The organism is Desulfopila inferna, from assembly GCF_016919005.1.
Lineage (GTDB): Bacteria > Desulfobacterota > Desulfobulbia > Desulfobulbales > Desulfocapsaceae > Desulfopila_A > Desulfopila_A inferna.
Window position 1 is genome coordinate 115343 of sequence record NZ_JAFFQE010000005.1, and the last position, 57671, is coordinate 173013.

The 57671-nt window shown below is 49.8% G+C and carries 55 protein-coding genes and 1 pseudogene (2 of these 56 running past the window's edge); 40 read left to right on the forward strand and 16 right to left on the reverse strand.

Annotated features, from left to right (window positions below; all coding sequences use genetic code 11):
• On the forward strand, nt 1-217 hold the end of the coding sequence (gene nifJ / locus JWG88_RS13520) for a pyruvate:ferredoxin (flavodoxin) oxidoreductase (RefSeq protein WP_205234322.1). Its footprint begins 3356 nt before the window's first position; only the last 217 of its 3573 coding nucleotides appear in the window; its start codon lies off the left edge, out of view; the stop codon is at nt 215-217.
• 27 nt (nt 218-244) lie between these two features.
• Nucleotides 245-1237, forward strand: coding sequence for a dihydroorotate dehydrogenase-like protein (locus JWG88_RS13525; protein WP_205234323.1), 993 nt, complete (start codon nt 245-247; stop codon nt 1235-1237).
• A 44-nt stretch (nt 1238-1281) separates the two neighbouring features.
• On the opposite strand, the gene JWG88_RS13530 is transcribed toward JWG88_RS13525, so the two are convergent.
• Complete coding sequence (locus tag JWG88_RS13530; RefSeq protein ID WP_205234324.1) at nt 1282-2127, reverse strand: rhomboid family intramembrane serine protease; 846 nt, start codon at nt 2125-2127, stop codon at nt 1282-1284.
• 381 nt (nt 2128-2508) lie between these two features.
• Between JWG88_RS13530 and JWG88_RS13535 the strand changes: the two genes are divergently transcribed.
• From JWG88_RS13535 to JWG88_RS13580, 10 genes are all read left to right on the forward strand, one after another.
• Nucleotides 2509-2937, forward strand: a complete 429-nt coding sequence (locus JWG88_RS13535) for a DarG family dialkylresorcinol biosynthesis protein (protein ID WP_205234325.1) — start codon at nt 2509-2511, stop codon at nt 2935-2937.
• Nucleotides 2937-4004, forward strand: coding sequence for a BtrH-related acyltransferase DarH (gene darH, locus JWG88_RS13540; protein ID WP_240194449.1), 1068 nt, complete (start codon nt 2937-2939; stop codon nt 4002-4004). The genes JWG88_RS13535 and darH overlap by 1 nt, the downstream gene beginning before the upstream one ends.
• Nucleotides 4005-4080: 76 nt before the next feature.
• The gene (locus tag JWG88_RS13545; RefSeq protein WP_205234326.1) at nt 4081-4848 is read left to right on the forward strand and encodes an ABC transporter ATP-binding protein; all 768 of its coding nucleotides are present in this window, start codon (nt 4081-4083) and stop codon (nt 4846-4848) included.
• A 17-nt stretch (nt 4849-4865) separates the two neighbouring features.
• Nucleotides 4866-6173 carry an ABC transporter permease gene (locus tag JWG88_RS13550; protein ID WP_205234327.1) on the forward strand — a complete coding sequence of 436 codons (1308 nt, stop codon included), beginning with the start codon at nt 4866-4868 and terminating at the stop codon, nt 6171-6173.
• A 25-nt stretch (nt 6174-6198) separates the two neighbouring features.
• A complete protein-coding gene (locus JWG88_RS13555; RefSeq protein WP_205234328.1) occupies nt 6199-7509 on the forward strand; it encodes a B12-binding domain-containing radical SAM protein in 1311 nt (436 codons plus the stop codon).
• A 2-nt stretch (nt 7510-7511) separates the two neighbouring features.
• Nucleotides 7512-8660 (forward strand): beta-ketoacyl-ACP synthase III, encoded by a 1149-nt coding sequence (locus tag JWG88_RS13560; protein ID WP_205234329.1) that lies wholly within the window; start codon nt 7512-7514, stop codon nt 8658-8660.
• A 368-nt stretch (nt 8661-9028) separates the two neighbouring features.
• Complete coding sequence (locus JWG88_RS13565) at nt 9029-10048, forward strand: tetratricopeptide repeat protein (protein ID WP_205234330.1); 1020 nt, start codon at nt 9029-9031, stop codon at nt 10046-10048.
• A gap of 76 nt (nt 10049-10124) precedes the next feature.
• Nucleotides 10125-10676 carry an RNA polymerase sigma factor gene (locus tag JWG88_RS13570; protein WP_205234331.1) on the forward strand — a complete coding sequence of 184 codons (552 nt, stop codon included), beginning with the start codon at nt 10125-10127 and terminating at the stop codon, nt 10674-10676.
• A 17-nt stretch (nt 10677-10693) separates the two neighbouring features.
• The gene (locus JWG88_RS13575) at nt 10694-11809 is read left to right on the forward strand and encodes a tetratricopeptide repeat protein (RefSeq protein WP_205234332.1); all 1116 of its coding nucleotides are present in this window, start codon (nt 10694-10696) and stop codon (nt 11807-11809) included.
• Nucleotides 11806-12660, forward strand: a complete 855-nt coding sequence (locus tag JWG88_RS13580; protein ID WP_205234333.1) for a hypothetical protein — start codon at nt 11806-11808, stop codon at nt 12658-12660. The genes JWG88_RS13575 and JWG88_RS13580 overlap by 4 nt, the downstream gene beginning before the upstream one ends.
• 444 nt (nt 12661-13104) lie before the next feature.
• Here the strand turns inward: JWG88_RS13580 and JWG88_RS13585 are convergent, their stop codons facing one another.
• On the reverse strand, nt 13105-14073 hold the full coding sequence (locus JWG88_RS13585) for a cell wall-binding protein (RefSeq protein ID WP_205234334.1): 969 nt from the start codon (nt 14071-14073) through the stop codon (nt 13105-13107).
• Between the two features lie 484 nt (nt 14074-14557).
• Here JWG88_RS13585 and acsA point away from each other — a divergent pair, with 484 nt between their 5' ends.
• From acsA to JWG88_RS13610, 5 genes are read left to right on the forward strand one after another with little or no spacing between them, the layout of a single operon-like run.
• Nucleotides 14558-16318, forward strand: a complete 1761-nt coding sequence (gene acsA, locus JWG88_RS13590; protein WP_205234335.1) for an acetate--CoA ligase — start codon at nt 14558-14560, stop codon at nt 16316-16318.
• Nucleotides 16315-17328 (forward strand): pyruvate dehydrogenase (acetyl-transferring) E1 component subunit alpha, encoded by a 1014-nt coding sequence (gene pdhA, locus JWG88_RS13595; RefSeq protein WP_205234336.1) that lies wholly within the window; start codon nt 16315-16317, stop codon nt 17326-17328. Before acsA ends, pdhA begins: the two co-directional genes overlap by 4 nt.
• Nucleotides 17325-18332 (forward strand): alpha-ketoacid dehydrogenase subunit beta, encoded by a 1008-nt coding sequence (locus JWG88_RS13600; protein ID WP_205234337.1) that lies wholly within the window; start codon nt 17325-17327, stop codon nt 18330-18332. The genes pdhA and JWG88_RS13600 overlap by 4 nt, the downstream gene beginning before the upstream one ends.
• Nucleotides 18325-19554, forward strand: coding sequence for a dihydrolipoamide acetyltransferase family protein (locus JWG88_RS13605; RefSeq protein WP_205234338.1), 1230 nt, complete (start codon nt 18325-18327; stop codon nt 19552-19554). The genes JWG88_RS13600 and JWG88_RS13605 overlap by 8 nt, the downstream gene beginning before the upstream one ends.
• Entirely contained in the window at nt 19551-19796 is a 246-nt protein-coding gene (locus JWG88_RS13610) for an acyl carrier protein (protein ID WP_205234339.1), read from the forward strand. Before JWG88_RS13605 ends, JWG88_RS13610 begins: the two co-directional genes overlap by 4 nt.
• 206 nt (nt 19797-20002) lie before the next feature.
• Here JWG88_RS13610 and JWG88_RS13615 read toward each other — a convergent pair.
• Nucleotides 20003-20375 (reverse strand): annotated as a pseudogene (locus JWG88_RS13615) (VOC family protein).
• Between the two features lie 581 nt (nt 20376-20956).
• On the opposite strand from JWG88_RS13615, the gene JWG88_RS13620 reads away from it, so the two are divergent.
• The 7 genes from JWG88_RS13620 (at nt 20957) to JWG88_RS13650 (ending at nt 27615) form a co-directional block, all read left to right on the forward strand.
• Nucleotides 20957-21388 (forward strand): universal stress protein, encoded by a 432-nt coding sequence (locus tag JWG88_RS13620; RefSeq protein ID WP_205234341.1) that lies wholly within the window; start codon nt 20957-20959, stop codon nt 21386-21388.
• 77 nt (nt 21389-21465) lie between these two features.
• The gene (locus JWG88_RS13625) at nt 21466-23067 is read left to right on the forward strand and encodes a Na/Pi cotransporter family protein (RefSeq protein WP_205234342.1); all 1602 of its coding nucleotides are present in this window, start codon (nt 21466-21468) and stop codon (nt 23065-23067) included.
• Nucleotides 23068-23195: 128 nt separating this feature from the next.
• Nucleotides 23196-23840: a class I SAM-dependent methyltransferase gene (locus JWG88_RS13630; RefSeq protein ID WP_205234343.1), complete on the forward strand. Its 645-nt coding sequence runs from the start codon at nt 23196-23198 to the stop codon at nt 23838-23840.
• Between the two features lie 293 nt (nt 23841-24133).
• Nucleotides 24134-25048 (forward strand): RluA family pseudouridine synthase, encoded by a 915-nt coding sequence (locus JWG88_RS13635; protein WP_205234344.1) that lies wholly within the window; start codon nt 24134-24136, stop codon nt 25046-25048.
• A 113-nt stretch (nt 25049-25161) separates the two neighbouring features.
• Complete coding sequence (locus tag JWG88_RS13640) at nt 25162-25674, forward strand: YehS family protein (protein WP_205234345.1); 513 nt, start codon at nt 25162-25164, stop codon at nt 25672-25674.
• Between the two features lie 698 nt (nt 25675-26372).
• The gene (locus tag JWG88_RS13645; RefSeq protein WP_205234346.1) at nt 26373-26984 is read left to right on the forward strand and encodes an alpha/beta hydrolase family protein; all 612 of its coding nucleotides are present in this window, start codon (nt 26373-26375) and stop codon (nt 26982-26984) included.
• A gap of 172 nt (nt 26985-27156) precedes the next feature.
• Nucleotides 27157-27615 (forward strand): universal stress protein, encoded by a 459-nt coding sequence (locus JWG88_RS13650; protein ID WP_205234347.1) that lies wholly within the window; start codon nt 27157-27159, stop codon nt 27613-27615.
• 130 nt (nt 27616-27745) lie between these two features.
• Here JWG88_RS13650 and JWG88_RS13655 read toward each other — a convergent pair whose 3' ends face one another.
• Nucleotides 27746-28255 (reverse strand): Hsp20/alpha crystallin family protein, encoded by a 510-nt coding sequence (locus JWG88_RS13655; protein ID WP_205234348.1) that lies wholly within the window; start codon nt 28253-28255, stop codon nt 27746-27748.
• Between the two features lie 577 nt (nt 28256-28832).
• On the opposite strand from JWG88_RS13655, the gene trkA reads away from it, so the two are divergent.
• Nucleotides 28833-30170, forward strand: a complete 1338-nt coding sequence (gene trkA, locus JWG88_RS13660) for a Trk system potassium transporter TrkA (RefSeq protein WP_205234349.1) — start codon at nt 28833-28835, stop codon at nt 30168-30170.
• Nucleotides 30167-31624 carry a TrkH family potassium uptake protein gene (locus JWG88_RS13665; protein WP_205234350.1) on the forward strand — a complete coding sequence of 486 codons (1458 nt, stop codon included), beginning with the start codon at nt 30167-30169 and terminating at the stop codon, nt 31622-31624. The genes trkA and JWG88_RS13665 overlap by 4 nt, the downstream gene beginning before the upstream one ends.
• Nucleotides 31625-31718: 94 nt before the next feature.
• On the opposite strand, the gene JWG88_RS13670 is transcribed toward JWG88_RS13665, so the two are convergent.
• Genes JWG88_RS13670 through JWG88_RS22080 form a run of 5 tightly spaced genes read right to left on the reverse strand, consistent with a single transcriptional unit; the run spans nt 31719 to nt 38423 of the window.
• Entirely contained in the window at nt 31719-32642 is a 924-nt protein-coding gene (locus JWG88_RS13670) for a diguanylate cyclase (RefSeq protein WP_205234351.1), read from the reverse strand.
• Nucleotides 32643-32649: 7 nt separating this feature from the next.
• Nucleotides 32650-35472: a response regulator gene (locus JWG88_RS13675; RefSeq protein ID WP_205234352.1), complete on the reverse strand. Its 2823-nt coding sequence runs from the start codon at nt 35470-35472 to the stop codon at nt 32650-32652.
• 11 nt (nt 35473-35483) lie between these two features.
• On the reverse strand, nt 35484-35933 hold the full coding sequence (locus JWG88_RS13680; protein ID WP_205234353.1) for a hydrogenase maturation protease: 450 nt from the start codon (nt 35931-35933) through the stop codon (nt 35484-35486).
• Between the two features lie 19 nt (nt 35934-35952).
• The gene (locus JWG88_RS13685; RefSeq protein WP_205234354.1) at nt 35953-37470 is read right to left on the reverse strand and encodes a nickel-dependent hydrogenase large subunit; all 1518 of its coding nucleotides are present in this window, start codon (nt 37468-37470) and stop codon (nt 35953-35955) included.
• 17 nt (nt 37471-37487) lie between these two features.
• Nucleotides 37488-38423, reverse strand: a complete 936-nt coding sequence (locus JWG88_RS22080; RefSeq protein ID WP_205234355.1) for an NADH-quinone oxidoreductase subunit B family protein — start codon at nt 38421-38423, stop codon at nt 37488-37490.
• Between the two features lie 489 nt (nt 38424-38912).
• Here JWG88_RS22080 and JWG88_RS13695 point away from each other — a divergent pair, with 489 nt between their 5' ends.
• Complete coding sequence (locus JWG88_RS13695) at nt 38913-40511, forward strand: acyl--CoA ligase family protein (RefSeq protein ID WP_205234356.1); 1599 nt, start codon at nt 38913-38915, stop codon at nt 40509-40511.
• Nucleotides 40512-40642: 131 nt separating this feature from the next.
• Here JWG88_RS13695 and JWG88_RS13700 read toward each other — a convergent pair whose 3' ends face one another.
• Nucleotides 40643-41338, reverse strand: a complete 696-nt coding sequence (locus tag JWG88_RS13700; RefSeq protein ID WP_205234357.1) for a hypothetical protein — start codon at nt 41336-41338, stop codon at nt 40643-40645.
• Nucleotides 41339-41413: 75 nt separating this feature from the next.
• Entirely contained in the window at nt 41414-43876 is a 2463-nt protein-coding gene (locus JWG88_RS13705) for a PAS domain S-box protein (RefSeq protein WP_205234358.1), read from the reverse strand.
• 355 nt (nt 43877-44231) lie between these two features.
• On the opposite strand from JWG88_RS13705, the gene JWG88_RS13710 reads away from it, so the two are divergent.
• The gene (locus tag JWG88_RS13710; protein WP_205234359.1) at nt 44232-45269 is read left to right on the forward strand and encodes an FAD:protein FMN transferase; all 1038 of its coding nucleotides are present in this window, start codon (nt 44232-44234) and stop codon (nt 45267-45269) included.
• 76 nt (nt 45270-45345) lie between these two features.
• On the opposite strand, the gene JWG88_RS13715 is transcribed toward JWG88_RS13710, so the two are convergent.
• From JWG88_RS13715 to JWG88_RS13725, 3 genes are read right to left on the reverse strand one after another with little or no spacing between them, the layout of a single operon-like run.
• The gene (locus JWG88_RS13715; RefSeq protein WP_205234360.1) at nt 45346-45750 is read right to left on the reverse strand and encodes a peroxiredoxin-like family protein; all 405 of its coding nucleotides are present in this window, start codon (nt 45748-45750) and stop codon (nt 45346-45348) included.
• A 12-nt stretch (nt 45751-45762) separates the two neighbouring features.
• The gene (locus JWG88_RS13720; RefSeq protein WP_205234361.1) at nt 45763-46011 is read right to left on the reverse strand and encodes a thioredoxin domain-containing protein; all 249 of its coding nucleotides are present in this window, start codon (nt 46009-46011) and stop codon (nt 45763-45765) included.
• Nucleotides 46012-46054: 43 nt separating this feature from the next.
• The gene (locus tag JWG88_RS13725; protein WP_205234362.1) at nt 46055-46537 is read right to left on the reverse strand and encodes a cytochrome P460 family protein; all 483 of its coding nucleotides are present in this window, start codon (nt 46535-46537) and stop codon (nt 46055-46057) included.
• A gap of 875 nt (nt 46538-47412) precedes the next feature.
• Here JWG88_RS13725 and JWG88_RS13730 point away from each other — a divergent pair.
• Both JWG88_RS13730 and JWG88_RS13735 read left to right on the forward strand, forming a co-directional pair.
• Nucleotides 47413-47808 (forward strand): class II SORL domain-containing protein, encoded by a 396-nt coding sequence (locus JWG88_RS13730; protein ID WP_205234363.1) that lies wholly within the window; start codon nt 47413-47415, stop codon nt 47806-47808.
• A gap of 237 nt (nt 47809-48045) precedes the next feature.
• Nucleotides 48046-48498, forward strand: coding sequence for a PaaI family thioesterase (locus JWG88_RS13735; protein WP_205234364.1), 453 nt, complete (start codon nt 48046-48048; stop codon nt 48496-48498).
• 245 nt (nt 48499-48743) lie between these two features.
• Here JWG88_RS13735 and JWG88_RS13740 read toward each other — a convergent pair whose 3' ends face one another.
• Nucleotides 48744-49634 (reverse strand): LysR family transcriptional regulator ArgP, encoded by an 891-nt coding sequence (locus JWG88_RS13740; protein ID WP_205234365.1) that lies wholly within the window; start codon nt 49632-49634, stop codon nt 48744-48746.
• Between the two features lie 104 nt (nt 49635-49738).
• Between JWG88_RS13740 and JWG88_RS13745 the strand changes: the two genes are divergently transcribed.
• Entirely contained in the window at nt 49739-50341 is a 603-nt protein-coding gene (locus JWG88_RS13745) for a LysE/ArgO family amino acid transporter (RefSeq protein ID WP_205234366.1), read from the forward strand.
• A gap of 338 nt (nt 50342-50679) precedes the next feature.
• Here JWG88_RS13745 and JWG88_RS13750 read toward each other — a convergent pair whose 3' ends face one another.
• Nucleotides 50680-50868, reverse strand: a complete 189-nt coding sequence (locus JWG88_RS13750; protein WP_240194450.1) for a type II toxin-antitoxin system RelE/ParE family toxin — start codon at nt 50866-50868, stop codon at nt 50680-50682.
• A 300-nt stretch (nt 50869-51168) separates the two neighbouring features.
• Between JWG88_RS13750 and JWG88_RS13755 the strand changes: the two genes are divergently transcribed.
• The 9 genes in view from JWG88_RS13755 to JWG88_RS13795 are tightly spaced (at most 12 nt apart) and all read left to right on the forward strand, a layout consistent with a single transcriptional unit that may run on beyond the window.
• Nucleotides 51169-51696 (forward strand): DUF3833 domain-containing protein, encoded by a 528-nt coding sequence (locus tag JWG88_RS13755; protein WP_205234367.1) that lies wholly within the window; start codon nt 51169-51171, stop codon nt 51694-51696.
• A 12-nt stretch (nt 51697-51708) separates the two neighbouring features.
• Nucleotides 51709-52227: a chalcone isomerase family protein gene (locus tag JWG88_RS13760; protein ID WP_205234368.1), complete on the forward strand. Its 519-nt coding sequence runs from the start codon at nt 51709-51711 to the stop codon at nt 52225-52227.
• Between the two features lie 11 nt (nt 52228-52238).
• Nucleotides 52239-52655, forward strand: a complete 417-nt coding sequence (locus JWG88_RS13765) for a nuclear transport factor 2 family protein (RefSeq protein WP_205234369.1) — start codon at nt 52239-52241, stop codon at nt 52653-52655.
• Nucleotides 52652-53371, forward strand: a complete 720-nt coding sequence (locus JWG88_RS13770) for an SDR family NAD(P)-dependent oxidoreductase (RefSeq protein WP_205234370.1) — start codon at nt 52652-52654, stop codon at nt 53369-53371. Before JWG88_RS13765 ends, JWG88_RS13770 begins: the two co-directional genes overlap by 4 nt.
• Entirely contained in the window at nt 53368-54606 is a 1239-nt protein-coding gene (locus JWG88_RS13775; RefSeq protein WP_205234371.1) for an NAD(P)/FAD-dependent oxidoreductase, read from the forward strand. Before JWG88_RS13770 ends, JWG88_RS13775 begins: the two co-directional genes overlap by 4 nt.
• On the forward strand, nt 54603-55340 hold the full coding sequence (locus JWG88_RS13780; protein WP_205234372.1) for a DUF1365 domain-containing protein: 738 nt from the start codon (nt 54603-54605) through the stop codon (nt 55338-55340). Before JWG88_RS13775 ends, JWG88_RS13780 begins: the two co-directional genes overlap by 4 nt.
• Nucleotides 55337-56587 carry an SAM-dependent methyltransferase gene (locus tag JWG88_RS13785; RefSeq protein ID WP_205234373.1) on the forward strand — a complete coding sequence of 417 codons (1251 nt, stop codon included), beginning with the start codon at nt 55337-55339 and terminating at the stop codon, nt 56585-56587. Before JWG88_RS13780 ends, JWG88_RS13785 begins: the two co-directional genes overlap by 4 nt.
• Nucleotides 56588-56592: 5 nt before the next feature.
• Nucleotides 56593-57114: a DUF2878 domain-containing protein gene (locus JWG88_RS13790; protein ID WP_205234374.1), complete on the forward strand. Its 522-nt coding sequence runs from the start codon at nt 56593-56595 to the stop codon at nt 57112-57114.
• A 4-nt stretch (nt 57115-57118) separates the two neighbouring features.
• Nucleotides 57119-57671: the 5' portion of a PAS and helix-turn-helix domain-containing protein gene (locus tag JWG88_RS13795; protein WP_240194451.1), read on the forward strand. Its footprint extends 335 nt past the window's final position; the window shows 553 of its 888 coding nt (coding positions 1-553); the start codon lies at nt 57119-57121; its stop codon lies off the right edge, out of view.

The following is a 57671-nucleotide window of genomic DNA, read 5'->3' on the forward strand; positions in this document are numbered from 1 at the left end:
CGGGGAAAACCCCTTTATTCTTGATTCCGGGGCTCCAAAAATCCCACTCAGGGAGTATATCTACAATGAAACCCGTTATCGGATGCTTGAAAAAATAGACCCCGAACGGGCCAAGATGCTGCTCAGCAGTGCCCAGTCCACAGTGGATCAGCGCTATGATCTCTATAATCAACTGGCAGGACTTAAGCCGCAGTATACCTATTCGCCGCATAAATAGAATTTGCTTCAGCCCAAGGAGATTGCCATGGATCTATCAACGACCTATCTCGGTTTTTCCCTGCCGCACCCCCTCATGCCGGGCGCTTCTCCCCTGGTCGATAATCTCAGTACAGTCAAACGCCTCGAAGATGCCGGGGCCGCAGCCATCGTCATGTACTCCCTTTTTGAAGAGCAGATTATCGCCGATCAGGAAAGGGCTGTGCGTGAAGTCGAGGTGCCTGAACACACCTACGCCGAGGCATTATCCTATCTGCCGCTGACCGAGGACATGCGTCTGGGCCCGGATATTTACCTGGAGAATGTCGCCGCCATCAAAAAAAGCGTCTCCGTGCCGGTGATAGCTTCCCTGAACGGGGTGAGCGAAGGCGGATGGCTGCGCTATGCCCGTCTGATCGAGCAGGCCGGCGCCGATGCTCTGGAGCTGAACATCTATTTTCTGGCCGATGATCCGGGGTTGAGCGGAAAGGCAGTTGAAGATCGTCTTCTCGGGGTGGTCAGGCAGGTCAAGCAGAACATAGCCATTCCGGTTGCTGTAAAAATATCGCCGTTTTTCTCCTCAATTTCACATTTCTGCAAACAGCTGGAGGAGGCCGGTGCGGACGGGGTGCTGCTCTTCAATAGATTCTATCAGCCTGACATCGATGTGGAAGAACTGGAAATACTCTCAAAGCTCAAACTGTCGACTCGGGATGAACTGCTGCTGCGTCTCAGATGGCTGGCCATTCTCTCAGGAGGCTCCCGCCTCTCCTTCGGCATCACCGGCGGAGTCCATACCGGCATCGATGTGGTCAAAGCGGTGATGTGTGGCGCCCATGCCGTACAGATGGTATCGGCACTGCTCAGGAATCAACCCGAATATCTCACTGTGGTCAGGAATGAACTCAGTTCCTGGCTGGAAAGCCATGAATATGAATCCCTCGAACAGATGCGCGGCAGCATGACCAAAGAACATGCACCCGACCGTGATCTTTTTGAACGGGTCAACTATATCAGGGTGCTGCAGGGTGGGCCGGGATGATTCATGGCTCAAACCAGAGATGGATGTGAAGACGGTATTCAATCCTACCTGAGTAGAAATATTACACCATTCACAAGGGACCAGAGCAGCACGATAGCGGTGCCAATCACACAGACCATATTAAGAAATTTATGGCCCATTTTCTCCTGAACCCGCTCCCGGTAACCGAGAATAAAACCGGCAAGTACACCAATGAGCATCCCCCCTGCGTGCCCGAAATTGTTGATCCCCGGCACCAGAAAGCCGAAAATGAATATTCCTATAGCCCATCCACCGATCTGAGAATAGACGGCATTGCCATATGAACCGCCTCTGCTTTTGCCGTAATACAAAGCAGCACCGATCAAGCCGCATACCGCGGCCGAAGCTCCTATGGTAAATCGTACTCCGAACATGGTAGAGATAAGATAGCCGCCGATTCCGCTCAAGGTATAGATGATAAACATCCTGCTGGGGCCATATTCGCGGATCAGCAGCGGACCGAGCTGATGCAGCGCTATCATGTTGAAGATAATGTGCAACAGACTGCCGTGCAGATAACTTGCCGCCACCAGCGACCACCAGCGATTAAGCTGAAACAAAGGTATTGTGCCTGTGGAACCGAGCACCAACAGGCTGTTATTACTCGGCGAGAGAAAATTGAAAGGGCTGCTGGAAAAAGCCGATGGTCGTGGATCAATAACCAGAGAGATGACGAACATTGCAATATTTGCCACCAGAATCACCCTGAGGATGCCGCCTTGGTCAGCGGAACCCCTGGTAAATATATTGTCTTTCCAGATCGATCCTGGATTCTTCAGGCCGCAATGAGGACATTCCGGCGCCGATCTGCTGACCAGCCTTCTGCAGTTCGGGCAGAGGAGCGAGTTTCTTTTCTGGGGTGAATTCATAGTCTCATCCAGTTGTAATGATTTTTAAAAGGCCGCTGTTCTTCTTTTGTTTAGGACCTTGTTTTTAATCTACTTATCTCAATCTTCCGGCTGCACACATGGGAAGAAGATAATGACACCCGCTAATAATTCAAGTTAATCTGCAATGTTCCAAAAACCGGGGATTAACCACTGTGTCGATATCGTAAAAACATTTTTCGAGGCAGTCCATAATCGCCTGTTTCAGGCCAATTACCCTCTCCCCCTGCAGGCCAGCAGTAATTTTTCTGACGAGATCATCAATTCCTCTGCTTATCTGTGTTGACTCTAGGTGATCCGCACGTTATTTATGAGTACCTTACAACTTTTTTTTTTTCATAAGCCAGTATGGAATAAGATGCGATGAAAGTACATGAAGTCCCTCAAGATAGAGGAATGATAGGAAATTATGGTCGGGAGGTATGCTATGCGGTGGGACAAAACGGCAGATATAGCCTTTCTCCAAGCCTGGGCTGGGAGGCAAAAAATATCGTCAACGATCAGGCTTGGAGAGTAATTATCGAAGAAAGTGCCCGCATGCATGCCCTGGTTCTGGCCGGCAAAAGAAGTCCGATAGCGTATTATCAGGCGAAGAATCAAATGGATCTTGGTTTGCTGGCAAAGTATGTTAATATGGCGCGCTGGCGGGTCAAGCGACACCTGAAGCCCTCGGTGTTCAGTAAATTGCCGACACGCATTTTACAGCGGTATGCCGATATATTTTCTCTCTCTATCGCTGAATTGCAAAATATACCCCCCACTTTTTCCGCAGAATCCGTTCGTGACCGATAATGGATATAGAGATCGATTTCCCCCACAGGCAGACTGCCCATTGCGAAAGTGGTGTCACTTCAAACCTTCTGCGTTTTCATGGTATAGAATGCTCCGAATCTCTGGCTTTCGGCATTGGCGAAGGTTTGTTTTTCGGCTACCTTCCCTTTATCAGGCTCAACAAACTTCCATTGACAACCTATCGCTGCGCCGTCGGGAGGATCTTTAAAAAGGTGAACTCCCGCCTTGGCGTATCGGTAAGCCACAGCAAATTTCGCTCACCGGAAAAAGCCATGAAGGCCCTCGACCGAAAACTGGATGAAGGAATACCGGTGGGCTGTCAGACCGGAGCATATTGGCTGCCCTATTTTCCACCCGCCTTTCGCTTTCATTTCAATATGCACAACCTTGTGGTTATCGGGCGTCGGGGAGATGAATATCTGATCAGTGACCCGGTTTTTGAAGAAGTGGTACGCTGCAGCCGCGGAGATCTTCTGCGGGCTCGTTTTGCCAAAGGTGCCCTGGCCCCACACGGGGCAATGTACTACCTGGATAAAATACCCGGCAACCCTGATCTACATACGGCGGCACGACAGGGAATTATCTCGGTCTGCAGGACAATGCTCAAGATACCGGTGTTTTTTCTGGGAACACGCGGTATAGATTTTTTGGCCGGACGCCTCGCCGACTGGCCCCGAAAAATGGGCCAGGACAGAGCAATCCTCAGTCTTGGGCAGCTTATCAGAATGCAGGAGGAAATTGGCACCGGCGGTGGCGGATTTCGCTTCATGTACGCCGCATTTCTCCAGGAAGCAGCCGCTCTGCTGGAAAAACCGCAACTCCATGATTGTTCTGAAAGATTGACCCTGATAGGAGACAACTGGAGGAAATTTGCCGTCACCGGCGCACGGATCTGCAAAGGCCGGAGCAGGGAAAACGATACCTTCGCACATCTGGCTGAAATTCTAAGAGAATGTGCGGCTTCGGAAAGATTGATTTACGCAGATCTGCTTGAGCTCCTCTCGCAACCCGCCAGGCTGGATTCGAATCCGGCATTTGCTGAGGCGCAAAAAGCATTCCGGACGTGAAGAAGTGTCTGCTTACCCCCAAACTGCGCAATTACGGCAGAAACTTTTTTAATCATGTCGATATAGCGATGGCTGAATGAAGTCGAAAACATCCCAAAACTTACCTCTCGTCCATGGTGACTCCTTAACTCTTACGTACAGGACAGGGGAATCTCCGGCGATCGATTCCATCTCTATTTCATTGGAGGCTGGTGAATTATGCGGTTTGATCGGCCCCAACGGAGCAGGTAAGACCACACTCATTTCAATACTTACCACTTTACTTAATCCGGACAGCGGCAGCCTCACCATCTGCGGCAGAGATGCACTCACCCAGGCTGGCCTTATCCGCCGGCAGCTCGGTGTCGTGCCCCAGGAGCTTGCCCTCTATGATCGGCTCAGCGGCCTGGAAAATCTCCTTTATTTTGGACGACTCTACGGTCTCAGCGACCGGCTGGTGAAGGAGAAGAGTGGATATTTTCTTAATATGTTCGGTTTGGAGGATAAGGCAGGGAGCCAGGTCTCCACTTACTCCGGAGGGATGAAGCGCAGAATCAATCTGATCATTGGACTGCTGCACGATCCCCTCGTTCTTTTTCTGGATGAGCCGACAGCCGGTGTGGATGCACAGTCGAGGCATCTGATCATCGAAAAGCTTCGTCTGCTCAACAGCGGCGGTATGGCCATGATCTACACCTCTCATTACCTTGAGGAAATCCAGGAGCTTTGTTCAAGAGTGGTAATTATCAACAAGGGCAGGAAGGTGGCAGAAGGCAGTCCTGACGATCTGGTCGGTGAGGCTGAAAGTTTTTCCAACCTGGCGGATTTCTATCTCTATACAACGGGAGAGAAGCTGCCTAATTGATGGCCGGCAACAACCTTATGAAACTGTATGCTTCCATCAGCAAAGAATTTCTTCTTCTCCTGCGGGACAGGGCCGGTATGGTCCTGCTCTTTATCATGCCTGCATTTCTGGTCATTGTCATCACCCTCATTCAGGATAAGGTGACGACAACCACCGTAGAAGTGGTATTTGTCGACAATGACAGAGGGAGAATCGGCAATGAAGTACATAGATTTCTCGCAGAGACCGATGTTATCCAACTGGTTTCACAGCTCAAGGGAGAGGAACTCTCTGCGGAAAAGGCCCGTCGGCTGGTAGCTGCGGGCAGGTATCAGTTTGCCCTGGTGCTGCCCGCAGGACTGAGTGAAATGGCGACGGATACGGCACACCAGAGCGTTGTCAACCAGCTCTTTCCGCAAAAAAAAAGTCCGGTTTCAGAAGTAATACCTGAGATCCAGGTGTGGTTTGACCCAGCCGTTCATGGCAGCTTCCGCTCCGCGGTAAGCTCTGTCCTTGGCCAAGCCATCCAGAGAGTTCAGGCCCAACTACTGGTGGAACACATCTTTTCGATGCTGCCGGAGAAACTGACGGAGACGATGCCGCCGATGATGAAATCGTATGTTCCGCAGGAAAGCCTGCAGGCCAGGGAGCTTCTGCCGCAACTTTTCCAGGACATGCACCTGATACCGGTTGTGGAACAGTTCACCACCGAAATGAACTTTATCAGGCAGCCGACGGCCGTTCAGCAAAATGTACCGGCCTGGGCAATTTTCGGTATTTTCTTTATCTCGGTTCCGCTGGCCGGATCGTTTATTCATGAGCGTCAAACAGGAACCCTGAGCCGCCTGAAGATCCTTCCGGTCAGCTATTGGACTATCATGGCCGGAAAACTGCTGGCCTACGCCTCTATCTGTGTGGTGCAGGTCGCAGTTATCCTCATAGCCGGAATGTACGTGCTTCCCCTGCTAGGAGTTCCTGCTTTTTCACCGGGAGATACGCCCTTCCTGGCCATAGTACTGCTGGTCAGTGTCATCGCTGCCGCCTGCGGCTATGGCATACTGCTGGGCACATTGGGCAGAACCTATGAACAGATCGCTGTTTTTGCACCGGTTTCGATAGTCATAGGGGCTGCCATCGGCGGCATCATGGTTCCGGTCTATGCCCTGCCGGAACTGCTGCGTCCCCTGTGTTACCTGTCCCCGCTTTTCTGGGGGCAAAGCGGCTTTTATGATATCCTGCTGCGCCAGTCCGGATGGTCGGCAATCCTGCCCGAGGTGACTGCCCTGCTGGGCTTTTGCGCGGTAACCAGTCTGGGCTCGTTTATCTCCTCCAGGTACAGGGCCTGAGATGAGTGCAGATGGAATTAAAGCTATGAAAATTCTACTTATTAATCCACCCAACTGCGGTAGATCAATCCCCGAAGAGGAATATGGAATATCCTCTCTTAAGATGATTTTCCGTGGTGAACCTCTGGCACTTGAGGTTCTGGCCGGAAATCTAGATGCCCATGACGTTAAACTCCTCGACCTGAAGGCGGAACCGGATGGCCTGGAGAATCTCCTCGGTGGCGGCTATTCTCCAGAACTTGTCGGTTTCACAGCTGTAACCTGTGAAGCCAACACGGTGCTAAAGCTGGCACATTCAATTAAAAAACAGAGTTTAACCAGCTCTCCGATTATTGTCGTCGGCGGCCATCACGCCTCCTCCGACCCGGAATTTTTTAACAGAGCGGAATTTGATTATGTAGTTGCCGGCCTTGGCAAACTCTCCTTTCACCTCCTTGCCGATGAGCTTGCTTCCGGCAAGAAGAATAGCTCTATCCCCGGTGTGGCCGCTACCAGGCCCGGGAAAAAACTGGACTTCGGCGGAAAGGGTTACTCCCTGTTAGATCTGGTCGATCACAAAGCCCCTCGCTATGAATTGGTAGAAAAGTATCGCCAAAAGTATGTGATGAGTGGTGTCGGCGGCCAGGTGGGTTTTGTCGCCACCGCTTTCGGATGCACCCACAGCTGTTTTTTCTGTTCCATTCCGGCCATGACCGGAGGCAGGTATCTGAGCCATTCGGTCTCCGCCATCGTCAGGGATATCCAGCTTTTACCTGACATTCCCCTGATACGCTTCGTCGATGCCAACACCTTCGGAGATCTTCAATTCTCCAGAATATTAGCCGAAAAGATCCTCCAGCTTGATCTGCAGAAAAAGATAGTTGCCGATATCCGGGCTGATACCGTGGTGCGCAATCCGGAATTGCTGAGGATCTGGCACCGGGCCGGGTTGACTGCGGTCGTCATTGGTTTTGAAGAGATCGATGACGGCCGCCTGCGTGGAATGAACAAAAAATCGAGCCTGGCGGTAAATATCGAGGCCCTGAAGATTCTCGCTGAAATCGGCATTAAGGTAATCGGGGATTTTATCATTTCACCGGACTATACCGCTGAAGATTTCGCGCGGTTGAGCAGGTTCATCGAGGACTCAACCATCAGCCTGCCCATCCCTTCAATTCTGACGCCGATCCCAGGCACGCCTCTTTACCGGAAATGTCGGGAAATCCTTGAAATCAAAGATCTCGACTATTATACATTTTCCAACGCGGTACTGCCGACAGTGCTGCCGAAAAAAGAGTTCTATACCTTGTATTCGCATCTCATGAAAGACCTGCATCAACATATTACCAAGAGCTGAGTATGACTATCTACATCAATGATCTGGCCTCGTTCCTGCCGGGAAAGCCCGTTGACAACGACAATATTGAAGACATCCTGGGAAGAATCAACAATATTCCATCCCGGACCAAGCGGCGCATCCTGGCCAATAATAAAATCATCACCAGGCATTATGCCATTGATCCGCAGAGCGGCAAGCCTACCCATACCAATGCTCAACTTACCGCCGAAGCCGTGAAAAAGCTTAAGCCCTTTATCCCTGAGCACCTCCAATGTCTGTGCAGCGGCACCTCCAGTCCCGACCTGTTGATGCCCGGGCATGCCTTGATGGTGGCCGGTGAACTGCGGCTGCCACCCTGTGATGTCGTCACCACTTCAGGCATCTGCATATCCGGCGTTACCGCCTTGAAGTACGCCTGTATGAATGTAGCCTCAGGTGCCGTTGATAATGCAGTGGCCACGGGTTCGGAGTTGGCCTCATCCTATATGAAAGCCGGTTTTTTCACCACCGAGGCCAATCCCGAGGCGGATCTCAAAAAAAAGCCCATTCTTGGTTTTGATGCCGATTTTCTGCGCTGGATGCTTTCCGACGGTGCCGGTGCAGCCTATGTTTCAGGACAACCCAACCAGACCGGAATGTGTTTCCGGGTTGAATGGATAGAAAACCGCTCTTATGCCGGCGAACTGGATACCTGTATGTATGCCGGTGGCCAGAAGCAGGAAGACGGTGTGGTGACCGGCTGGCGGGAGCAGGGCAACAGCAGCGCTGCCGCTCAGCAAAACTTCTTTGCCGTGCGTCAGGACGTCAAACTTCTCGACCAGCACATTGTCTCGACCGCCATGGCCCGGGCCCTGCCGGAGATCGCCCGGAAAAGAGCTCTCTCTCCAGCCGACGTCGACTGGTATCTGCCCCACTACTCTTCCCATTATTTTCGTGACAGATTTTATCAGGGGATGAAGGCATCCGGTTTTGAAATTCCTTATGAAAAATGGTTTACCAATCTGCCTGAAGTCGGCAATATCGGCAGCGCTTCCATCTATCTTCTTATGGAAGGATTACTGCACTCCGGGAAATTGCAGGAAGGCAATAAGGTGCTCTGCTTCATTCCGGAAAGCGGACGTTTTTCCCACTGCTTCATGCTGTTGACGGCGGTAGCGGGCCAGGGATAGGCAAACAAGACCGGCAACTCAGAAAAACAGACTCCTCCTTGAGAATATTTCTACTTGATCCCTGCCATGAATGAAGCTGACAGGTAAAAAGCTAATTTCATAGGATCACCACATTAAAGAATGACACCCCGGCTATTACCCGCCAATAAATAGCGAGTCTTTAAGCTTCGCTGCTTCCTCTCCATTTCTGAAAGAAATATTTATTCATATCAATAATTTAGTAGGTACACAGAAAAAAAATTCAATGTGAAGTATTGATTTCGCTCATTTTTGTTCTACTATCGAATAGACAGATCTCTCTGTTATCACATTAAAACCGAAGTCTTGATATCACAATTACACCAAATAATGATCAGGAGAAGATTTCTATGAAAAGATCGGTATCTCTATTGCTCTGCATGGCATTTTTCCTTGGCGGCTGCGCTAAGGTTCAGGATTTTGGCAGCAGCGTAAAATACAACATTCAAGGTGAATATTACCTGCAGGAAAAAAAATTTCAGCAGGGAAGTAAAATCTTCAGCGCAGCGATATCGAAAGAACCGCAAAACCCGGAGGCCCATTACTACTATGGCCGTTTTCTTCTGGCTGAAGATAAAACCGACAAGGCCCTGCCCCATTTACAGCAGGCAGTTTCTCTAGATCCAGGCAAAAGTAAATATCACTTCTGGCTGGGAGTGGCACAGGGGGAAATGGGGAAGGTCGAGCTGGAACGCCGGAGCTACAACGAAGCTCTGCTGATTGATCCTAAAAATACTCAGGCTTTGACATACCTGGGCAATAATCTTCTTAAAGCAGGCAAATATGAAGAAGCCCTTGAATATTATGCCAGAACTCTGGAGCTCAACCATTTTAATCCCCAGGCATTATACAATCGTGCAGTTATCCTGAGAAAACAGGGACGGCTCCCAGAGGAAAAGGACGCCTGGCTCAAATATCTGCATGCCTACCCAGCAGGCAGTTTTGCCCGTCGGGCCGCCGATCGACTCAACAGCCTCGGTGACCATAGCTATCGCAATCATAGATTGGGTGTACGCACTGTAACGCTATCAAAGATCGACTTCGTTCCCTTCTCTGACATGCCGTCGTCCCGCACATATCCCTCGCTTAATCTTGTTGGGGCAACGGTTGCCAATATGCCCGAAGGTGTTCTCAATATCATCGTATATCAGCTGAACAACCGCGAACTCGCTCGGAAACGTGCGCTGAACATCGGCAACTATCTGGCAAAACAATTTCCTGATCTTAAAAAGAACAACCGTATCCGGCTAAGCTGGTTTGACGTTCCCGAAAAACGGACGGTACTGAACACCCCTTTGCGCCTTAATGAATCCGTCCGTTTTTTTCTCACCGATTTCAAAAATTCCGATAAAAAAACCGGCAGAAAGTGACCTTTCCTTTCCCCAAACGTATGTACAGGTATAAGCATAAATTAAAACGGCAGAATATGCTCACATTCAGGACCGGATGAATTATTCAGATAAAGAAATTGTTAAAAAGGTTCTGGCTGGGGAGAAACAGCTTTATGAAGTGCTGGTAGAGCGCTATCAACGTCAGATATACAACCTTATGTTCAGATACGCCCATAATAACGAAGAAGCAGCCGACCTGAGCCAGGACGTATTTGTGCGTGCATTCGACAAATTACATTTGTTTCGAAGCGATATGGCATTTTTTTCCTGGCTCTATCGCCTGGCCGTTAATCTGGCGAGTGACTGGAGCCGTAAGAATTGGAAACAGCACGCAAAATTGCACATCCTTCAGCATGAAGCACTCCAGGAACACACAGGCGAGGATACCTGCACCCGCATGGAAAACAAGGAGGAGCATCGTCAGGTTGAGGATGCCCTGCAGGAACTTGCCGACCATACCAGAGAGACTCTCATATTGCGTTATCGGCATGGGTGTTCGATACGTGATATTGCCGATGCCCTCAATCTTTCAGAAAGCGCGGTAAAAATGCGAATCAAACGAGGGCTTGCGCAGCTTCGTGCAATTCTTTCAAGCAATCAGAATTGATGATTATGAGCGATAAGATGAAAGACGAAAAAATGATAGAGGATCTGCTTCGGTGCTCGGTGGAACAGGATGCACCGCTCGGGCTGAAAAGGGAAATCATGAAGCGGATTGACAAGCGAAAGCCCCGACTGCGCCGAAGGCTGGCAGAGTGGTTCATGACCCCGCTTAATCTGCGGTTTTCACCGGCCGGAGCACTCCTTGCCGCGGTAATTGTGTCGGCAGCTTTTCTGGGTGGCATTATGGTGGAGCGCAATACTGCAAATACTGCCCACCAGGCCGACGGCATAGCCCGATATGCCGATGATGCCCACGCCAACTACCGTGTGGGCAGAAGTCTGCTTGCCGAAAATCAGCAGGAAGAAGCCCTTCGTTTTTTTCGCAAAGCTGTTGAACTTAATCCGCAGAACCCGGAATATGTCCACTGGCAGGGTGTCGCCTATTGGGCCCTGGACAACCGGGAACTGGAGAGACAAAGCTATTTTCAGACAGTACGGGACCATCCTGATTTCCTGCCCTCACTACTGAACCTTGGCCACAGTTACCTTGAGAGCGGCAACTTCCAGGCCGCTCTGCAGCAGTACCAGCAGGTATTGAGAATAGATCCGGATGTTCCGGAAGCACTTTATAACTCTGCACTTGCTTATCGCAAACTTAATAACGAAGCTCTGCAAATACAGGCATTCAAACGCTATCTGGCAACATTCCGCACCGGTAAGTGGGCCCACCGGGCAGTGGAACATTTGCATCAGCTTGGAGATTACAGCTACCGCAGCTATAGAATTGGCATTCACCGGATTATTCTCGCTATTCCAGGTCTTCTTCAGACAGATTCATCCCCTATGAACCAGGAGGTGGAATATCTGGCCGGTGTTGTGCGCAGAATGACCGGAGAGGAACTGCATATTATTGCCTATAACAAAGACGACAAAAACCAAGCAAGAGAGTCAGCGCTCAACCTGCAACGCTTGCTGTTGGATCGGCTTGATTCCGAACATGCCGATCTCATCAGGCTGAGCTGGTTCGATGCCCCAGAAACAATTACCACAGAAAACGGAGAAAACCTGCAGTTATCACCCAGTATATTAATCTTTTCAAACCCCATAATTTCTGAAAACAGGAGAAACACCACATGAAAAAGCCACAAGGATCCCGCAAGAGAACAATTGAAATGCTGCTCTTGGGACTGACAGCAGTTGCATTTTCAGCTGCAACGGTTATTGCCGACGAAATGACGGACAACCAGGAAAGCTACTATGAGAATCCTGCTCAGGCGGCTCATGCATCGCAGCTTGCCGATGAAGCTGCACTGAGTGATGAAAATGTGCAGCAGGCATTTGATGACTACCAGGACGCGCTCGATGCGCTGGGAGAAGCGCCAACCGATGAAGATCTCGCTGAAGTGCAGGCGCTTGAAGAAGCCTATCAGGAGACACTCTCCGCGGCAACCGGTGTTATAGGAGATGATATCGAGGCCATGCGGGACTCCGGAATGGGCTGGGGCGATATCGCCAATGAACTGGGAGTTCATCCGTCTACCCTTGGCCTCGGCCATAGAAAAGGCCGAAAAGATTTTTCCGAACAGGAATTCGCTGAAGCCACAGCCCGCGACACCAGGAACGGATTGGCCAAAGGGCATGGCCTCGGCGTACATACCGGCGTCAGCAGTTCTCATAAAGGATCAGGCATAGGTCGGGGAAGAGGCCTGGGCAAATCGGCAGGTGGTATTTCCGGCGCTGCTGGTCTCGGCAGTAGTAAAGACGGAGCTTCAGCAAGAGGCAAAGGAGGACCGGGAAACAGCGGCGGGTCTGGAAATGCAAGCAGCAACAGTAATGCGGGCGGAAACAAAGGCGGCAACAGCGGTAATGCCGGCGGCAACAGCGGTAGCAATGCAGGCGGTAATGGCGGCGGCAATGCCGGTGGAAACAGCGGTGGTAACAGCGGCGGCAACGGCGGCGGCAATGGCGGCGGTAACGGAAGAAATTAACAAAAAATTTTATAAGCTACCAACCTGAGAGCCTCCCCTCTCTCCTCCAGCTCTGCACCAATATCCTCAAGGGTGTGGAGCTGGTTTCCCTTCATGAATGACATTTCTCCTATTTTTTCGAAACGTTATGATTTCTTATTCCTGGTGCCCCGGAATGTAATCCTCGGACAAGCTGGTTCCTGATATATTAGTTAATAACCGGCTTTATTATGTCGCGGCGTAATGGAGCGGGAATGTCGCTGTCGTTTTTTAGGGTCTAAGAGGGAGGCCAAAGGTAAAATAAGCTGCTCAGCCGGTGAGTCGCACGAACCGGCTGAGCTCAATTTGCGCAGGACCGGCAGAACCGGCTGCTAAATCTTGACAAGGTAAAAAGTCACCGGAGTTGCCGAGATGGACTTTGCGATAGGCACAGACTCCGGAAACTAGATTTTTTTTACGAATCCATCAATCTTCTTCTGGTGAGGTAATGGGGGGCATCATCAGGGGAAGCGACATCCCTTCTTCATTGGATTGATAGATGACTCTCTGCTCACCCACGGCAACAAAGGTATAGCCTCCCCCGGTTATTCCGGTTAAATTGTCGGTTATGTCCGCATCAGCCTCGGTCCATTCGGTGCCGTCGGTGGAATACAGAATAACGCCGCTATCACCGACTATGACAAAATACCCTTGAAAATAATGAATATCGGTAAGATTCTCGGGGACCCCCGTAGTGCCCTCACTCCATGTTTCGCCATCGCTGCTGGTCAGAATCATACCGCCAGGGCCTGTTGCGATGAACATGCCATTGCCATAGGATACTGCTGTCAGATCGTCAGCAGTTCCGGAAGTTCTGCTTGTCCAGTCGGTGCCGTCAGGAGAGGTGTATATTTCTCCTGCAACTCCGACAGCGACAAATAGATCCGCACCATATACAATTCCTCTGATCCAGACAGAAGGATCGAGTGGTGGGTCAGCTTCTATCCAATTAGTTGCATCGGTTGAGTGGACTATTATCCCAGATTCTCCCCCCGCCACAAAAGTTCCATTCCCATAGGCGGCAGCCGATAAGGTTGAGGTGGTCACTCCGGATTCCTGAGGTTCCCAGGTTGAGCCATCTGAAGATGTCAGAATTTCTCCTGCACTCCCGGTCACAACAAACAGTCCCGCTCCATAGGTTGCCCCGAGTAATGAAGCCGCAGATATCGAGTCTGGGGTTATTTCAGTCCAGTTTGCACCGTCGGCAGATCTCCAGATTGTTCCACCATCTCCGATTGCTACAAAAACACCATCGCCGTAAACCACATCTTCAAAATTTCCACTCCCCGCCTCATTACGCAAATGCCAGGTTTCCAGATCAATACTTTTACAGCGTCCCTCAGTCGCAAGGCCAAAAATTAAAACCATGAAAAAAATTGAAGTAATTCTGCTCATAGCATGTCTCCTTTTTTCTATTGTATTTTCATTGAATAGTTGGAGTGCACTTCAGCTTTTCCCGCGCCGTTTTACTTACATTTGATCTTGTTGATGGGTGAAGAATGGGTTCGCTTTGTTGAGAACCTATTAATAGCGTATCTTGTCCCTGCCGCTTTTTCCAGATATTTCCAAGGACGCCTTAAAGTACGCCTGGTTCGTCGCTGAGGATTTCTGAAGATGTATGAGTGAATGATCAGGAAATATTCCGATTTTTCAAAATTACCTTTTTGGCTCCGGGTTGAGTCCATGGCAGCACAAAATCCCGCTGCTTGACTATCCACCTGCTTTTGGCTTACCATTAACTATCATACTTATTACTTTCTTTTTAATACATCTTCTGTCTTCATTCAGGCTAAACGCGCAGAAGTTGGATTCTTTTTGCAGGCTTGTCACCATTTTTGTACTACTCATGTTGAACTAAAAGACAAAGAGAGGTGCGAACGTGCTTTGGCCTTCAATCGAAAAAAAGCCGCATTCGTTCACCAAGCCCCCGAATCTCTCCGATTATGCCTCCACAGTAGCCTCGTTTTCGTGGGACACCATCCGCGCCGAGTTTCAGGGTCTTCCTGAGAGCAGAGGATTTAACATCGCCCATGAAGCAGTCGACCGTCATGCCGGTGGAGACCTTGGCGATCATGTGGCCCTGCTATGGCTCGGCAGCAGCGGAACCTCCCGCACCTTTACCTATAGCGAGCTTAAAGCACAGAGCAACCGCTTTGCCAATATTCTCCTGGACCTGGGCATCGGCAAAGGGGACACCGCCTTTGTACTGGCCGGCCGAATTCCTGAATTATATATTGCAGCGTTGGGGATTCTTAAAAACACCAGTGTATTCTGCCCCCTCTTCTCAGCATTCGGGCCGGAACCTGTTTTTCAGAGGCTCAGCAGAGGGGATGCCAAAATTCTGCTGACCACTGAGCACTACTACCGAAGAAAGGTTAGTCAGCTGATCGACAAGCTCCCGCTTCTCCAATATGTGCTCCTGACAGATATCGAGGATCACCAGGATGACCGCCTCAGGTCGCTGCCCAGGCTCATGGCAGAGGCGTCCGAGACCTACGACATTCCCTCTACAGACCCCGAGGATATAGCCCTTCTTCACTTCACCAGCGGTACCACCGGGATGCCCAAAGGCGCGCTCCACGCACACAGCGCCGCTCTCACTCACTACATGACCGGCAAATATGTCATGGATTTTCATAAGGACGATGTCTTCTGGTGCACGGCCGATCCGGGTTGGGTGACCGGAACGTCTTACGGCATAATCTCGCCGCTGCTGCATGGAATTACTAACATCGTCGATGAAGCCGAATTCGACCCCATGCGCTGGTGTGACATCCTGGCCTCCCGGAAGGTGAGTGTCTGGTATACTGCGCCCACGGCCATTCGCAGGTTCATGCGCCTTGGCATAGAACCGGTAAAAACCTACGACCTGAGTAACCTGCGCCTCATTCACAGCGTCGGCGAGCCGCTCAACCCGGAGGCCGTGGTCTGGGGAATGGAGGCGATGGGGCTGCCGATCCACGACAATTGGTGGCAGACGGAGACCGGCGGTATCATGATTGCCAATTTCCCGGCAATGGAGATCCGTCCCGGCTCCATGGGACGTCCGCTTCCCGGCATCGAGGCGGCTGTTGTCCGGCACGCCGAGGGCGATGCTGTCGAGGTGGTGGAGGAAGCGGGCATCGAGGGGGACCTCGCGCTCCGGCCGGGATGGCCGTCGATGTTTCGCGGTTATCTGCATGACGAAGAGCGCTACCGCAAGTGCTTCGCCGGAGGCTGGTATTTAACCGGGGACCTGGCCAAACGCGATGCGGATGGATATTTCTGGTTCGTGGGCCGGGCCGATGACATCATCAAAACCTCAGGGCACATGGTTAGTCCATTCGAAGTCGAGAGTACGCTCATGGAACACCCCACCGTTGCCGAAGTTGGAGTTATCGGCAAACCGGACCCCCTTATCGGCGAAATCGTCAAGGCATTCGTGGCCCTCAAGCCCGATATCGAGCCCAGTGATGCTTTGCACCTCGAACTCATCGGCTTCGCCCGTCAAAGACTAGGCTCGGCAGTGGCCCCTAAAGAGATTGAATTCAAGCTGGACCTTCCTAAAAACAAGGCCGGCAAAATTATGCGCCGACTGCTCAAGGCCCGGGAGCTGGGTCTTCCCGAAGGCGACCTATCAACTCTGGAGAATCCGGAATGAGCACCCAAAAAACCGCCGGGGCTGAAGAAAAGGCAGCCCCAATGGAGCGAAAACACGCATTGCATCTGCTGCGCGCCATGATTCGTATCCGTCGTCTCGAGGAAAAATGTGCCGAACTCTACAGCGCTATGAAGATACGGGGATTTCTGCATCTCTATGACGGCGAAGAGGCGGTGGCCGTCGGCGTCATGGAAGCACTGACCAGCCAGGACGCCATAGTAGCCACCTATCGCGAGCATGGCCATGCGCTCACCAGGGGTATTACCGCCGCAGCTATCCTGGCTGAAATGTACGGCAAACAGGAAGGTTGCAGCCGGGGCCGCGGTGGGTCAATGCATCTATTCGATGCTGAAAAGAGATTCTATGGAGGTAACGCCATCGTCGGCGGCGGACTGCCTTTAGCCGTCGGCCTGGCCCTGGCCGACAAGATGCAGCAGAGACTTCAGCTGACCTGCTGCTTTTTCGGCGATGGCGCCGTCGCCGAGGGTGAATTCCATGAAAGCATGAACCTGGCGTCTCTATGGCAACTGCCGGTGCTGTTTGTGTGTGAAAACAACCTCTATGCCATGGGTACGGCACTGAAATATACCGAGGCCTTCACAGATCTAGCCGGCAAGGCCAAAAGCTATGACGTGGGTTCAGCGGCTGTGGATGGTATGGATGTGCAGGCAGTTGAAAGTGCAGCAAAAAACGCTGCCGAAATAATTCACGCCACCAAGAAACCTTTTTTCCTGGAATGCCGCACCTATCGCTTCCGGGCACACTCGATGTATGATCCCGAACTCTATCGCCCTAAAACGGAAGTCGAAGAGTGGAAAAAACGATGTCCGATCGCAACATTCACCCGGAAGATGAAAGATCAGCAGATTATAAACGAGGGCGACATCGTCGAACTCGAAGCCGAGGTGAGCCGCGAAATTGAGGAGGCCGTGGCCTTTGCTGAAGCCTGCACCTGGGAACCCCTCGAAGATTTGACCCGCTTCGTCTATTCGGAACGGAGAATATCATGAGCGACAGCGAGCAGAACCGGTCCAGACAGACCACCTACCGCGAAGCCGTGCGCGAAGCCATTCGTGAAGCCATGCAAAAAGATGAACGGGTTTTCCTGATGGGAGAGGATGTTGGCCGTTATGGAGGATGTTTTGCGGTCAGCAAAGGATTGCTTGAGACATTTGGTCCCGAAAGAATACGTGACACTCCTCTCTCAGAATCGGGATTTGTGGGGGCAGGCATAGGTGCGGCTCTAGGCGGCATGCGTCCAATAGTAGAAATCATGACGGTTAATTTCAGTCTGCTGGCCGCCGATCAGATCATCAATAACGCCGCCGTCCTTCTGTACATGTCCGGAGGCCAGTTCAATGTCCCTATCGTCATCCGCATAGCAACCGGTGGCGGCCGTCAGCTGGCTGCACAGCACTCCCGCTCACTCGAAGGCTGGTATGCTCATATTCCCGGGATCAAAATAGTTTGCCCCGCTACCATCGAGGATGCCCGCGGCATGCTCTGGACGGCGCTGCAGGATCCGGACCCGGTAATGGTTTTCGAAAATGCCGGACTCTACAACATGGAAGGATCACTGGCCCCCGATGCCGGTGCGGTCGATATCGACCAGGCTCGGGTGCTCAGGGCAGGAACAGACATCACCATCATCAGTTATTCCGCGAGCCTCCACAAATCCCTGGATGCCGCTGAAATTCTTGCCAAACAAGGCATTAACGCAGAAGTCATCGACTTGCGCACCTTGCGTCCCCTCGATGAAGGGACCTTTCTGACCTCGATCGCCAAAACCCATCGGGCCCTCATTGTCGATGAGGGGTGGCGCAGCGGCGGCATTTCTGCGGAGATCATCTCACGCATTATGGAAAAAGGTTTCTACGATCTCGATGCTCCCGTCGCACGCCTTTGCAGTGAAGAAGTTCCCATGCCCTATGCCGCCCATCTGGAGAAAGCCGCGCTGCCGCAGAAGGATGCAATCGTCAACCTTGCCCGCAAAATGGTGGACGCCCATGGCTGAATTTCGCATGCCCAGTTTAGGCTCCGACATGCAGGCGGGTACGCTTATCGAGTGGCTGGTAAAGCCAGGTGATTCAGTGAGGCGAAGAGATGTCGTCGCTGTCGTGGATACCGAAAAAGCCGCGATAGAGATCGAGGTCTACGAAGACGGGTTTATCGAATCACTTCTTGTTGAACCTGGACAAAAGGTTCCTGTAGGCACGGTTATGGCCGTCATAAAAACAGAAGAAGCCGAAGAGTCGAAGGAGCCGCCGAAGAAAACGCCGGCCCAGGAAACTCCTCCGCCATCTCCGAAGCCCGAAGGTGAGTCCGAGCCGCTGCCTGAACCTGAGAATGAACCCTTCCAACCCTCTTTTAGGACCTCTGCACCAGAACGGCTCAAAGTCTCTCCATACGCACGCAAACTTGCCGCGGGCCGCGGAGTTGACCTGAGTACGCTTAAAGGAACCGGTCCTGAAGGCGCCATACGCGCCTCTGATATCGAGCAAGCCGCGGCAGCACCACCAATACCACCACAGCCGACAACCCCGTTCCCTGAAAAGGCAGGTGCCGGAGATCATCAAACAAGCATGCGTCGGGCAATCGCCAACGCCATGGCACGCTCCAAAAGGGAGATCCCCCACTATTACCTGCAGACCCGTATCGACATGAGCCGTACCCTGCTCCGGCTGACCTCGGAAAATGAGAAGCGTCCGATAAAGGACAGAATTCTGCCGGTTGTTCCGCTCATCAGGGCGGTGGCCCTGGCCCTGACGGATTTCCCGGAATTCAACGGTTACTGGATCGATGACCGGCATCAGACCGCCGAAGCTATCAATATCGGTTTCGTCATCTCTTTGCGCCGGGGGGGGATAGTTGCACCGGCTATCCTCAACGCCGATGAAATGACTGGCGATGAACTCATGGCGGCGCTGCGGGATCTTATCCGACGCGCCCGATCCGGTGGGCTGCGCAGCTCCGAGGTGACCGATGCCACCATCACTGTCACCAGCCTGGGGGAACTCGGGGTCGAAACTGTTTACGGGATCATCTATCCGCCCCAGCTAGCCCTGGTCGGGTTCGGCAAAACCATGGAGCAGCCATGGGCCGAAAACGGTATGCTCGGGGTGAGGCCGGTCCTGACTGCAACCCTTGCGGCTGACCATCGCGCCACCGACGGCCATCGCGGCGCCAAGTTCCTGGATGCCATAAACCGCTATCTGCAGGAGACCCCGGAATTATGAACGAGAATGAAATCAAGAATATTATATTCGGGATTCTCAAACGAATCGCCCCCGAATCCGATCCCGGTACCCTGGGGCCGGATGAGAACATCAGGGAAGCACTCGATATTGATTCTTTCGATGCCCTGAATTTCTTTGTCCGCATCGATGAGGAACTCGGAGTCAGCGTTCCAGAGGCGGATTACGGCAAGCTCAACACCCTGGCGGAAATGATCGACTACCTCGGTCAGCGGAAAGGTTGATCCTGGAGTAAGGTGCTAAAGGTATACGCAAATGGATGGCCGCCATCCTGGAGATGGCATCATTGCGCCGGGTTGTTCTCCCTTGCATTGCTCCTGGAGTCCTTCGTCTGAAAGACGGCATGGAATATGAGCTCTCCCTGCGGCATCATTATCAATTCCTCTTCGTCCCCTTGCCGCCTCGCCGTTGCTCACCATGAAGGCCGTTGCTATGGGGTGGCGATCTCGTCATAGCCTCTGCCGAGGAACTGGACGATGCAAAAGCCATGGCCGAACGGATCCGACATGAGTGCCAGTTTTCCCCCCGGCTGTCAATGCACGCCTTACCGCAGCATCTATGTCGTCAACGACTATATCGAGGTGCACGGGGGTCCAGTGTCTTTGGTAGTTCCTCAGGTGGGGAGAGACGGGTGAAGCCTGGGTTCCGTCAGTCTTGAGCAGCAGATATATCGGAGTCGAGCCTCCGAGGAGTTCGACACCATCCACGCCAAAGCGGCGCCCTATGTGAAGTTCAAAGGCTGCGCAAAAGAAGTCGATGGCGCGATCGAGATCATCGACGTCGATGTTGACGAGAAGTTGCACGAGTGCATCCTCCTGCGATGCCTGACAGCTGGCCCGCTGCCCTGCGCTGTTGTGGATTCAACTTATAGCCGATGGTCAAGGTGACAGAACATTGCTTTAAAAGCCAGCCCTGACTTTACGCAGATTCCTTCCAATAAATCACCTAACAAAAAAATATTCTCTTCCAGGTGTTCTTTCAAGTTATTTTTGTTGTTTTAAAGTGCTGCAGCCCTCCAACTACGAACAGCTTCTATTCCCTTGGCACATTTGACAAAAAATCCTGTTCTGCCGTACAATAAATTTAGAACCATAATCATAACCTTTCAGCACTGTATCACAGCGAAGCTTCGACTAACCCAGCTGAGCTGGACTCTTTACAGCACCCCCTTGAGGGGCATAATAACCTTTAGACAGATTATTTCTTGCAAAAAAGCAAGAAGACAATCTGCAGGATACTAATCGGCAATTCTCATTTTCAGATTCCTCAGATGGTTTGAATCCGAATTCATTGCATTCGTAATCATTCTGATGTCATTTTCTGCAACGGCAATCTTTCTCACCCAATACGGCAACCTTGACTTACTTGTCGATAAGGAGACCCCATGGAAAATTACAAAAAGATTCTATTACCTGTAGATGGTTCTGAAAACTCAAAACTTGCCAAGAAACATGCCATTAACATCGCCAAACTTATGGATGCCGAGATCCTGTTGGCCTATGTTACCGGCCCGATTCCCGGCATCGTCACCGGCAAGGCAAAGGAAGAGGCTATCAAGGCTCAGAAAGAAGAAGCCGATCTTCTGCTTTCACCCTACAGAGATTATCTTCAGGCAAATGAAGTTACCTTCACTGAAGCTGTTGCTCACGGGTACAAACCCGGAGATGAAATATGCAGAATAGCCGAAAGGGAAGGTTGCGATCTGATAATTATGGGCTCAAGAGGACTCAACGATTTTAAAGGCATGGTGCTCGGCAGCGTGACTCATCGTGTCCTGTCGCATTGTCATCACATTCCGGTCTTTGTTGTACGCTGAACAAGATGATTTGTAATACAGAACCGGCTGGGGAGCTGCGGCCTGCTTCCCGGCCAATCCGCTGAGACCGGAGCCCCATGGACGGTGCGACAATAGTTTTCAAGCTCCTCGGAGGACTTGTTCTCTTCATGTTCAGCATCAGGATGCTGAGCGACACCATGAAGAGAGCTGCCGGGCCACGATTGAAACTCATTCTCGAGAAAGCTACAGCCACTCCCCTGGGCGGCATGTTCACCGGAACTCTGGTCACCTTTCTGGTGCAGAGCAGCAGCGTCACCGTGCTGCTTCTGCTTGGTCTGGTCAATGCCGGTGTTATGAAACTCAGGCAGGCAATATTCGTCATTCTCGGCTCTGAGATCGGCACAACCTTTACCGCCCAGATAGTTGCTTTCAAAGTAACCATCTTATTTTTTCCTCTGATCATAGTCGGTTTTATTCTACAGGCCTTTTTCCCAACCCGTGAGGGAATCAGGGATAGCGGCGAAATTGTATTATTTCTCGGCCTGGTATTTCTGGCCATGAAGATTATGGCGGACGGTGCTGCTCCACTCCGAGAGTATCCTCAAGTCATCGAGCTGATTATCCGTTTTGGAACATTTCCGCTTTTGGGCATCCTCATGGGTACGCTCTTCACTGCACTCACCAGCAGCAGCTCGGCGACGACAAGTCTGGTAATAGCCATGAGCATGGAGGGCGTTATTGATTTGTCGTCGGGGATTTCCCTTATCGTCGGCGCCAATATAGGAACCTGCGTCCTGGAGCTATTCGCCACCATCGGCACCGGGATTTCTGCCAAGCGCACAGGTCTGGCCCAATTCATAATCAACCTGACCGGCGCCCTGCTGATCTATCCGGTAATCGTACCGTTTGCCGATCTTATCTCGAAAACCGCCGACGTTATCCCAAGACAGATAGCCAATGCGCATACGATATTCAATGTTTCAGTGAGCTTTCTTCTCCTGCCGTTCTCCGGGATCCTTGTTTCCCTTCTGGAGAAGATAGTTCCCGGCAAGGAAAAAGACTTCCCCGATATTATGGCAAGTCTTGACAGTCATCTTCTCAAAGTACCGGCGCTTGCCTTATACAGAGCGGAGGAGGAAGTCTATAAGATGGTGACTATAACCGATGAAATGCTCAAGCTCGCCGGCAGAAAATTATTTTCTCAGGATAAAGGAGGAGGAAAAACTGTCAGGAAGTATGAAGAGAACATCGATTTAGCAACATATGCTGTGACGGAATATGTGCATCAGATAAGCACACTGCTCCTTTCCAACAGAGACAGGCTTAGAAAACGGGCAATTATCCATTCACTCACCGATATTGAACGGATTGCCGATCTTGCCGAAAATCTGGTTATTTATGCTGACCAGCCTGAGATCATTTTCTCTGAACCAGCCAGAAAAGATCTGCAGCACATTTTTGAAAATGCCACCATGGCCTACGATGCAGCAGTTCAAACTGTTCGTAAGAAGCGGAAGATTATACAGCTCGACGTGCCCGACATGGAAAACCAGGTGAACACCAGAAAAACGGAACTGCGCATGAAATACCTCAAACGTCAGGTGAAAAAAGGTGAAAAGACCGCTGTGGATGCTTTTTATCCCGCAGTTTTCAGGGATCTTGAACGGATAGGCAGCCATTCATTTAATATTATTGAGCACTTTGACACTCTGGACTGATTTTGTCTGATATTTGGCGCTGCCCCGCGGTTTGAAATTGTTTTTGACGGACTTACAATAACTGAAGAGTCTGATGATAATGATAAAATATCTGAGTCTTACTGCTGCATCACGGGAGGATTCTTCCAATGCCTGGAGTTACTTCTTTCGAGGAGCATCATCAGCGTTATGAGGCTTGGTTCGACCGACATGCAGTTGTTTATGTTTCCGAACTGCTTGCCTTGCGACCCTTTGTCCCTCTGGAAGGCCGGGGAATTGAAATCGGGGTGGGAAGTGGACGCTTTGCCGCACCGCTGGGTCTTCGCTTCGGCATCGATCCCTCACGGGCAATGCTTGACCTTGCTGCTGCACGGGGAATAACAACAGTTGCAGGCACCGCCGAGAATCTGCCTTTCAAGGCCGATAGCTTCGATCATGCCCTGGTCGTGACCACCCTCTGTTTTGTCGATTCTCCGACCAAAATGCTCGACGAAATCTCCAGGGTGCTCAAGCCCGGCGGACGTCTGGTCCTTGGTTTTATTGATCGGGAAAGTTCTTTGGGTCAATATTATCAGGCTCATCAGGTAAAAAGCGTCTTTTTCCGCGATGCCACCTTTTTTTCTGCCGGCGAAGTTGCCGAACTTTTATGCCATACGGGGTTTTCAATACACAGCTGGGGCCAGACACTCGAACATCCTTTGCCTGAGGTACGGGAAATTGAAGCTCTGCGCTCAGGTTATGGCCAATGCGCATTCGTGGTGGTCGCTGCAGCTAATCCAAAGGAATCAGGGTAGCTGCAATCTGCTGTCATCTTTCAATCATCAGGTAAAGGAGATCTACGAAAAAGAAGAGGAATCATAAAAAAGCTTGAATAGCAGAAGACTTCAGACAGGAAAAAAGGTAGATTGGCGCCTCGATGATTCTTTTCGTTCTGAATTTCTTTGTCTCAGGTTCTGAGAAGAAAAAATCTACCAAACCAAAAGTACCTAACCCAGCTGAGCTGGATAAGAACCTTTAGACAGATTATTTTCTTGTAAAAAAAACAAGAAAATAATCTGTAAGGTACTAACGTCTACCAGGTGAAACAATGAAGGATGCCCGACCCCGAAGCCGTGCCAAAACAGCTAAAAAAAAGAACACCGAATATATAGTAGAGAAAAAAGAAACCCTCCTGGTCAGCCTGCTAAGCCACCTGCCGCATAAGAGCCGCAACATTCTCAAGGCCGTACTGAAGGACAGGCAGGTTTCAGTTGACGGCAAACCTGTCACCCAGTTCGATTACGCTCTTGTGCCCGGCCAGCGTGTCGAGGTGAGCTGGACCAGAGCCGTACCGGTGCAGCAGCCGCGTGAGCTCAATATTATATTTGAAGATGAAAACATCATTGTCATCAATAAACCCGCAGGGCTCCTCACAGTCGCCACGGATAAGGAAAAACGTAAAACAGCCTATTCAATGCTGAGCGATTACGTTAAGAAGGAAAATTCCGAAAATAAAATTTTTGTCATCCACAGACTCGATCGGGAAACATCGGGACTGTTGATGTTTGCCAGAAACGAGAAAATCAAAGAACAGATCCAGGAAAACTGGGGTTCAACGGTGAGTCAACGCACCTATGTTGGTGTGGTAGAGGGCCGAATCGAGCAGCCGGAAGGAACAATTTCCTCATGGCTCACCGAGAGCAAGGCCTTCATCGTGTATTCATCACAGAATCCGCAATCCGGGAAAAAAGCCATCACCCACTATAAGACATTGAAGGCAAACAACACCTATACCATGCTGCAGATTAACCTGGAAACGGGGAGAAAACATCAGATAAGGGTGCATATGCAGGACATGAAACATCCTATTATCGGTGATAAAAAATATGGCTCAAGCGACAATCCCCTGCGCCGTCTCGGCCTGCATGCCCAGGTGCTGGCTTTTGTACATCCGTCAACCGGGGAACCGTGCCGCTTTGAGACGGGAATTCCTGAAAAATTTCAGCAGCTTTTTTCAGCATGACGGCCAGGAAAGCAGCAGCCATCCCTACTGCCTTGCATCCACCAATGCAAAACGGGGTCATGGTATCTCGCTTGAAGTATTGTAAAAGCTCTGCAGTGAAAAAATAAGAGACAATGACCAACAATTTTGTGCTGCGCAGCCTTCGCTATACTTTCCAGATCGGCGATTCACAGATGATTGCCCTGTTCGGGGCGGCGGGCTATCAGGTAACACGGCAACAAGTCAGTGACATGCTGAAAAAAGAGGATGACCCGGCATATCAAAAATGTTGGGACGCTGAACTGGCCGTTTTTCTTAATGGTTTCATTTCCTGGAAACGGCAACAAACAGAGCATCAGAGTCCCTCTCCGCAGCGGAAGCCCGAGCAACATCTGACCAATAATATTATTCTGCGGAAGCTGAAAATAGCTCTGGACCTGAAAGATGAGGAGATACTGGAGATTTTGACCCTGGCAGGTCTGCCGGTAAGCAAACCTGAATTAAGCGCTTTTTTCCGTAAACCCGGTCATAAGAACTACCGCGCCTGCAAGGACCAGATACTGCGAAATTTCCTCAAAGGCCTGCAGCTGAAATATCGACCTGAAAGCAATCACAACAGTGACTTTAAATGGAAAATGAAGAAATAGAAATACCATTCACATCTTGTTTCTTCCTGTTTCTCGATCAAAAATGGGGTTCTTCCATATTGAGCTTACCTGCAGTAAAAAAAAAGGTACTAAAATATACAAATATAACCTGAGATTCCTTTTGGCGGTTTTTTTTGGGGGGCTGGTCCACATGTGTTGCATGGTGATCTCTCCCTGACTGCGCCGCAGTCAAGTAATACTGAAACAATCAGAGTTGATGGACTCGTAAAAAGACCGGATCGACGTTGATGTAAACCTAGCTCTAAGTCTTTGATTTAACGTATAATATGCAATGCCAAATCACCGTTCCAGATAGTACGCCTGGTACAACGAGTTTTGTCAAAATCGGAGTTTATGCCCGTAGGACGCCTATCGCAGAGCTCATCTCAGCAACTCCGATGACTTTCGAGGTCATCAGAGTTGAAATACAACGGGCTGCAACGCATCTCATAGGAGACCCCCATGAGGCGCATGGATCCGGAAAAAATTTGTTGTAACAGGTGGGTCGTATAGCCGGTGGTTTTAACCACCGGAGACATTGCGGACACACGATGAGTCCTGAAAGGACGATGTTAATACTTCATCCAAAGAAGATCCAAAAGTAGTGGCAATCCACCTACAATGATATATCTTTCTCCACAAGCACAAACTATCGATATACTGACGGAACAATGAGGTCTACCCAAAAGGAGCCGAAAATGGTTGCCGACAATGCTATTATTCTTGACCAGGTACCCGATGCCCCAGTCAAAGATAAAGATTATCTCTTTTATCTTCACGGCCTGATAGTTGAAGAGGCCGGTATCCGCCCCAAAAGTGACGAGCATGGATTTTACGAATACCGGCTCATTCTTGAAGAACTGGCCGGGCATGGATTCATCGTTATCAGCGAGGCACGGCCGCAAGGGACTCAAATCAAACCTTATGCTGAAAAAATCGTCAATCAGATCAGAAAACTTCTGTCCCATGGGGTAGCGCCGGAAAAAATAACGGTGACCGGTGCGTCCAAAGGCGGCAGCATCAGCGCGTATGTGTCCGCCATGCTTAAGGAGAGAGACGTAAATTACCTGTTTCTGTCCGGTCTTTTTGAAAAAAATCTGACAGACGAAGATTTGAAATTGTACGGTAATGTCCTTTCTATCCATGACCGGGCCGATAAGCTGAAGATCGTCCCGTCACTCTACTTCCAACGGTCCGAGGGGCTGGGGAAATTTGAGGAGTTTGTCCTTGATCTTGATGTGGGACACGGTCTGATTTACAAACCCTACCCGGAATGGATCGACCCCTTTTTACAATGGCTCGGAAAATGATAAAGTATTCGCTATAAATGCCCCAAAAAAGAATTTATTTCCTCACTGCGAACAAATTTCATCCTGCACAAAACAGCTAGGAATAGAGGTGCATTCATGATAGGCTAAATATAAGGAAACCGGATCAACCTACTGACAGAATACTTTTTTTCAGGAATAGAGGAGGGAATATATGGAGGAGATTATTCACATCATTGTCCCCGTTGACCTCGAACAGCATACCGAGAAGCTTGTAAACTTTGCCATTGACATAGCCGGCAAGCTTGATTGCGAGATCACCTTTTTCCATGGAGTCGAGTATGCCGCCACGTCCCTGCCTTATATGGGAGAGATGGCCATGGGGAGTTTTTCATATGACGATTACACCTTTGCACGTGTCGATCAAGCCCGGAAAAAACTCGATGAGATTGTGAAGAAATGCGAGGGCAAATGCAAAAAATGCAGCAGCAAGGTAGCAACCGGTGACGTGGTCGATGAAATTATTGAATATGCAAAGGACCAGAAGTCCGACATGATCATCATCGGTACGCATGGCAGAAGAGCAATTGAAAAAATTCTCCTTGGCAGCGTCGCCGAACGCGTAATCAAAAGAGCTCACTGTCCCACTTTGGTGATGAATCCTTATCGCTAGGAAACAGCCTGAAACAAACTTTGGTGGCTTAGCGAAAAACTCACCGGGATCAAAGAGAAGTAGTCTGAAGATGGCGGCCTCTCCGGTGAGGATCAGCCGAACCGAAAGGACTGCCCCATCCTTATCACAGTCAGGTTTTAATCTCGATTTTTTTGGTCTTTTCGGATTCGGCGCCGGGCAGCTTGGGCAGAGATATCTTCAATACACCTTTTTTGAATTCAGCATCTACCTTATCAGAATCAACCTTGGCATCCAGAGGAATCACCCTGCGAAAGGAACCATAGGACATCTCGCGGTGATAATATTCCTCATCCTCCTCCTTCTTTTCTTCTTTTCTTTCCCCGCTGATGACAAGGAAATCATCTTCCAGCGAGACAGAAATATCTTTTTCATCCATGCCGGGGAGTTCGGCCGTTACTTTGATCTTTTTCGACGTCTCCTTGACATCGATACTCGGAGCAAAACGTGATAACGGCTCATCCAGTACTCCTAAGGGAGAAAGATCAAGGCCGCTGTAGAATTCATTGAACATCCTATTCATTTCCCGTTGCAGACTTGTCATATCGTCCCAACCTGCTCCTCTTCCCGTCAGTGCTCCTCCTCTACCCCGCCTTGCCGGTAAAAATCTTGATAATGCCATTTTTTTTACCTCCTTTGTCTTGTCTCCAATAACCACAAATCGCCACCCATACCCACACCAGATACGCAGATGCTTCACTTCATGGATTTAGAGATACAAATAATGCGCCATTCTTATATCTGGATTTAGTGAAACGGCCCAGCATAGCATGACAAATTATCAACACCACAAGAACTTATTCATATTTAAGCCTTACAAAAAAAGACACCGCAAGAAGACAGATCTTCTCATCCTGCATCCCTCAACCAGCCCGGAAAAATCAGCAGTCTCTCGGACAGGAAAAATCCTGTCACGCAGGAATACTCCTCTTTCCTAGCGACTTCGAAGGCCCTCACTCTAAAGGCACAGCTTATTGATGCGCTCCTGGGATGTAACACTCAGGCTTCGCAGGTTTGGTTGTCCCCCGACATGCAGGCCCTGACAAAGCAGTTACAACGTCCCTATCGGCAGAATTTCATTCAATACTTTACAAAGCTGGAAAGTGATGGTCAAAGTAATCGTATTGCATTATGGTGATTCCGTCTCCGGCAGGACAAAGGGTTCTGCCGAATTTTATCAGATCCGGTTGGGAGCAGGTATGAGAATTGTAATATATGGCGCCACCGAAGCAGGCTATATGGCGGCGCTTCGGCTGAGCAACGATCATGATATTACGCTGATTGACGAACAGGAACAACTGCCGGAAAAATTCAGCGACCTGGACATCAATTATGTCAGCGGCAGCGGCGCAGATGTGGCCGCGCTCGAGCGGGCGGAGGCCTCTAATGTCAACCTGTTCATTGCCTGTTCCGATCTTGATGAAGCCAACATCGTGGCTTGCTGGACCATAAAGCGGATCAAGAACATTGAGACAATCTGTTTTGTACGCACCATCAACCTTTACAAAAACCTCTTATTTTACCGGCAAAGCGCCTATCGAACACCATATGATATCGATACGGTCATTTGGCCCGAACTGCTGCTGACCCAGGATATTTTCCGGATAGTATCGGTGCCAGATGCCATCGATGTCGAGTATTTCGCTCAAGACAGCACCAAACTGTTCGAGTATCGCATCAAGAAGGATTCGATCATTCTCAATAAACGAATCATGGACTGCGATTTTCCTACTGACGTCATCATAGTCGGCATTACCAGGGATAACACTTTGTTCATTCCCGATGGCTCAACCATAATCAGAAATAAAGACAAAGTTGTCTTTATCGGGACCGGTCCGGCGCTGGATATCCTCGCAGCCAGATTCTTCAGGAAAAGCAGCGCCATCAAAAAGGTCGCCGTTATCGGCGGCGGCAGTGTAGGCTTTCTTTTAACGGAAAAGCTCGAACAGGCGGGAATCCAGGTAACCCTGATCGAGCACGACAGGGAACGCTGTTCGTTTCTCGCCGACAACCTGCGCAGAAGCCTGGTTCTTCATGGCGACGGCACCGATTTTGAGCTGCTCGAAAATGAGGCCATAGGTGAGGTCGATGCGGTTATCTGCGTTACCAATAACGATGAAAAAAATCTTTTATGCTCACTTCTGGTCAAACAGCTCGGCTCCGCCAGAATCATCACCAGGGTCGGCAACGTCCAGACGGCTCTTCTGTTTGATCGGGTCGGCATCGATGTTGTGGTTTCTCCGCGTGAATCGGCGCTGAAAGAACTTCTGAACCGGGTACAGGCAAGTGATGTCGACATCCTGGCCCTGGTCGAAGGTGGCCAGGGAGAGGTATTGCAGATCAACCTGGCCGAAGACTTTCCCCGAACCCGAATCATCGATGTGCAATTTGGCGCCAAGGCGATTGTAGGCACCATCCAGAGGGGCAGACAGATAATTATTCCTCATGGAGAGACCACGCTGCAGGGCGGCGATCTCTTAAAGATATTTACCATGGCAGCCGATGCCGACACCGTTAAAAGGATGTTCAGCAAATGAAAAGTGTCCATATATTTTCTGCGCTGGGTATCATCCTTGTTGCTTTTGGTTCCATTATTCTCTCCCCGGTGGTTGTTGCCCTGCTTGAAAAGGATTACCTTTCAATATATCCGTTTGGCATCGCCTCTGCCAGTGCCATAGTGTGTGGTCTGCTGCTGCAGAAGGCTGGGGGGTTTTTGCGGAATTTCGACACACTCAAGCGCAATGAAGGCATGTTGATTGTTGCGTTGGCCTGGATTACCACCGCGGCCTTTGGCGCTATTCCCTACTTGTTCTTTGGCCTGCATCCGTTGAATGCCTTTTTTGAGTCGGTTTCGGGGATAACCACCACCGGTGCCACCGTGCTGACCGATTTTTCCCTGTATCCCAAATCTTTCTTCTTCTGGCGCAGTCTTACCCAGTGGCTGGGGGGCATGGGTATTATCGTTTTATTTGTTGCCATTCTGCCGCAGTTCAAAATCGCCGGCCGCCAGATGTTCTTCGCCGAGGCGCCCGGTCCGACCGAGGAAAAGGTCACCCCTCGCATCAAACATACGGCAACGGCTCTCTGGCTTGTCTATTTCTCTCTCACCCTGATCGAGATTGCATTGCTTAAAATCGCTGGGATGCCGCTGTTCGATGCGATATGCAATTCACTGTCGACCATGGCGGCCGGAGGTTTTTCTCCTCACCCGCAATCAATAATGGGATACCAAAGCTCGACAATCACCTGGATCGTGATCTTTTTTATGCTTCTTGCAGGTTCAAACTTTGCCCTACAATACCGAATGACGGCACGGCGCAGGCCGCTGGCGCTTCTGGGCAGTGAGGAATTCCGCTGCTATGCCTTCTTCATTCTGGCCGGCTCCATATGTCTGGCCCTGCTGTTGTTCTTCCTTGGCAATATGGTAATCGGTGATGCCATCCGCGACAGTCTGTTCCAGATTATCTCCATAATTACCACAACCGGCTTTTCTTCTGCGGATTTCGCCATATGGGCGGTGGCGGCCCAGACGATCCTGTTTGCCTCTATGCTGATAGGCGGCTGCGCCGGATCTGCCGGTGGCGGGGTGAAGGTTGTTCGGGTGCTGCTGGCCGGGAAGTATTTACGCAGGGAAATTGTGCAGATCGTCCATCCACGAATTGTCATGCCGATCAAGATCGACCGCAAAACGGTACCGGAGAATATTCAGCTTCAGGTGCTTGGCTTTCTCTTCTTCTATGTATTGCTTATGACCCTTTCCGCATTTATCGTCACCGCTATTGAAGGCAATCCTTCAATCGGCCTGGTCGGCACGGCGGCAACCATCGGCAATATCGGTCCGGGTTTTGGTGAAATCGGTCCTATGGCAAGTTACGACCATCTCTCCAGCGCTACAAAAATGATTTTCATTATCAACATGATCGTCGGACGCCTGGAGTTGATTCCCTTTCTGGCCATGCTTCATCCTGATTTCTGGAAATTCAGAAAATAGCATTTGATCCCGTTGACCTATGTCGAGGCACTTCCGTCAATCCGGACTCGTCAGTCTGTTTTTCCATTTACCGGAAGGACGGCAGAAGAGATCATCAAGGGCTTACCAGACTTGAAACAACCATATTGCGCCCGCTCTGTTTAGCCGTATAGAGATTGATATCGGCCTTTTCCAGAATCGATTCAGGCCGGAATTCATTGGTCAGCCTGGCTGTCGCCAAACCGATGCTGATGGTAATATGATCGGCGATCCCCGAATATTGATGGGAGATATTTAATTCTTCTATGGACAGACGGATACGATCGGCAACCAGATTGGCGGAGTCCCTATCGGTATCCGGGAAGATCATGACAAATTCCTCACCTCCGTAACGAGCAACCAGATCGGCCGGTCTTTTCACCGAATTGTGTAATACCCTGGCAATAGCCTGCAAGGTACGGTCGCCCATGGCATGACCGTAATGGTCGTTGTACTGCTTGAAAAAATCGACATCCGCCATACCGATGGAAAGAGGGCTTCTGTTACGGATTGCACGAAGGCACTCGTTCTTAAAAACCTCCTCGAACCTGCGCCGGTTGGGGATCTCCGTCAAGCCATCCAGGTAGGCCAGTTGGTCCAGCAGCCGGTATTGATGAACGATGCGCAGATGATTGCGCACCCGCATCTCCACTATCGGAGGTGAAAAAGGTTTGGTTATATAGTCCATCGCCCCCAGCTTCAGTCCATGTTCTTCGTCTTCCATGGAATTCAGAGCGGTGACGAAAATTACCGGAATTGCATTGGTTCGGTCATTATCCTTGAGGCATTTAATGACTTCATACCCGCCCATATCGGGCATCATTACATCAAGCAGAATAAGATCAGGCGGATTTTCTCCGAAAGCGTGCTTTAATGCCTGCGCTCCACTTCTGGCAAGAATTACCGAATGTTCATTTTTAAGGAGATCGGCCAGGACTTTGAGGTTCATCTTCTCATCGTCCACTATCAGAATACGGGCTTTCTTCTCTTCAATTACCATGGGCGCCTCAACCTTTTTGCCGTTGTAACCGATGTAACAGGTCAGTTGCCAACTCCGCCGCCTCCTCGAAATCTATGTCGTCAATCATTGCTTCGATCTCCGCCATAGCCTCCTCATGCCCGCACCCTGCCAGCATCTCCTTCATTTGCTGAAAATGCTCTTCGGCTGCAAGTTCTCCATGCTCCAGCAGATGAATAAGATGCTTCGCTTTTGCCCTGATCTCAGACAATCCATAATCACCACTGCGGGAAGTTCCTCCGGCGTCCTCAAACTCCTCCGGCAGCAGGGCTAAAGAGGAAAGCACCTTGTTCAAGGCATCGATCAGCAAAGGAAGTTTATGCGTTGCCGATTCCCGGTTTTCCTCGATCAGAACGATTTCCAGTTCACTGGCTTCTTCAAATATTGACTGTGCGCCTATATAGCCGGCAACTCCTTTCACCGTATGGACATGCTCATATATCCTGGCCCAGTTTCCTGCTATGGACAACTCCTGCAAAGTCCCCGGCAGAGTGGAAAAGCTTTTCTTGAAATCCTTCAGCATCCTCAGGAACAGTTCGGAGTTATCGCCGAGCCGGCGAATGGCCTTATCCTTATCAATTCCAGCAAGCGTCGGCACAACGATTTCGCCCTTAATCCGTTCAGCAGCCCGGTTATCCTCCGTCGGTAAACTTCTTTCGCATTTGCCGGGTATCCACTCCTTCAGAGCTTTGTACAGCAAGTCCGGATCAATTGGCTTGTTGATATGATCATTCATACCGGCGGCCAGGCTTTTTTCGCGGTCCCCCGCCATTGCATGAGCCGTCATGGCAATAACCGGCAGATCCTTCAGCTCACTGTTTTGGCGAATCCTGCGGGTTGCCTCCAGGCCATCCATCACCGGCATCTGAATATCCATGAGAACAAGGTCGAAGGACTTTTCCGCAAGAACATCCAGGCACTCATGACCGTTATCGACGATTTCCACCTGCATACCGGCATTTTTCAGAAAGGCGGCTCCGACCTCCTGATTGATATGGTTATCGTCAACCAGCAGGATGCGGGAACCCCGAATCGTATCAAGTTCGAGGATGGCGGCGGTATCTTTCCTAGATATCCGTGGACCGTCAACAGAAGGAATTCTGAGAATTTGCAGAAGCGTATTGTAAAGCACCGAGCCGTATACAGGTTTGAGAAGAAAGGCATCCATGCCGACCTTGCCGGCCTCGACATATGCCTCTTCACGGCCGTTGGCTGTGACCATCAGCATCGCCGGAACCTTGGCCAGAGACGCATTAGCCCGTATTCGTCGGGCTGTTTCAATGCCGTCTATCCCTGGCATCACCCAGTCGAGCAGGACCACATCATAGGGTTTACCCGCCTTGACGGCCTCTTCCAGTCGAACTATGGCGGAATGGCCATCCTGAACACTGTCCACCTCCATATTGATGGCCGAAAGCATCAAGCTCAACACATCGCGGGCGGCTTTGTTGTCATCGACGACGAGGGCACGCAGGCCATCAAAGGATTCGGGCATGCGGGTCTCGGGGAAAGTTTTTGCGCTGGTTAGCCGGAGTCGAACCGTGAACAGAAAATTCGAACCCTCTCCCGGCAGGCTTTCCACCCAGACACGGCCACCCATCATCTCGGTGAGTTGTCTGCAGATAGTCAGCCCCAATCCGGTTCCGCCGAATTTTCTGGTTATCGAATCATCCGCCTGACTGAAGGCGCTGAAAAGATTTTCGACCTGCTCCTTCTCCAGGCCGATACCGCTGTCCCGTACGCTGAATTTCAATGCTATGGTCTCTTCCCTCAATTCTTCCACGGTGACGGTAACAACCACCTCTCCGCGCGCAGTAAACTTTACCGCATTACCGGCAAGATTCATCAGTACCTGGCCGAGGCGCAGAGGATCGCCAACGAGGGTCTGGGGCACCTGGGGCTCGACATGAAAAAGGAATTCCAACCCCTTTTCTTCGGCCTGCATGCCTATGACGTTGACGACATTGGCAAAGACATCATCTATATTGAAAGGTATCGACTCAAGCTCCAGTTTGCCTGCATCGATTTTGGAAAAATCGAGGATATCATTGATAAGCCCCAGCAGGGTTTTGGCAGAACCGAGGATTTTATCGGCATAATTGCGCTGCTGGGGGTCGAGTTCGGTCTTTTGCAGAAGCTGGGACATGCCGATGACGCCATTCATCGGTGTTCGTATCTCATGGCTCATGCGTGCCAGGAAAGCCCCTTTTGAGGCATTGGCGGACTCGGCGATATCACGGGCCTGGCGCAACTCATATTCAAACTGCTTATGCGCGGAGAGATCCATGGCGGTAAACAGATACCCCTTCATTCGTCCTTCGGAATACAGGCCGGTAATCGACAGATTTACCTCGAGGTATTTACCATCGTGGCATTTATAGAGCCACTCCTGTCCGCGAGTTTGTTTCTCTTTAACATACTGAGCGAAGACATTCATACCGGTAAGGGAGGATTCGACGACGCCGCTGACTTCATTGCCGTAGTTTTCAACCTCGTCTTCAAGATGCAGAGAAAGGATATTAACCTTGCCCACCATATCTCTTGCTTTATATCCCAGCAGCGTTGAGGCTCCGCGGCTGAACAGCTGGATAGTACCATCAAGATCGGTTGCAATGATAGAAAGCTGGGTGGCTGCATCGAGAACGGCCTGACGCTCGGAATCGGCAATCTGGAAACGACGCAGCATCTGCTCGGTCTGCTCAAACTGTTTAACGACGAAGTCCGATGTTATATCAGCTGCTTCACGGGCAACTTTTATCTCCTGACGGAGCATCTCGTTCTCGGCCTGCAGTTCATGCAAACTTTTTTCCATCGACTTTTCCTTTAATGACATTGCTCGGCAGCGGCTCCCTTCACAGCAATATTCATGCTCATCTCCGCAGCCTTTTTTACAACATGGTCATTAAATTCGCCTTCAAATCCTACCAGAAACACCTCATCGACCATATCTTTTTCACAAACCCGGGGGAGCACTGCAAGCACATAGGCCAACCCGAGATCATGGCCGAAATGGACGTCGGCCACACTGCTGGTAATAGTTTCCCGGTCAAGTAAAACGAGAGTGCCTGCTTCGGCAAAACCCGAAACAGTGTCGACGAAGACTACCCGGCCGCGTGCTTCAAGCAGGGGCAGCAGATTAAGTCCGGCAGTGCCGCCTTCAATAATCTCTATTCCAGCCGGAAGGCACCGCGTCAGCAAATCGTCGAAGACAGCGGGACCGAAAGCGTCCTTAGGCAGAAGCCTGTTACCTATGCAGATGATGCGGCTCTTCATTGGCCTCCAGCCTGCATGACTATCTTTTTTTCCGAATTGCATGAACTGCACAGACGAGGCATGGATCGAAAGATCGAATGACATGACCTGCCTCCACAGGATGTTTCACATCCCTGATGGGTGTATTGATGAGCGCTTCTTCCCAGGCGCCGCGATTACCCTCGCTATCTCGGGGAGAACCGTTCCAGGATGAAGGCGTAATGACCTGATAGTGGGTAATTTTGTCTCCTTTGATTCTGACCCAGTGGCCAAGGGCTCCGCGGGCTGCCTGGATCAGACCGGCACCTTCACCGTCGGGGATTCCGCTGACCTTGTGGTAAAAATCAGCGTTGCAGTTGGCAACAAGCTCCTCAAACCAGACCATCATCGAGGAGAATATTCCGGCAGGACGGGTAAGCCGAGCCAGTTCACGGATTAGAGTATTGGGGCCTCCCCGCTGGATTATATCCCTGTAGAGCTGATTTCCGCCGATAATTTCCTCGGCCAGAGGACCTGTTTCAATCACTTTGCCTCGGTAACGTGGCGCTTTTACCCACGAATAGAGTTCCCCTCCCATTCCGGAGGCATACGGGGTTGTTTTTCCTTTAAAGGGATGAAGAGGCTCATCCTCCTTCTCAAACCAGGAATGGGAGATATCTTCTGTTATTTCCCGTGGGTCGAATTGAAATGTTTCGAGGTCAGTGGCAAAACCCGCGGCTGTCAGTCTTCCCCCAGTCCCTGCAACGGTTGTGTCTTCAGGTAAAGTCAGATTACCATAGCTGAGGTAACGGTTGGGACCGCGACCGGTGCTGTCGAGACCGGCCTGGCGGGCAAAACGGATGAAAAAGCCAACCTCGCTGTTCCTGTGGCTGTTTTTTTCCTCAAGCCACTCATCCAGCTCGGCTTCCGTGGATATTTGCTGCCAGCGCTCGACGGAACAGCCCAGGATGAAGCGTTCATACCAGCTCTGGAAATGACGGAGAATCATGCGACATTGCATAATCTTGGAGGTATCGGGCATTGAGGTCACGCCGCCCGGGACCATAAAGGAGGTGTGCGGCCACTGCCCGCCAATGATCCCGACAATTTCAATCAGCCTTTTAGTCTCGCGGATTACTTCTATTGCGGCACTGCCCTGAAGAGGAGCATAACGCTCAACCGCCTCCTGCCCCAAAGGATGGTTACCATAAGCCTCCCGGTTGGCGAAATCCACCATGAACATCAGGATAGCCTGACGAACATCACTCTGAATTGTTTCAACCATCAGGGCGAGATTCCTCAACCTGCGGGCATTATCCGGAGGCTTTACTCCGGTAATGGCATCAAGGGCCTCGACTGCGGCGGTCAAATGGGTCAGACTGCAGATACCACAGATGCGAGGTGTTATAACGAGCCCGTCCAGAGCCCCGCGACCAAGCATCATTGCCTCAAAACCACGATACATGGTGCCCGAACTCCAGGCTTGGGTGATCACACCGTCTACTACTTCGACGTTAATCTCAAGATCACCCTCTGCTCTGTTGAGCGGTATGTTGACGTTCTTTGTAATTTTCGACATATACGTCCTGTTACCAACTACACTTTTGATGTTCTCTGCTGCAGCCGCTCCGGTGCGGCAGCAGCTGCCATTCCCTTATACACCATATAATGAGCACGATTGACTCCGATAGGCAGCGAAAGGGGTATGCCTTCGATATTAGGTGTTTGAAAAAACGGAGTAGACCTGGGAAACTCGGGATCTGTACAGCCGAAACAGGGAACACCGGCTCGCGGCTTCGAGGATTGTCGGTTCCACAGCAGTTTGTTGCAGGGCCCAGGAACCAGAGGTCCGGCACAGCCCATATGAAAAAAAAGACAACCCAGCTCCCCGAAATCCGATTCTTCCACGCGGTATTCATGATATTCGTTGCGTGTGCATCCCTGATGAACCATGGTGCTGTACCATTCCAGCGGCCGCTGATATTTATCAAGTTCCAAGGGGACGCCGGTGGCAAGAGCACTGATTGCACCCTGAATCACATCATGATGACAGGGACAACCCGCCAGGTTAATCACGGGAAGACCGGCTTTAGAGAGAAACTTTTCTCCAAGAAATCCACCTCGTTTTCTCTTGGAAAACTGCAGCCCGGTTGCCTCGATGATATGATCGGCACCAAAACCACCGAAACCGGCACAGGTGCCCAAGGCTACAACAACCTCAGCTTTGGCAGCCAGAAAATTTATGAGTTCTTTTTTGGGGCGACCATCCTTGGTATTGAACATGCCTGTACCGGCAGGTCCGCAGATCACCGAACCTTCGACAATCAGCAAATCCAGAGGCTGGTTCCCGGTTATAATCTCATCAATCAATTGTTTGTGGTCCGCAGGACAGATGTTGGACAGTGATGGATGCCACAAAAGCTCGATATCGAGGGCCGTAAACAATTCAACAATATTAGGAAATTCACTGCTAAGAAAAGAATAAGTATCTCCTCCACATCCGCCGCCCTGAAGCCAATATGCCGTTGTCACCTGGTGCCTCCAATCCTTCTTTTCAGGAACTTATTTACTCAGTTAAACATATGGTATTTAAATAAAAAAAAAACAATGGACCAAAATAGTTGGGCCTAGACCATCCCATCTATGAATCTATAGGAGAAATGCTCCTGAGTGTCAACGTTATTCCAACGTTGCTCCGGCTCTCCCCTTGCAACCAGGAAGGACATTATCACCGTCATGTTTGCTGGACTTGTAAAATGTTGCCACGATGTCTCAGCTGGCTAGATAAAGAGTTCAATATACAAGGCAATACGGGGGATCTGGATTTTTATGACGCCATCACGCTTAAAATTATGGAAAAAATACTATAAATAAGATAATTTCAGAGAATCCGGTATTTGCGGACAGATTCAGAATGTATTTTTCAACGCTTGATGTCGATTTGGGCAAAAAAAAGCGACCGAGCGCTCGATAGCAATGGAGTTTTCATTGCGAATAACCATCTGAACAGGGAGAATTTCGATGCAGAGAGCAGGTGTGAACAAGAGTATATTGACGCCGGTTGAATTCCTCAACCGCAGTTTCCTTGTGTATCCGCAGAAGGTAGCCATCATCCACGGAGATCGGAGATATACCTACCAGGAATTTTATGAGAGAGTGAATCGTCTGGCCGGAGCTCTGCTCAAAGCGGGGGTCGGTCCGGGCGACAAGGTAGCCTTTATTTGCCCTAACATTCCGCCTCTGCTGGAGGCGCATTATGGTGTTCCTTTGATCGGCGCCGCTCTGGTGTGCGTCAATATTCGTCTTTCCCCCGGCGAGGTTTCCTACATCTTAAATCATTCAGATGCACGCTATGTTTTTGTTGACAGTGAATTTGCCTCTCTCATCGAGCCGTCCGAACTCGGCAATGTCAAGTTTGTCAATATTTGCGATACGGCTGCTCCGGCAACTCTGGACGGGCCGGAATATGAAGAATTTCTGTCCACTGGTTCAGCGGAGCCTGTCAAGTCTTTGATCGAGGACGAGGACCAGCTGCTCTCCATAAATTATACCAGTGGAACAACCGGTAAACCCAAAGGAGTAATGTATCATCATCGCGGAGCCTATCTCAATGCCATCGGCGAGATCCTCGAAGCCGGCATTGATGCCTCATCCGTCTATCTCTGGACTCTGCCGATGTTTCATTGCAACGGCTGGTGCTTTACCTGGGGCATAACCTCCGTTGGGGCCACCCATGTCTGTCTGCGCCAGGTAGTTGCCGAGGAAATTTATCGTCTTATCGAGAAGGAGGATGTCTCTCACCTCTGCGCCGCCCCCACCGTGCTTATCACCATGAGCACCTGGCCCGGCGCCGCTGATGTGAAGATGAAGAGAAAGCTGAAGATCATGACCGCGGGAGCGCCACCCGCGCCCACCATCATCAAAAACATGGAGGAGATCGGCGCGGATATCACTCATACCTATGGTCTGACCGAAGTCTACGGCCCCCATAGCGTCTGCGCTTGGCAGCCGGAATGGCAGAACCTCTCTGCCGAGGAGCAGGCCAACATGAAATCACGGCAGGGAGTACCGTATATCGTTACTCATTTCATGGATGTGGTCAATCCGGTGACCATGGAGCCGGTGCCTCGCGATGGTGAAACCATGGGTGAAATTGTCATGCGCGGCAATAATGTGATGACGGGATATTACAAGGATCCCGAAGCAACCGAGGAAGCCTTCGCCGGAGGCTGGTTTCACAGCGGGGACCTGGCGGTTATCCACCAGGATGGCTACGTCCAGATCCAGGATAGAAAGAAGGATATCATCATCAGCGGCGGTGAAAATATCTCCACCGTGGAAGTGGAAAACGTCATCTATCGCCACCCTGATGTGCAGGAAGTTGCGGTTATTCCGGTCCCCGATGAAAAATGGGGAGAGGTGCCCAAGGCCTTCATCGTACCCAAACCCGGCAGTACGCCGAATGCCGAAGACATCATAGCCTTTACCAAGGCCAACCTTGCCCGCTTCAAGGCTCCGAAATATGTCGAATTTGGTGAACTTCCCAAAACAGCCACCGGCAAGATCCAGAAGTTTAAACTCAGAGAAAACGAGTGGCGGGGACACAAGAGAATCCGATGATTTTCATACCCGGTATGCGGCAGGAAACGCTCCCTATCGTTGTTTCCTGCCCTTCTTCTCAGGCGATGGATGTCGGCGCGGAGGGCAGCTGTATAATATTTCATATTCCCTGATCAGCCTGGCCCTTCGGCCTAGGGAAGCTCTCGTTCCACCCATCCACCCGAAGGCGCCTGAAAGGACAGGCTGCGATCTGAGGTTATCACTGACACCATGCCGGCGGAAACCTCCAGTTCCCTGAAGATTTCTCCCGCAGAAAAGGAAAACTCCTCAAAATCGGGATTGCCAGCCGCATACCCAACGGCACGCTCCATGGTGGTGAACACGGCTATATCAGCTATGACTTCCTGGGCGGCCGTCCTCTCCCCCAACGCTACATCGAAAACGAAAAAACTGTTCAAGGTGCCATCAAAGACAAGAGACCGCTCCTCTGTGATAAAAAGAACGAGGTTTACCGATAAATAGCTTTCCACCGAATCTTCAATTAAAGTCAGCGGCATGGAAAGCCATGCAAATGGTTCGGAGGCTATGGCCAGCAACCTCTCGGAAGTTACCACACCGCCGACCTGTCCCTCCGTCCGAACCGAGCGAATCTCTTCCCCCAGAGACAGCTCCATCGTCCGCGGCTGAGCGCCCGCTTTAAGGGCAACAATGCTGCTGTCCGTAACATTGATTTCCACTGCATCCAAAAGGGATTGTTCATCGTATCGATCTTTGCGGTCATTGCTGCTGCATGCATCTGAAATGGAACTGATGATAAACACGCTCGCCACTGCAAGCCGTAAAAGATTGCGACCAACCAATACCAAAATCTTGCCCAATGGATGCATCGCTCCTCCATGCTCACCGATAATTTCGACATCCTCACTGCGTATTGTTGTTAAGGGCGCCCTGTTTAGAAAATGTCATCTGGTCGTCGGCAGAAAAAAATGGAAGGTCGAGCCCTCTCCCGGCTGCGATTCAACCCAGAGCCTGCCGTTGTGACGCTCGACGATTTTCCGGCATAATGCCAGTCCCAACCCGGTTCCCTGGTATTCTTCAGTCGTGTGGAGCCGTTGAAAAACCATGAATATACGCTCATGGAAGCGTGGGGGAACACCGATACCATTGTCTTTGACTGTAAACTCATAGCCGTTTTCACAGGGGCGACAGTTGATTTCTATCCTGGGTCTGAAGCTGTCGTTGTATTTGATGCCGTTGATGATAAGGTTCTGAAAAAGGCTCTCTATCAGGCTGGGATCAACGGTCAGGCTCGGCAGGTCTGCACAGACGACGACATGGGCATGTTTCTCCCGCAGAGTCGATTCAAGATTTTCCAGAACCGTTTCGACAAGATACCTGAGGTCTGTCGGCAGAAACGTACCAGGTCTGGTGGTCACGCGCGACAGTGAGAGCAACTCACGAATAAGAGTCTGCATGCGATGGCTGGCCGCCACCGCCCGATCGATAAATTGCTGGCCTTTCTCGTCTATCCGATCGCTGTAGCGAAGCTGCAGAAGCTGAAGAAAGCCGACCACTGAGCGCAACGGCTCCTGAAGGTCGTGAGAAACCGCATAGGCAAACTGCTCCAACTCCTTATTGGAACGCTCCAGATTCTCGGCCGCCCGCTTGCGGCTGGTGATGTCGCGCAGGATAACATGAATAGCATTGGAGTCAGCGAAGGGAAAATGGGCCGCAGTCACTTCGACGTCCACGGTGCCGCCGTCGAGACGGACTATTTTCGCCTCATATAGCGATTGCGGCTGGCCCAGCTCGCGCATGCGGTGGATTCTTCTCCTGATCACCGGATGATAGTCGGCATGAAACAGATCGTAGGGTGTCTTGCCGAGCAACTCTTCGGCAGTCTCCGCCCCAAACAGCCTCAGGCAGGCATCGTTGACCAGGGTTATGCGGTCCTGCTGGTTGATGTAGATCGCATCTGGAGAATGCATGAACAGACTGCGGTAGCGGATTTCTCCTACCCGCATGGCCTCCTCGGCATGCCGCCGGGCCAGAGCCTCGCTGATCACTCGGGCCAGGACTTCCAGAGTCTCCTGATCCTCGGGACCATAACCACCATCGCGATTCCCCACTGCAATTAATCCCACCGTCCTCTCTCCCTGCTTCAGCGGCACACCCAGCAGAGAGTATAGCGGCGGATGTCCGGGCGGCAGCCCGACACTCCGGGGATGTGAAGCCGGATCATTGGTCAAAAGAACAGTGCCTTTGCCGACACCATCAGAATATATGCCGCGGATATGGAAGTTTTTCGGAAATCTGTCACTTCCCTCCTTGCCGTTCACCGGACAGGCCTTCCAGGTCGGGTTGGATATGGCGATATCGTGCAATCCTCCATCCGGGCCGATCTCTCCAAGAAAAGAGAGGGTACTGCCGGTGACCTCCTCGGCCACATTCAGGCAGGCATTCCCAAATTCCTGGTCGCCGGCGCTTGTCACTACTGCCTCGAAGATGCGGTTAACGCCTCTCAGCAGTGCATTCTGCCGATCCGTGGCAATCTCGGTCAGTTTTTGTTCGGTAATATCCCGACCAAAGCCATAGGCCTTGATTACCTTTCCGGAAGCATCGCGCACAAATCTTCCATATCCATGGACAAAACGTATTTTGCCGTCGTTCATGCGGACGATGCGGTGAATCATGTCATATCTGGCGATACCCTGCCGAAGATCTTCCAGCGCCTGTGTTATAGCGGCACGATCCTCGGGATGAGCGAGAGCCAGGAGCTCTTCGGGAGTCAGGGGGCGCTTCGGACAACCATGGATCGCCAACCATTCACTGGAAAATTCCCAACGATCATCCACTATATCCCATTCCCATGCTCCGGTATGCGAAAGCCTTTCGGCTACCGTCAGCAAAAGTCGGCTGTGCTTGAGTTCCTCCTCCGCCTGCTTGCTTTCGGTAATATCAAGAAACAAAATGGCCAGCAGACCGGTTTGCGGGCTGAAGGCATAAACAACAAACCATTTGTCTAAAACCTCGCTGTATTTCTTAAACTTGGCAGGCTCACCACTCAAAGCCGCTGCGACGAGCATCTCGATCCAAGTGCTGTCAATTTTTGGAAACAACTGCCGGGCTGTGATTCCCTTGATCTTGTCCGGAGCAATACCGAGAAGCAGGCCTGTGGCTTTATTGATCTCCGTGAGGCGCAAATCATATGGGCGTCCCTCTTTATCGAAGATGAGCTCGGCCAGGCAAAAACCTTCCATCATAGCATCGAACAACCGATACAGGCAGCTCCCTCTATCTTCTAAACGCAACCTGTCGAGCTGCCCGGAAAGCTCCTCACACTGCCGCCCTCTGTCGGCCAGTTGGGAGCGCACCGCGGCTAATTCCTGCAGCAATTCCGCTCGGGATGTATTTTTGTTCGGCATAACCAGCTCTTGGTGGTTCGAAAATGTTCTCTCCGAAACCGGTCGGCATCGCCCCATTAAGCCCGGCCTGTCACTCCGCTACCTTCTTATTTTATTATAGCGCAATTTACGTATTATTTCCGCTGGCGTTAAAAGATTTTTCCACCGGGCTTGGCGGCCCGTGAAGTTCCTTATGGAGCCCAACTTAACCAGAAAAAGCATGCGTCAGTAACGCCATCATTATCACTTTCTTAATTTTGCTCATGACGCTCTGCTTTTTCATTGTTACAATAAGCGGTATTTTCCCTCCATGGCCGGCAGGAATCTCGTTTATGGATAAAGAGGATTTTCTCAACTCAACCATCAATGGCGTATCATGCGATTTAACAAACGAATGACTTTTATTCTGATTATCATATTTTCGGCAGCGGCAATCATTTTCGCGGTAAACCACGCCAATCGAAAACGTATTTTTAAAGAAAGCCGAAATTCGTTGTACACCATAGTTACAATCACCGTTGCCACAAACTCAGAGGAGCTGGCGAAGACCGCGATCGATGCAGCATATCAGGAACTTGATCGCCTCGGCAAGCTGCTGAATTTCTACGCAGATAACAGCGAACTCAGCGCTGTCAATCAAAACGCCGGCAATGCACCGGTGATTGTCTCGCCTGATACCCTGGAGATTATCAAAGCCGCCGTTTTTGCCGGTGGACAAACCAACGGCGGCTTTGACGTCACCATCGGACCTGTCGTCAAGCTCTGGAATTTTAAAGACAAAACAATGCCGACCAAAGATCAGGTGACAGAAAACTTAGCCGATGTCGGATTTAAAAATATTGTTATCGATGAGGCGGCATCTACCGTATTTCTAAAAAAAGCCGGAGTACAAATCGATTTAGGCGGCATTATCAAAGGATTTGCTGCCGACAAAGCTGTAGAGATTTTAAAGAGGCATGGGATCGAGGATGGCATTGTCGCGGTAGCCGGTGATATCGCAACCTTTGGCACCCAGCTGAATGGCCGGCCATGGCATATCGGCATCCAGAATCCGCGCCAGGAGGGAAATGACGATGCTCTTCTGGCAACCGTCGATCTTCGAGACAAGGGCATCTCCACCTCGGGAGATTACCAGCGTTTCTTTATTGCTGATGGTGTGCGGTATCATCATTTACTCAATCCGAAAACCGGATTCCCCGAAAGCCTTTGCCGGAGCGTAACCATCATTGCCGAAAAAACTGCTCTGACCGATGCCTTTGCCACCGGCATCTTCGTGATGGGGCCGGATGAAGGAATGAAAGTCCTGGAGCGTCTTGGTATGGATGGAATAATCGTAGACAGTAAAGGCAATGTCCTGCTGACAGAAGGTATAAAAGACCAGGTGCACCTATTTGATCGGCCTGCAAAAAGCTGATTTTGGCCCCTGCTCCCGGACGGAAAAAAACGTACGGGAGCAAGGCTAGATGGGTTCTATTCCACTGGACGAGGAATCAGCTTCCTGAGATTTGCCCCTTTAACACTTTCAGGGCTTCCAGAGTATGGTCCGGTTCGACCCTCTTTGTATGATCTGCACTGACCATAGCATATTGAATGAGTCCTTTCTGGTCGATTATATACCGTGATACCAGCGGCAGTCTCCAGGGATCATCGCCGTTATATTTTTCCAGATCGAGACCCAGCTGCAGGTATGCCTGTTTGAGATCTTCCGGAAAGGCGTAGACGACACCAAACTTTTCACCAACCTTGTTTCCGGGATCGCTCAAGATCTCCATGGTAAGCCCTTTCTCTTCCCGAAAGCTCCGGGAATGGTCTTTTGTCTGGGGGGAAATCATCAAAAGGGTGGCACCCAGTGCGGTAAATTCCGGGTGGGCCTCCTGCAGAGCTTCCAGCTCCAAATTACAGAATGGTCACCACCGTCCTCTATAAAAACCCAGGACAACCGAACCCGAGGAAAGGGTACTACCCAGATTAACGGAGTTACCCCGGGTATCTTCCAGGGTAAAATCGGGCGCTTTATCGCCTTTGGTCAATACCCTGTCCATAATTCCCGAATCGGTCAATTCCTTTTCCGCTCGCTCCATAACCTCCAGAACTTCGCCTGGAGCCGAAGATTGGAATTGCACCTTTTTTTCTTCGATTTTCTTTGTTAAATTCATAAACTGACTCCTTGCTGATCGAAAATCCGTTCTGATTTTCCTGTTATTCCGACTTTGTTTCGGCAAACAGCCAATCCTTCTGAGAGCGATGACAACCGATGCAGCCTTCTATCTTTCCCGCATCCATAACTTCCCCTTCCGGACCGTATTTCGCCCAGAACCAGTCCCCCGCATCAGGGTTGTATCCTTTTTTTCTATACATCGGGGTGAGTGACATCAGTTTCTCTTTATCTTTTCCATAGTTCTCTTTGACAATAATAGCCCCATCCGGCATGGGCTTATCTTCTTTAATGGCATTGACCGCAACATCATTGATGTAAAGCTTCAAAAAAGCGCCGTGCGGGCTCGTTCCTTCATACATGCCGTCTTTGCCTGGCCACATCTCCCATTCGGTGTAGGGGTGGGTTTCGGTGATGTAGGTCCAGAATGCTTCGGCTTGCGGTTCAGGCATGTGCGATTTAGCCATAACCAATGTCGTAGTTAGAGAGACGAGTGCAATGAGGATCATGCTTTTCTTCATTTTCATAACTACCTCCCATGTTGAATTTAAGTGATTTTCCGATACGGAGTTCCTCTTGAAGATGTATATTTCATTGATCGAAGGACATAAGGGGAAAAAGATTTATCAGGGTGACTAAATTCTCGGCTGATAAATAGGATATTCACCTTTTTTCGATGATTGCAAATTTCATGACATTTTACCTGGAATGTGAGAATACCGACAGATTGCTTGCCGGATACATGGTTGCCTTGCGGTTACTCCATTGGGTAGTGCGGTGTATACTCTATTTTCCAGATATCAAAAAGTCCTCTCGTTCCTATTCCATCTCCTTAAATCCTGTTTTACTGGAATAAATCTTGTGCAGCCGGATTCATCTCACTAATCCTCCATAACCCGTCTTTATCGGTGTAATGAAAAAAGGTTCAGCAGCAAAAGCGCTGGGCTTCCTTGCGTCAGCCCCGGCCGGATTGCGGCAATCGAATTTCAAAAGTGTAGGTTGGCGGTGAGCGTAGCGAACCCCAACAATTTTAAGTTTCTTTGCAACACCGTGGATAAAGAGTTTTTTTATGGAATTTTTCTCGAACGATTGAGCACAAATATGCTAAATCCGGCAGAGCCTGAAATAAAATCCAGGACTAGCCTGTTCTTTTTTCCGATAAAACTCTCCAGCTGATTGTTTTCATATCAAAAAAAATTTCTTTTTTTTGAATATTCATAATTTACTGAAATGACATCAATTATGGTTTTAGCTCAATAAAATTCTTATCGTTAATCGTCATTACAACGCATTTAAATTTATCTCGATTTGATTCGTCAGCAAAAAAGTGATATCCCTTGTAGAGAAGAAAAATACAATGAGGGCCTTAACGAAACAAACGAACACTACAAAGGAGAAAAAAATGCCTAAATTTGGAGAACTTATTCAAACTGCCGATTGGAAATCCGAAAAACACGTTCCGGTTATAGAATGCGCCGATCAGATTGGCGCGGATGAAGTATTCGATGTGAAAGTCTCTCTTGGCAAGGAGGTTGACCATCCCAACACCACCGAACATCATATCCGTTGGATCCAGTTGTATTTCAAGCCGGAGGGAGATAAGTTTGCATATCAAGTGGGCAATTATGAGTTTTCCGCCCACGGCGAAGCCGCTGCGGGCGCCAATGAAGGCCCTGTTTATACCCATCACGCCGCCACCGCATCCATGAAAATCAAAAAGCCGGGTACCCTCATTGCTACAGCTTTCTGCAACATCCATGGCCTCTGGGAAAATTCAAAAGAAATCAAGGTCGGCTAATTGGCAAAACCAGAGATCACCCCACCTGTTAAATTTGAAAGGGCTCGCTATTCTGGCGGGCCCTTTTGCTTTTTTTCTGTACCAAAAAAAACCAACCATTACCCATTGAATGTATAGCAGCCAGATCCATTATCTTCTGTCTGATTTTGACTCCATCGGTTATGATCCTTTTGAATCATGGATTTTGAAATGTGCATTCATCGTAATTGTGAACAAATTTTTTTATGAAGGTTTGTTATGGAAAGAGAACTTACTGCGGAAAGGATAGAGTTTCTTGAAAAGGACTATCGCAGGGGATTTATTAAATTCTGTGGATTTCAGCCATCCAGAATAGGCAAAGGACTTTTTGAAGCCGCTCTTGCAATAGGGGAAAACCACAAAACCCAGGATGATTTCATCCACGCCGGAGTAATTGCGACCATGTCCGATCATACCGCCGGATATGCCGCCTACACTCTTGTTTCCAATGATATCCGAATATTGACCATCGAGTTTAAAATCAATTTCTTAAAACCCGCCTGCGGTCATGCATTAAAGTGCAAATCAGAAATCATAAGTCACGGAAGACAGATTATAGTAGCCCAATCAACTGTATTTGATGTCAGGGATACTCATGAAAAAATGGTCTCCAAAAGCACCATCACCTTGATGGCGATAGATGCCGCTAGGTTAGAAAACACTGAAGGATAAATTGCACAGAATATAAACAGGTTGTGTACGTATGCTCAGGAAATTCTGTGGTTCTGTTCTTCAGCAAGACAATACCGATGAACATCCTTTATCCTCAGCTGGTTAGAGATGTTAAGATTATCGACATTCATTCTGTTTCAAAAAAGCCGTGGTCTGTCCTCGAATAATAATCCCCTCGCCCCCTCCTGATATTATTCCTGAAAACAAGGATCAAGGCATCAGGTCAGGCTTATTGATATCAATACCTATTTGTCCAACAACGTTTTTGCTCTGAAAATCAATTGCTGAGTAAATCTTATAAGCGGCTTTGATTTTAAATTCCAGCAATGCCAATAGAGTTTTACCGGAACGACGTAATCAGGAGCCAGATCCACCAATCGGCCTGTTCGGATAAAAGGCTCGGATTGTTGAAACGGCAACATGCCATATCCAATTCCCCTGGCAATGACATCCACGAATTTCTCGGCGGATGGTATATAGTTGACAGGGAGGTTTTCAGGTACTTCTCCCAGTACCAGCTTAAAAAGTTTATGGTGCAACTCATCTTTGCGATTAAAAATTATAGCGGGTGCTCGATACGCTTCAGCAATGGTAAGTCCATTTGGAAACCATTTTTTGGCAAATTGGGAAGTGGCCAGCATATGGTAATTCATCCGTCCTAAATAATCGGTTCTACAACCCTGCAAGGGGTTTTCCCTGGTGCTGATACACCCTACGACCTCACCATTTTTAAGCATCCGATGAGTCTGCTCCTGATCATCGACCCGGATATCCAACAAAATACCTTCCGCTAATACAAAGGATTGAATCGCATCAAGAAACCAGGTCGCCAGGCTATCGGCATTAAGAGCTAACGGTATCGATTTATACTCTTTGTCGACATGTTCATTCATTTCCCCGCAAAGATCATCCTCAAGCCGCTTGACCTGGAGATAATGTTTTAAAAGATTTCGGCCTGCTGAGGTTGGACGAGGGGGTGTGGTCCGTGCCAGTAGAATCTGGCCCATCTGCTCCTCCAGCAGTTTCACTCTTTGGGATACTGCGGATTGGGTGATATGGAGAGCATTGGCGGCTTTGTCAAAGCCGCCATCCTGAGCTACCAATGCCAGTGCTTCGATAAGTTTGTAGTCGAGCATGCGATTTTTATTAGAATTTTTAATATAATATGAAATTAATTAATTTTACTTTTTAGGCCACTTTATCTATTTTTACAAGTAAACAAATTTGAGGAGACAGAATTATGATCACACCTTTTTTACAGGGATTTGGGGCAAGCGGAGGGCTAATTGTGGCCATAGGTTCTCAGAATGCCTTTGTTTTATCTCAGGGAGTTCGTCGGAATCACCACGTGATTATCGCATTGATTTGCATTTTTTGTGATGCGGTCTTCATTACCGCGGGAATTGCAGGCGTCGGCGGAGCATTGTCCGCCAGCCCATCTCTTTCTCAGTGGGTAACATGGGGCGGCGCTGGATTTCTTTTTGTCTATGGCTGTAGCTCTCTCCGCTCTGCCATACGGGGCGGAAGCCTCGATACGAGTGATCGAGCCGTTCTTTCTCTGGGCTCTGCCATTTTGACGACATTAGCCGTTACCCTGCTAAACCCTCATTTTTATTTGGACACGGTCATCCTGCTTGGCAGCATTAGCAGCCAATTCTATGGGAACAATCTCTTATTGTTTTGGGCTGGAGCTATCTCTGCTTCAACACTGTGGTTTATTTGCCTTAGTCTTGGGGGGCAGATGCTTGCACCTGTATTCAGGAAACAAATATCTTGGCGGATTCTCGATACTTTGGTATGGGCTACAATGTGGATTATTGCAGCATCATTAATCATACAGTGAATATCAAACATTTCCACAAAAGGCTGAAAGACTGTCATTGGAGAAGCGTCTCTGCTAAATTTTTCTGCTTTTTCACATCTCAAAAAAGATAAGCGCGAAAAATCCTGTCAACCTGCGAACATCTTCGGCATCACAAAAAATAGTCCCTCTCCTAAAAGAGATATCCGCCAACCAGGCATAATCTACAAGTGTCTGTGTAGCTGTTTGCTAAATCGAGTACAAAGAGTCTGACGCCCCCATTTGATCGCACCCGAATTCCAATTGGCTTTCATTCGTAAATGGGTCCACAACCTGATAACTTTAACCATTTTATCGGCGCCGTAAGGTTGTACACCAGTTTATGTTGAATATTTATTCTCCTGAATATGCACCCGAAAATCACCAACTAACTTCTCATATGGTGGAGGGGTTTGATAGGGATTTTCTTTGATAATATCTAATAGCTTCTGAGCCTTATCCTTCAGGTCTGAGGCAGAAATTTTTTTGCGTCTTTGTGCTTGTTTTGTAAAAACCAGTTGCCAACTCACCAATCAAGCTCTTTTGAGCAGAAGTTTCACGGCTCAGTCTTTCCTTACAACCCATACAAGCATTTTATTATATTTTTAATATCAGCTTATCAAGAATTACCCGAGATTTCAGCTTTTTTCCCTGACGATAAGATGCCAATCTTGCCAACTTGTTTTCCTGTGTAACTTCGTTGTCCCTATCCTCAATATGGTAGTACCAACTATCATTATACCTACTTTTTACAACTATTGCATTCCCCTCTGAAGTTCTTAGAGTATTGGCCATGAAAGGTTGACTATCACATAGACCCTGGAGGATGTATGAAAATTTTAGTTGTAATTCTTGCAATGGCATTGAGCGGTTGCTCCGCTGCTGATGTGAGCATGTATCAGGGGAAGCACCCCCCATTTGATCTATTTACCTATTTTCAAGGAGAAACCAGAGGTTGGGGAATAGTGCAGGACCGTAAGGGGATGGTGAATAGACAATTTGTCGTGGATATCGAAGGGACGGTTGATGATCAGGGAAAACTCATTCTCAAGGAAGATTTTGACTGGAGTGATGGGGAACAATCCAACCGTACCTTGACAATCAGTCGAACTCCCGATGGTGAATTCATTGGCACGGCCGATGATGTGGTTGGTGATGCTGTTGGAAAAAGCGCCGGAAATGCTTTGCAGTGGGTCTACACCCTGCAGGTTGAAGTAGACGGCAAAACATGGGAGGTGGCATTTGATGACTGGATGTTCCTCCAGCCCGATCAGGTCGTTATTAACCGAACCGAAATGAGCAAATTCGGCCTGAAAGTTGGGGACGTGACGATGGTCTTCAGGAAGGGAGACAGGTGAAGGAGAAGGATCATGATTGCAGCTCTATTTTTGATGGCAATACTCTTGCCGAAAACCACGATGGCCATTCCGGTAGACATGGAACTTGTTGGTGCCGGGAAAGCTAAATATCTCGGTTTCGTAACCGTGTATGATGCAGCACTTTATGTCCGGAGTAAAGAGGGCATGGAAGAAATCCTGAGCCCGGCTACCTCGCGTTGTCTCAAGCTCGACTATGAAATCGAGGTCTCGGCTGAAGATTTTATTCGCGCGGCGGACACCATTCTTCGACGTCAGCATGATGAGGACAAGCTGTCTCGTGTGGAGGCTGAGATAAATAAACTGCACAGGAGCTACAGCAATGTCGGAAAAGGAGACAACTATACCCTCTGTTATGATTCTACACTAAAAGAAACAATCCTATCTCGCAACGGCTTACCACAGGTTGAGATTGTTTCCGAAGAATTTGCCGAGGTCTATTTCGGCATATGGCTTGGTCCAAAAGATCCATTGAGCGACGGTTTAAGAAACAGGCTGCTTGGTCAAAATTAGGGAGAAGTTTCATGGAAAGGTTTCTTGAGGTCTATCAACATTTGAACAGGAATAATCTCGAGACACTCGCTGAGATCTATAGTGACGACATCGTTTTTATTGATCCTGCTCACACTCTAAACGGATTGACGCAGCTCAGGGAGTATTTTGAGAAACTCTACTCAGGCCTTGATTCCATAAAGTTTGATTTTATCGATCACCAGCAGCAAAACGATGTCGCCTATGTTCAGTGGCGTATGGACATGCATCATTCACGATTGCGAAGAGGCCGGCTTGTGTCCGTTGAAGGGGTCAGCAGGCTGGAGTTTGATACGAAACAAAAAGTAAAGTTGCATCGAGATTATTTTGATCTGGGTGAAATGTTGTATGAAAACCTGCCGATCATCGGCAGGGTCATACTTTCTATAAAAAAGAGGCTGGGGCAATGAAAATTCTGGTAACGGGAGCAACTTCGGGCATCGGCAGGCAGCTGGCCATAGATTATCAAAGTCTGGGACACGAGGTCTGGGCGGTGGGGCGCAATGAGCAGGCACTTGCTGAGCTGGCTGAAAAGGGTCTGCATACGGGAAGAATTGATCTCACCGACCGGCAGACGGCTCTTGACTGGTTTGCAGGACTGGATAGTCTCGATCTGGCAATTCTTAATGCCGGGACCTGCGAGTATATCGACATGCCCAATTTCGACAGCGCCCTGATCAGCCGCGTAATGCGTTCCAATGTAGAATCTCTCGCAATATCAATAGAAGGCGTACTTCCTCTCCTACGGCGCGGCACTGATCCACATCTTGTCGGAGTGGGTTCGTCGGCCTCCTATGTACCGCTGCCAAGAGCGGAAGCCTACGGTGCCTCAAAAGCGGCTGTCGCCTATCTGCTGGAAACTCTGAGGATAGATCTGGCCCGGGAAAATATCAGTGTAAGCCTTGTTTCTCCTGGTTTTGTGAAGACTCCTCTGACTGACCGTAATGACTTTCCCATGCCGATGCGGATAAGCATTGAACAGGCCTGTGAGTCTATTCGCCGAGGGATTTCAAAAAGGCATCTGGAGATTCATTTTCCCAAAAGATTTACCCTGTCGCTCAAATTTCTGTCGCTGCTGCCCCGCCGACTCTGGCTGGCCATGGCAAAAAGGATGGTGACCGCATGAACGGAAAAAAAATTGCCATTGTGGGTACGGGCATTTCAGGCCTGACCTGCGCCTACCATCTCAGCCGCAATCATAATGTGACGATATTTGAATCTGAAGATTACATCGGAGGCCATACACATACCGTCGAGGTGGAAAAGGATGGTGAAAAAGTAAAAATAGATACTGGATTTATCGTCTTCAATGACCGCACCTATCCGAATTTTACAAAAATGATGGAGGAAATCGGCGTTTCCTCACAAAAAACCGAGATGAGTTTTTCGGTGCGCAATGATGCCCTTGCTCTTGAATATAACGGCGGCAGCCTTACGGGGCTTTTTGCCCAACCAAGGAACATGGTTCGCCCGGCTTTCTGGCGTCTGCTGCGTGATGTGGTGCGTTTTAATCAGGAAGTTCGCGAGGCGTCTGAAGATAATTCCACTCTTCTGGGTGAGTTTCTCAACCGCGGAAAATATAGCCAACATTTCCGGGAAAACTACATCATTCCTATGGTTTCAGCAATCTGGTCAATGGGATTTGCAGGCTGCTACGAATTCCCTCTCTCTTTCTTTTTTAAATTCTTCGATAATCATGGTTTGCTGGATTTCACCAATCGACCGCAATGGTATACCATACAAGGCGGATCCAGCAGCTATATTGAGCCTTTAACCAGACGTTTTCGCAAGAATATTCGCCTCAACACACCGGTTATCGGTTTGCGGCGGCGGCAGGAATCGGTTGAGGTTGAAACAGCTTTGGGAACAGAGGTTTTTGACGAGGTCATCCTTGCCTGTCATGGTGACCAGGCTCTGGCTCTTATCAGGGAACCGAGTCATAAGGAGCTGGAGGTGCTGTCGGCTTTTACCTGCAGTGATAATTCGGTTATTCTGCACACCGATACCAGCCATCTGCCGAAGGCCCGGCGGGCCTGGGCAGGCTGGAATTATCGCGTGATTGACAGCGCTCTGCATCAGGCGACGCTCACTTACAACATGAACATTCTTCAGCGTCTTGACAGCAACCACACCTATCTGGTGAGCCTCAATCAGGACATAGCCGACGAACATGTGCTGGCGCGTTTTCATTACAGCCATCCCGTCTATACCACAGATGCCGTAATGGCCCAGAAAAAATGGCAATCGGTAAGCGGTGCGGCATCTCTTCATTTTTGTGGCGCCTACTGGCACAACGGTTTTCACGAAGACGGGGTTAACAGTGCCCTGAGGGTCTGCCGCATGGTGGAGGGGAAATCATGAATTCGGCAATATATGTGGGCCGCATCAGCCACCGCAGATATATTCCTCAATCTCACATGTTCAGTTATCCCTTTTTCATGTGGTATCTTGATCTTGATGAAGTCTCTCAGCTGCCATCCATGCAGCCCTGGTTTTCTCCAAGAAGGTGGGCCTTCGCCAGGTTTTATCGTCCTGATTATTATGGTGATCCAAACAGGCTGCTGGCCGATTGCATCAAAGAGAGAATGGCGGAATTAACCGGAACAGGCGTGACCGGCAGGATCTGTGGCCTTCTGAATCTCCGGACCATGGGGCTTTATTTCAGCCCGGTCAACTTCTATTATGGTTTTGATGAGGCCGGAGAGCTAAGCCACTTCATGGCCGAGGTATCTAATATTCCATGGAATAAAAGGCATCAATATGCTCACCTTGTATCGGGAGGGAAACTGAGGCCGAACCATAAAAAAGCCTTTCATGTATCACCCTTCAACCATATGGACCAACATTATAGCTGGTATATTCAACCTCCAGGCGAGAGTCTTGCGGTGGAACTGAAGGTAAATGACCGGCGGGGAGAAATCTTTGAGGCCCGCTTGCGGCTCAACAGGACGCCTCTCAATTCTGGTCGAATTGCCGGCTTGATCATGAAAAAACCAGTGATGACCGGCTCCATCGTTGCCAGAATTTACTGGCAGGCCGCCAAACTTTATATCAAGGGCGTTCCCTACTTAGGTTATGCCAGGGAGGAATTATGAACCCCAACGAAATAACTACATTATATCAGGCAGAGAACCAAGTCAGACCATTTTCTTTTAGCTTTGCCAGGCGATTGATCCATAAGATGCTCAGCGGGTTGCACCACGGCCGTCTCGTTCTGCACGACTCCGGTGAAATGATTGCTTTCGGCAGCAGAGAGAGTGAACTTGTTGCGCATGTCTATATCCATTCGCAGGCAATCTACCCCAGGGTTTTACTGGGCGGCTCCATTGGAGCCGGTGAGGGATATATTGAAAGACTGTGGGACACCGACGATTTAACGGCTCTGGTAAGAATTATGGTTGCGAATATGGATGTTCTCGACGGCATGGAAAAAGGTTTTGCCTGGCTGCTCCGACCGTTCCGGACCTTGCGCCATTTACTTAACAGAAACAGTCGGCAGGGTGCAAAAAAGAATATTCTTTCTCATTATGATTTGGGCAACGAAATGTATGCCGCTTTTCTTGACCCGACCATGATGTATTCCTCTGCGGTTTTTCCTCACCCGTACAGCAGCCTTGAAGAAGCGGCTCAGTACAAACTGAAGCTTATCTGCACCAAGTTAGAACTGCAGGCAAACGATCATGTTATGGAAATCGGTACCGGCTGGGGAGGATTTGCCATTTACGCGGTAAAAAAATATGGCTGTCGGGTTACTACTACTACTCTCTCTGAAGCTCAATATCAGGAGGCGGTCAAACGGGTTGAGGCTGCGGGTCTTCAGGACCGGATCAGTGTGCTGCGGCAAGATTATCGGGATCTGCAGGGCAAATATGACAAAGTGGTTGCTATTGAGATGATCGAAGCGGTGGGACATGCATATCTTCCGGAATTCTTCAAGAAATGCGGTGAATTGTTAAAAGAGGACGGCAGGATGTTGCTTCAGGCTATAACCATCCGCGATCAGAAATATGAAAATTATGCAGGCAATGTCGATTTTATCCAACAGCATATATTTCAGGGAGGATGTCTGCCCTCCATCACAAGGATGCAGAGTATACTGACAAGCACCACCGATATGGTGGTGCGCCACCTGGAAGATTTTGGCGGTGATTATGCCCGTACCCTCGCCCTTTGGCGCGAACGATTTAATCAGGCAGCTGGCCGACTCGGAGAACTTGGTTATGATGAACGATTCAGGCGGCTGTGGAATTTTTATCTCTGTTATTGCGAGGGCGGATTCCTGGAACGTTCCATCAGCGTTGTCCATATTGTTGCTGATCGCCCTGCTGCGAGGCCGAAGTGAATTGAATGAACATTTATCTTAATATTGTCTTCTATCAGGCTATCTGGTTTTTGTGTGTGCTTTACGGAAACTTCGGAGCACTGGGGGGCCTTGTACTTCTTGCCCTGCATCTGATGCTCAGTGACAGACGGGCTGCCGATGCGAAGATGATTGTCTTTTTTATAGCAGCTGGGGTTCTTATCGACACTGCAATGCAGGAATTTGGAATTTTGGCATTTGCGGCACCCTCATGGCTCATCCCCTTTTGGTTGATCGTCATCTGGGCCGGCCTTGCCACCCTGCCTCTGCACAGTCTGCGCTGGATGCAGGGCAGGCACCTGATCAATATTTTCTTTGGGGGACTGGGAGGGCCATTGGCCTATTGGGGGGGAGTAAAACTCGGCGGTGCCGAATTTCCGCAGACTCCTTCCCTCTCACTTGCAGTGCTCGGCGTGGTTTGGGCGGTTTTCTGGCCTCTTGCCATGTATCTGGCAGCGCGAATCTCCTTTTCCATCCATCTTCTTGACAGAGCGGCAGAGAAAGGATAATCAAATGAAAGAATTCTTAAAAGGAGAGGTAACTATGGGGGACGCGGACCTCTATCAGGTGGTGGTAAACTCACTTTCGGCCCATGTGGCTATTTTGAACGAGCAGGGTGTTATCCTTGAAACCAATGAGGCATGGCAGGAGTATGCCCGGGCCAACGGCATGAAAGAGGGTTGGGACTGCGTCGGCATCAACTATTATTCCGTCTGCCGGGGTGGAGACAGTAATCATCTGGATGATGCAGGGAGTGTCGTCAGAGGAATCGAAAAAGTTGCACGTGGAGAACTCCAGGAGTTTTTTCATCAATATCCCTGTCACAGCCCTGATGAAAAACGTTGGTTCGTCGTCCGCGTGGTGCCCTACAGGGACGAGGAAGTTCAGAGGGTTATTGTTACCCATGAGGACATAACTCCCGTCATGATGGTGCAGGAAGAACTAAAGCGTAAGGAAGTGGAACTGCTCCGCCAACGGGAAAGACTGGAAGAGACCAATATCGCCTTGAAGGTGCTTCTCCGTCAGCGAGATGAAGACAAAACCCGCATCGAAGAAACCATCTATA

Excerpts from the sequence above, each read along its gene's own strand:
- JWG88_RS13525 (WP_205234323.1), top strand. The coding sequence starts at position 245 with ATGGATCTATCAACGACCTATCTCGGTTTTTCCCTGCCGCACCCCCTC.
- JWG88_RS13530 (WP_205234324.1), bottom strand. The coding sequence starts at position 2,127 with ATGAATTCACCCCAGAAAAGAAACTCGCTCCTCTGCCCGAACTGCAGA.
- JWG88_RS13535 (WP_205234325.1), top strand. The coding sequence starts at position 2,509 with ATGAAAGTACATGAAGTCCCTCAAGATAGAGGAATGATAGGAAATTAT.
- darH (WP_240194449.1), top strand. The coding sequence starts at position 2,937 with ATGGATATAGAGATCGATTTCCCCCACAGGCAGACTGCCCATTGCGAA.
- JWG88_RS13545 (WP_205234326.1), top strand. The coding sequence starts at position 4,081 with ATGAAGTCGAAAACATCCCAAAACTTACCTCTCGTCCATGGTGACTCC.
- JWG88_RS13550 (WP_205234327.1), top strand. The coding sequence starts at position 4,866 with ATGAAACTGTATGCTTCCATCAGCAAAGAATTTCTTCTTCTCCTGCGG.
- JWG88_RS13555 (WP_205234328.1), top strand. The coding sequence starts at position 6,199 with ATGAAAATTCTACTTATTAATCCACCCAACTGCGGTAGATCAATCCCC.
- JWG88_RS13560 (WP_205234329.1), top strand. The coding sequence starts at position 7,512 with ATGACTATCTACATCAATGATCTGGCCTCGTTCCTGCCGGGAAAGCCC.
- JWG88_RS13565 (WP_205234330.1), top strand. The coding sequence starts at position 9,029 with ATGAAAAGATCGGTATCTCTATTGCTCTGCATGGCATTTTTCCTTGGC.
- JWG88_RS13570 (WP_205234331.1), top strand. The coding sequence starts at position 10,125 with ATGAATTATTCAGATAAAGAAATTGTTAAAAAGGTTCTGGCTGGGGAG.
- JWG88_RS13575 (WP_205234332.1), top strand. The coding sequence starts at position 10,694 with ATGAAAGACGAAAAAATGATAGAGGATCTGCTTCGGTGCTCGGTGGAA.
- JWG88_RS13580 (WP_205234333.1), top strand. The coding sequence starts at position 11,806 with ATGAAAAAGCCACAAGGATCCCGCAAGAGAACAATTGAAATGCTGCTC.
- JWG88_RS13585 (WP_205234334.1), bottom strand. The coding sequence starts at position 14,073 with ATGAGCAGAATTACTTCAATTTTTTTCATGGTTTTAATTTTTGGCCTT.
- pdhA (WP_205234336.1), top strand. The coding sequence starts at position 16,315 with ATGAGCACCCAAAAAACCGCCGGGGCTGAAGAAAAGGCAGCCCCAATG.
- JWG88_RS13600 (WP_205234337.1), top strand. The coding sequence starts at position 17,325 with ATGAGCGACAGCGAGCAGAACCGGTCCAGACAGACCACCTACCGCGAA.
- JWG88_RS13605 (WP_205234338.1), top strand. The coding sequence starts at position 18,325 with ATGGCTGAATTTCGCATGCCCAGTTTAGGCTCCGACATGCAGGCGGGT.
- JWG88_RS13610 (WP_205234339.1), top strand. The coding sequence starts at position 19,551 with ATGAACGAGAATGAAATCAAGAATATTATATTCGGGATTCTCAAACGA.
- JWG88_RS13620 (WP_205234341.1), top strand. The coding sequence starts at position 20,957 with ATGGAAAATTACAAAAAGATTCTATTACCTGTAGATGGTTCTGAAAAC.
- JWG88_RS13625 (WP_205234342.1), top strand. The coding sequence starts at position 21,466 with ATGGACGGTGCGACAATAGTTTTCAAGCTCCTCGGAGGACTTGTTCTC.
- JWG88_RS13630 (WP_205234343.1), top strand. The coding sequence starts at position 23,196 with ATGCCTGGAGTTACTTCTTTCGAGGAGCATCATCAGCGTTATGAGGCT.
- JWG88_RS13635 (WP_205234344.1), top strand. The coding sequence starts at position 24,134 with ATGAAGGATGCCCGACCCCGAAGCCGTGCCAAAACAGCTAAAAAAAAG.
- JWG88_RS13640 (WP_205234345.1), top strand. The coding sequence starts at position 25,162 with ATGACCAACAATTTTGTGCTGCGCAGCCTTCGCTATACTTTCCAGATC.
- JWG88_RS13645 (WP_205234346.1), top strand. The coding sequence starts at position 26,373 with ATGGTTGCCGACAATGCTATTATTCTTGACCAGGTACCCGATGCCCCA.
- JWG88_RS13650 (WP_205234347.1), top strand. The coding sequence starts at position 27,157 with ATGGAGGAGATTATTCACATCATTGTCCCCGTTGACCTCGAACAGCAT.
- JWG88_RS13655 (WP_205234348.1), bottom strand. The coding sequence starts at position 28,255 with ATGGCATTATCAAGATTTTTACCGGCAAGGCGGGGTAGAGGAGGAGCA.
- trkA (WP_205234349.1), top strand. The coding sequence starts at position 28,833 with ATGAGAATTGTAATATATGGCGCCACCGAAGCAGGCTATATGGCGGCG.
- JWG88_RS13665 (WP_205234350.1), top strand. The coding sequence starts at position 30,167 with ATGAAAAGTGTCCATATATTTTCTGCGCTGGGTATCATCCTTGTTGCT.
- JWG88_RS13670 (WP_205234351.1), bottom strand. The coding sequence starts at position 32,642 with ATGGTAATTGAAGAGAAGAAAGCCCGTATTCTGATAGTGGACGATGAG.
- JWG88_RS13675 (WP_205234352.1), bottom strand. The coding sequence starts at position 35,472 with ATGGAAAAAAGTTTGCATGAACTGCAGGCCGAGAACGAGATGCTCCGT.
- JWG88_RS13680 (WP_205234353.1), bottom strand. The coding sequence starts at position 35,933 with ATGAAGAGCCGCATCATCTGCATAGGTAACAGGCTTCTGCCTAAGGAC.
- JWG88_RS13685 (WP_205234354.1), bottom strand. The coding sequence starts at position 37,470 with ATGTCGAAAATTACAAAGAACGTCAACATACCGCTCAACAGAGCAGAG.
- JWG88_RS13695 (WP_205234356.1), top strand. The coding sequence starts at position 38,913 with ATGCAGAGAGCAGGTGTGAACAAGAGTATATTGACGCCGGTTGAATTC.
- JWG88_RS13700 (WP_205234357.1), bottom strand. The coding sequence starts at position 41,338 with ATGCATCCATTGGGCAAGATTTTGGTATTGGTTGGTCGCAATCTTTTA.
- JWG88_RS13705 (WP_205234358.1), bottom strand. The coding sequence starts at position 43,876 with ATGCCGAACAAAAATACATCCCGAGCGGAATTGCTGCAGGAATTAGCC.
- JWG88_RS13710 (WP_205234359.1), top strand. The coding sequence starts at position 44,232 with ATGCGATTTAACAAACGAATGACTTTTATTCTGATTATCATATTTTCG.
- JWG88_RS13720 (WP_205234361.1), bottom strand. The coding sequence starts at position 46,011 with ATGAATTTAACAAAGAAAATCGAAGAAAAAAAGGTGCAATTCCAATCT.
- JWG88_RS13725 (WP_205234362.1), bottom strand. The coding sequence starts at position 46,537 with ATGAAAATGAAGAAAAGCATGATCCTCATTGCACTCGTCTCTCTAACT.
- JWG88_RS13730 (WP_205234363.1), top strand. The coding sequence starts at position 47,413 with ATGCCTAAATTTGGAGAACTTATTCAAACTGCCGATTGGAAATCCGAA.
- JWG88_RS13735 (WP_205234364.1), top strand. The coding sequence starts at position 48,046 with ATGGAAAGAGAACTTACTGCGGAAAGGATAGAGTTTCTTGAAAAGGAC.
- JWG88_RS13740 (WP_205234365.1), bottom strand. The coding sequence starts at position 49,634 with ATGCTCGACTACAAACTTATCGAAGCACTGGCATTGGTAGCTCAGGAT.
- JWG88_RS13745 (WP_205234366.1), top strand. The coding sequence starts at position 49,739 with ATGATCACACCTTTTTTACAGGGATTTGGGGCAAGCGGAGGGCTAATT.
- JWG88_RS13755 (WP_205234367.1), top strand. The coding sequence starts at position 51,169 with ATGAAAATTTTAGTTGTAATTCTTGCAATGGCATTGAGCGGTTGCTCC.
- JWG88_RS13760 (WP_205234368.1), top strand. The coding sequence starts at position 51,709 with ATGATTGCAGCTCTATTTTTGATGGCAATACTCTTGCCGAAAACCACG.
- JWG88_RS13765 (WP_205234369.1), top strand. The coding sequence starts at position 52,239 with ATGGAAAGGTTTCTTGAGGTCTATCAACATTTGAACAGGAATAATCTC.
- JWG88_RS13770 (WP_205234370.1), top strand. The coding sequence starts at position 52,652 with ATGAAAATTCTGGTAACGGGAGCAACTTCGGGCATCGGCAGGCAGCTG.
- JWG88_RS13775 (WP_205234371.1), top strand. The coding sequence starts at position 53,368 with ATGAACGGAAAAAAAATTGCCATTGTGGGTACGGGCATTTCAGGCCTG.
- JWG88_RS13780 (WP_205234372.1), top strand. The coding sequence starts at position 54,603 with ATGAATTCGGCAATATATGTGGGCCGCATCAGCCACCGCAGATATATT.
- JWG88_RS13785 (WP_205234373.1), top strand. The coding sequence starts at position 55,337 with ATGAACCCCAACGAAATAACTACATTATATCAGGCAGAGAACCAAGTC.
- JWG88_RS13790 (WP_205234374.1), top strand. The coding sequence starts at position 56,593 with ATGAACATTTATCTTAATATTGTCTTCTATCAGGCTATCTGGTTTTTG.